The organism is Arthrobacter sp. AQ5-05 (assembly GCF_003287975.1).
In the GTDB taxonomy this organism is placed as follows: Bacteria; Actinomycetota; Actinomycetes; order Actinomycetales; family Micrococcaceae; genus Paeniglutamicibacter.
Genome location: NZ_QMKQ01000020.1, coordinates 1 through 55544 on the forward strand (window position 1 = coordinate 1; position 55544 = coordinate 55544).

Genomic DNA, 55544 nt, shown 5'->3' on the forward strand with positions numbered 1-55544 from the left:
GCCACGAAAGGTGCCTCCAACGGCCCAACCGAAGCGATCAACGGTGTCATCGAAACCACCCGGAGGATCGCCCGTGGATTCCGTAACTTCGAGAATTACCGCATCCGCTCACTGCTCTCCGCCGGCGGCCACCGGCACTACCGAACTTAGGGGAGACTCACCACGTTCAATTCCGTAGAGCCCCGTTAAGGGTGAGCAGCTGGAGGAAGGCGCTGATGTCGATGCCGGCGCTGACGGTGTTGACGATCAGGTCGAAGGAACCGGCCAGCACCTCGAACGTTTCGGGGTCTTCCGTGGCGAAGTAGTTCTCGGCACCGAGCTTCAGTCCGTCCTCCTGCTTCTTGAGCGTCCGCGACAGCACCGTGACCTCCGAGCCCATGGCATGGGCGATCTTGACCGCCATGTGCCCGAGCCCGCCGAGCCCGATCACCGCGACCTTCTTGCCCGGTCCGACGCCCCAGTGGCGCAGCGGGGAGTAGGTGGTGATCCCGGCGCACAGCAGTGGCGCGGCGACGTCGAGCTCGAGGGCCGCGGGGATGTTCACCACGAAGTCCTCGTTCACCACCACGGCCGCGGCGTAGCCGCCCTGGGTAATGGTTCCGTCGACGTCCGCGGCGCCATAGGTGCCGATGTTGCCCTTCAGGCAGTACTGCTCCTCGCCTGCCAGGCAGTGGACGCACTCGCGGCAGGAATTGACCATGCAGCCAACGCCCACGCGGTCGCCCACGGCGTGCCGGGTGACCGATGCGCCGATCTCGGTGACGATCCCGGCGATCTCGTGCCCCGGAACCAGCGGGTACTGCTGTGGGCCCCATTCCCCGCGCACGGTATGGATGTCGGAGTGGCAGATCCCGGAGTACTTGATACCGATCAGCACATCGTGTTCCCCGACCTCGCGGCGGTCGATGCGGGTGGGGACGAGGTCTTCCGTGGCGGACGGTGCGGCGTAGGCGTTGACTTGAAGCATGGTTCTCCGTAGTGCGATAGGAAGTTTTTCACTGCGGGACGGATCCGGCGCGGGACCGTGCGTACCTGCCGTGTGGCGGTGCCGGCGGCACGGTCCCACGTGGGCACCGCGTGGTGCGTCGAAGCGTCCCAGTCCATCAAACCACCATGGGGCCGGCCGAGGGATGCCCTGTTGATACATGTACCGGCAGGGCATCCCTGGGTGCTGCCGCGATGCCTGTCGTTGATGCCGTCTGCAACAACGACGCGGGGGAAACCACGCGACGCCGGCCCCGCGCGCGGGGAGGGGAATGTGGGTATCGAGACCCGAGGCAAGGTGATTGGACGCGCCCGGTCCGATGGTCTAGCGTCAAATTCATGTCGAAGGCCGAAGCACCAACGAAAAACCAGAACCCGCTGCTCGTGCTGGGCAAGATCAGCGCAATCCTTGATTCATTCTCGCTTCGCCAGCCGGTCCTTACGCTCTCGGACATTCGGGAAACCACCGGGATGCCCACCTCCACGGTGCAACGCCTGGTGGCGAACCTGGTCGGGCAGGGATTCCTGGATCGGGACGGTGATGCCTTCCGCATTGGCATGAAAATGGCCTACTGGGCCGCCCCGGCCACGCGTGGCAAGGAAATCCTTGACGTGATCAACCCGCTGCTGGCGGACCTCCGGGACGCCACGGGAGAAACCGCCTGCCTGTTCCGCGCCGAGCAACAGTACCGGGTCTGCGTGGGAATGGCCGAAACCAGGCATGCGCTGCGCCGCGAAATGCACCTCGGAAAGCTTGCGCCGCTTCATGCCGGATCCGCCGGGCGGGTACTTCTGGCATGGAACCCCGACCTGTTGGGCACGGTGCTGGATGCCCCGCTGGAGCACTTCACCGACGCGACCATCACCAGCACCGAGGATCTTCGCGACGCGATTTCCCGCACGCGCGCGGACGGTTTTGCGATCACCACCGGGGAACGGGAAAGCGGCGCCTCGGGCCTCTCCGCCCCGGTGTTCGATGCGGCCGCGGGGCTCGTCGCGGCGGTGACCATCAGCGGCCCGACGATGCGCATGCCCCGCTCCGTGTGCGAGGGGTGGATCGAGCCGCTGTTGGAGACCGCGGAGCGCATGACCCGGCTCATCGGCGGACGGTTCCCCGGGGAAACCGTGGCCTCGCGCAGCTAGAAGGGCGGCCGCGGCAGCGCGGCCTGGACCTGGATACCGGCCCTGGCCATGTCCTCCGGCGCGGAGGCCACCAGCACATCGGCAAAGAGATCACGGGCCGCACCCAGGTCCTCGCCGAGCGACCCCACCACGGCAAAGACCGGCACGTGGGGTGCAAGCGCAGCCACGCGCTGCAGGATCACCGAGATGATCTTCCCGCCCATGCTTTGCCCGTCGAGCCGGCCCTCGCCGACCACCACGGCGGTGGCCCGGGCCAGATGCGTGTCGAAATCCACCGCGTCGAGGACGAACTCCGCCCCGGAGACTAGGTCGGCACCGTAGTGCGCCCACATCCCGCCGGAAAATCCGCCCGCGGCTCCGGTTCCGGGTGTCCCGGACGGGTCGCGGGGGAAGGAGCTCGCCTGCTGCCTCAGTCTTTCGGCCAGCAGCTCCACGGTGGCCGGGTCCGCGCCCTTTTGCGGGCCAAAGATTCGCGCGGCATCCAGGAACCCGGTGGTGACATCCGAGAGCACGGTGATTTCCGCGCCGCGCAGGCCCCCGGACTCCTCGATGGCGCGCACGGCGCCGGTCCCGCCGTCGGTCGTGGCCGATCCGCCGGCCGCCACCAGGATGCGCCGGGCGCCGCGGGCCACGGCCTGAGCGACCAGCTGGCCGGTGCCGTAGGTGTCGGCGGTGAAAGGGTCGCGGTCCCCGGAGTGGGGGACATGCAGCCCGGAGGCCTGGGCCAGCTCGACCACGGCGGTGGAGCCGGCCAGGCCCAGGGTTGCGGTGATCGGTTCTCCCCAAGGGTTGCGGACCCGGACCTGGACCGGCATCGCGTCGAGTCCCGCGCACAGCGCGTCGAAGGTTCCCTCGCCGCCGTCGGCCACGGGGATTTCCAGCGCCGACCCTCCGGCACGCCTGACGCCGGTGGCGATGTGCCCGGCCACCTCCGCCGCGCTGAAGGTTCCCTTGAAGCTGTCCGGGACGACGAGCACGCTCATCCGTAGACCTCCGGGTTCACCGGGTGCGCGGGAACCTGGCCTGCGGCCATGGCGATGGCGTTCAGGGCGCTCAGCCGGGCCATTTCGGCGCGCACCGGAACCGTCGCGCTGCCCACATGCGGCAACAGTACGGTGTTGGGCAGCTGCGCCAGTCCGGCGGCCAGCAGGGGCTCGCTCTCGAACACGTCCAGCCCGGCCCCGGCGATCCGGCCCGTGGATAGGGCCGCCACCAGCGCCTCCTCATCGACGAGGGGGCCGCGGGCCGTGTTGATGAGGATGGCTGAGGGCTTCATCCGCCCCAGCACGTCCGCGTCCACCACGTGGTGCGTGTCGGCGTTCAGCGGAACATGCAGGGACAGGTAATCGCTGGAGGCCACCAGCTCGGACCAGGGAACCTGGCGCACCTTGCCCGCGAACTCGCCCAGCTCTTCCTGGCTGACAACCCGGTCCCCGGGTGGCCGCGGGGCAAAGAGGATTTCCATGCCGAAACCCAGCGCCCGCCGGGCCGTGGCCCGGGCAATGCGACCGAACCCGGCCAGTCCCAGGGTCTTTCCGGAGACGTCGGAGCCGAGCATCAGCTCCGGTTCCCAGCCGGTGAAGCGTCCCTCGCGGACCAGACGGTCCGCCTCGATCACGCGCCGCGCGGTGCCCAGAATGAGCAGCATGGCGATGTCTGCCGTGGCGTCGGTGAGCACCCCGGGGGTGTTGGCCACCGCAATCCCGTGCTTGGTGGCCGCGGAGATATCGATGTTGTTGTGGCCGACCGCGTAGTTGGAGATTCCCTTGACCCGGGCCCGGGCCAGCAGCGGCCCGTCGATCCTGTCGCGAAGCTGGGTGAGCACCACGTCAAAGTCCCCGCTCGAGCACAGCGCGTCGAGTTCCTCGTAGCTGGGCGGATCCGCAAGCACGGTGATTTCTCCGGCTGCGGCCAGCAGTTCCGGTGCGGGGTGCGGGAGGTCGGTGGTGAGCAGGATCCGTACCCCCACTACAGCGTTCCTTCGCACGAGGGGACCCGGTCCGAGGCGATGACCCAGTCAAAGGCGGCGGCCTTGGACCGCGCGCCCTGGGCCGACTTCGAGCGGTTGGGTTCGCCAAGTTCTTCCAGCAGGGCCTCGGAGAGTTCCACCAGCCCGGCGAAGGCGCGCGGGTCCAGCCATGCGGGGCGGGTGGCGAAGAGGATGTCCTCGCTGGAGGTGTTGCCGCTGGCCCCGGGGGCGAAAGGGCAGCCGCCCAGCCCGCCGAGGGCCCCGTCCACTACCCCGGCTCCCGCGCCGATTGCAGCGAGCGTGTTGGCCACGCCCAGGCCCCAGGTGTCGTGGCCGTGGTAGACGATGCGCCGGTCCGGGGTTTCCTCGCGCACGCGGGAGATCAGGCTTGCCACCTGCGCGGGGACGGCCTGGCCCAGGGTGTCGCAGATGACGATGTCGCTGGTGCCCTCGGCGCGCGGGTCGTTGGCGATGTCCAGGACCCGCTGCTCGGGCACCTGACCGTCGAACGGGCAGGTGAAGGACGTGGCGATGCACAGCTGGATGCGGCCGTCCACGGCCCGCGCGTACTCGATGGCCTGCGGCAGGGCGGCGAGGCTGGCCTCGGTGCTGCGGCCGATGTTCGCCTGGTTGTGGGCGTCGGAGGCCGAAAGGCAGTACTGGAAGTTGCGGATGCCTGCCGCCGCGGCCTTCGCGACGTGTCCGGGGGTCGCCACCCAGATCCAGCACCTCTCCAGTTCCTGGGGGGTCAGCTTTGCGGCGACCTCCAGCGTGTTGGCCATCGGCGGGACGAGGTCGGCCCGGGCCATGGAGCCCAACTCGATTTCCGGCACGCCCAGGCGGATCAGCTCGCGCACGGTTTCCACCTTGCGATCGGTGGAGAGCATCTTGCCGGTCAGTTGCAGCCCGTCGCGCAAGGTCACGTCGCGCAGCACGGCGCGGGATTCAAGGATGTGGTTCATGCCGGGGTCCTTTCGGGGTTTGAAGCGGCGGTGATCTGGTCTTCGTCCATGCCCAGCAGGCCTCCGAGCACCTCTTGGGTGTGTTCTCCGAGGTCGGGTCCAAGGGTGCGGATCGGGAGCGAGGTGCCGCCGATGACCGGAACAATGCCGGGGAACCCGACGCCCGTGAGGATCTCCTCTCCCGTGGAGACGTCGAAGGACTGGATCATGTTGCGGGCGGCGTATTGCGGTTCGTTGACGATGTCTTCGGCGGTGTAGATAGGCCCGGCGGGTACGCCGGCGGCGTCGAGAAGTTCCAGGGCCTGTTGCGAGGGCAGTGTTGCCGTCCACACGCCGATGGCCGCATCGAGTTCGATGCGCCGTTCCCACCGCTGTGCGTTGGATTGCAGGGTCGGGTCGGTGCCCAGGTCCGGGCGTCCGATGGTGTCCATGTAGCGTCGGAAGATCGCATCCCCGTTGCCGGCCACCACGATGCTGGCACCGTCCTTGCAGACGTAGGCGTTGGACGGGGCGATGCCCTCCATGCGTCCGCCCACCCGGGTGCGCTTGTCGCCGTAGGCGCCGAGGTCGGGGATGAGGGATTCCATCATGGAGAACATCGCTTCGTGCAGGGCCACGTCAATGACGCGTTCGTCCAAGGGCACCTTCGCGGCGGTGCCGCGCCGGGTTTCTCGTTGGAACAGCGACATGACCGAGCCGAAGGCAGCGTAGAGTCCGGCGATCGAGTCGCCGATTGACACCCCTACGCGCACAGGGGCGCGGTCGGGGTCCCCGACCAAATTGCGGAATCCGCTGAAGGCTTCGGCGACTGCAGCGAATCCCGGACGTTCAGAGAGCGGACCCGTCTGGCCGAAGGCGGAGATTCGGGTGATCACCAGGTCGGGGTTCGCCGCGTTGAGGACCTCGGGACCGAGGCCCCACTTCTCCAGGGTTCCGGGGCGGAAATTTTCCAGCAAGATGTCGCACTGCTTGACCATTTCCAGGACGGCCGCTCGTCCGGCGTCGCTGCGCAAATCCAGCACGACCGACTTCTTGTTGCGGTTGATCGTGCGGTACAGCATGGATACGCTGCCCTTCTTCAGCCGCCAGTTGCGCAGCTCGTCGCCGGTTCCGGGACGTTCGACCTTGATGACTTCGGCGCCGAAATCGGCCAGCAATCGGCCGGCGGTGGGTGCGGCAATGTAGTTTCCGAGTTCCAGGACCCGGACTCCGGCCAGAGGGGCAATAGCTTTTTCAGGCAATGGGGACTTCCTTGGGTGTGCGGAGACTAGATGAAAATGGACAGGACCAGGACAACGAGCATGGCCACGACCGAGGCAACGGAGACCCCGAAGGTGACCGTCTTCAATGCGCCCCTGACCGATTGGCCCAGTAGCGATTGCAGCAGCCAGAAGGTGTTCGAGGTGACGTGGACCATGAACAGCGATCCGGCGCCGGCGGCCAGGGCGATGAGCACCGGGTCGATTCCCAGGACCGGGGCGATTGGTGCAAGCAGGCCCGCGGCGGTGATGGCGGAAAGGGTCACGGATCCAACGGCGATGTGCAGGACGGCGGCGATGGCCCAGACCACCAGCAGCGGGGCCACCGCGCTCGCGGAAAAGAATCCACCCAGGATGTCGCCGAGCCCTGCGGCTGCGACGGTGGCAGCCAGGGAACCGCCCACACCGGTGAGCAGCAGGATCTGGCCGCTTTCCTTGAAGCCGGAGGCAATGGCGTTCTCCACGCTCTTTTGGCCGACGGTGTAGCGGCCAACCAGGGTGGTGCCGATCAAGCCGATCAGCAGCGCGACCACCGGGTTGCCCATCAATTGCAGCGGGGCGAATTCCGCACCGAGGATCTCCACCAGTGCGCCGCCGGCAATGAGGGCCAACGAGAGCAGCAGTGGGGTGAAGAGCAGGAGCAGGGGAGCTTCACGTTGCGTGCGCTCGGCCACTGCCACGGAGCCCGGGTTCTGCCGTGGCTCCGTGGCAGTGGGCCCGGGGCCGGCGGTCGTGGAGGAAATCCCGTAGGCGCCGGGACCGTGGGGCTCGCTTGACTGGGCCTGCGGGAAGTCCTCTTCTTCGAAGATGTGCTGTTCATCGCGGTCCGATTTCCAAAATCCGCGCTTGAACAGGAACGTCATGATGGCAATGGAAATAATGATTGTGGGCACGACGACAAGGAACCCGAAAATCAGCATTTTGCCCAGGGGGACCCCAAGCAGGCCGGCCAGGGCCAGTGAAGCTACGCCGGGAACCATGAAGACGATGCCGCACTCCAGCGCGATGGCCATGGCCGCGGCCATGCGGGCCGTGCCGTGCTTGCCGATTTTCGGCGCCATGCGTCGGGCCAGCGGCGCGGAGATGACCAGCAGCACGTCAAGGAAGATCGACTGCAGCGCAGTGCCGATGGCCAGGGCCATGGTGTAGGGAAGGGCCTTGGGGCCGAATGCGCGCAAGAGGTGCTCCACGAGGCGCCTGATGGCTCCCGTCTCATTCAGGATCGAGCCCATCAGGACACCGAATGCGATCAGTAGTCCGACCTCGACCATGATCTCGCCGAAGCCGCCGGTGATGGTTTCGATGGTCTTGGTGATGCCCAGTCCCGTCGACAGACCCAGGTACAGGGATCCGAGGACCAGGGCTATGACGGGATTGACCTTGAATCTAACGATCAGCAGCACGGTGGCCAGGACGGCCACCGCGGTGTTGATCAGAATCGCAGTTTCTGACATGAGTTGATCCGATCGTGAAGGAGGGAGGAATCTGCCTTGATGGTGAGCTGCACCACTTTGCTCAACTCATAGTATGGGTTGAAGCTCACTATGTAAACCAATGGGTTTGGATTGATCGCAGGACCGGACAAGGTGAAGACCGTTCTGGGGCCAAACGACCGCAGGATTCACGCCCTCAGCAATCAGTGGACCCGGGACCCGTATGTTGGTGTGAGTCGCGGGATGCGGGCGGCGATCCCCGCTTCCTGGCCACACCGGCACTCCAAATGCGTCACAGACAACCGTGGGGCTGCCCGTCTAGAATGGCTTAGGCGCCGGGACATACCCCTGCATGAATCCGGCGCGACGAGGCAGGCACTCAAGGACGATTGCCGGCCCCTGCGCTACCCCTCCAGGAGATCCCCCCATGCAGCGAACCATGTTCAAGTCCAAGATCCACCGTGCCACGGTCACCCATGCGGACCTGCACTACGTCGGATCCATCACCATCGACGCGGACCTGCTCGACGCTGCGGACATCCTGCCCGGCGAGCTGGTCTCGATCGTCGATGTCACCAACGGCGCCCGGCTGGAAACGTACACGATCGCCGGGGAACGCGGCTCGGGAGTCATTGGCATCAACGGTGCCGCGGCCCACCTGGTCAACGTGGGAGACCTGGTCATCATCATCACCTATGCCTCCATGACCAACGCCGAGGCCCGCGCCTACAAGCCGGCCGTGGTGCACGTGGATGAAAACAACGCCATCTGCGCGCTGGGAACCAACCCGGCCGAGGCGTTTGCCGACGGCCTGGAAACCCCGCCGTTCGCCATCTTCGCCGACGCCTGAAAAGCGCCCCGGTCGTTCCTGCACCCTGAATGGCGGCATGATGGAACCATGGAAAACACTGCCGCGCACTCCTGGACCAAGAACTACCAGCCGGGCGTCCCGGCCGAGATCGAGCTGCCCACCGAATCGCTGAGCGCGATGTTCGAGCGATCCGTCGCCGAAGCCGGGGATAGCCCCGCCACCGAATTCTTCGGCCGGCGCACCAGCTACCGCGAGCTCGGCGAGCAGGTGGAACGCGCCGCCGAGGGCCTGCGCAAGCTCGGGGTTCGCGCCGGAGACCGGGTCGCGCTGATCCTGCCGAACTGCCCGCAGCACGTCATTGCGTTCTACGCGGTGCTGCGTCTGGGCGCGGTGGTCGTGGAGCACAATCCGCTGTACACCTCCCGCGAACTGCGCCACCAATTCGAGGACCACCAGGCCCGAATTGTCATCGCCTGGGACAAGGCGGTCGAATCCGTGCGCGAGTTCCCGAAGGATGTGCGCATCGACACCGTCATCTCGGTCAACCTGCTAGAGGCCTTCCCGACAGTGAAGCGCCTGGCACTGAACCTGCCGCTGAAGAAACTCCGCGCATCCAAGGCGGCACTGACGGCTGCGGCACCGGGGACCATGCCCTGGAAGGATCTGCTCAAGGCCGAGCGACTCGATGCGGCCCACCCGCGCCCGGGCGTGGAGGACCTGGCGGTCATCCAATACACCTCCGGAACCACGGGCAACCCCAAGGGCGCGATGCTCACCCACTACAACCTGTACGCCAACGCGCTGCAGGGCGAGGCCTGGATGGCCGGGGCCCGGGAACGCAAGGAAATCCTCTACGCGATCCTGCCCATGTTCCACGCCTTCGGCATGACCCTTTACCTGACCTTCGGGGTGAAGAAGCAGGGCCTGCTGGTGCTTTTCCCGAAGTTCGACCCGGACCTCGTCCTGGAGGCCATGAAGAAATCCCCGGCCACCGTGTACTGCGCGGTCCCTCCGATCTACGAGCGCACCGCCATGGCAGCCAAGGAAAAAGGCGTCTCGCTGCGCTCGGCCAAGTACTGCATCTCCGGGGCCATGAACCTACCCGACCACGTCGTCGAGCTCTGGGAATCGGTGTCCGGCGGCCTGCTGGTCGAGGGGTATGGCATGACCGAATCCTCCCCGGTGGCCCTGGGCAACCCGTTCCACCCGACCCGGCGCACCGGCACCATCGGGGTGCCGTTCCCCTCCACCCTGATGAAGGTCGTTGATCTGGACGACCCTGACCTGGAAGTGGCCCAGGGGGAACCGGGCGAGTTGCTGCTCAAGGGCCCGCAGGTGTTCTCCGGGTACTGGAACAACCCGGAGGAAACCGCCAAGACGCTCACCACGGACGGCTGGTTGCGCACCGGGGACGTGGTGACCGTCGATGCCGACGGCTTCGCCACGATCGTGGACCGCGCCAAGGAACTGATCATCACCGGCGGCTTCAACGTCTCGCCGACCGAGGTCGAGTCCGTGCTGCGCGCCCACCCGGAGGTGAAGGACGCCGCGGTGTTCGGCAAGGCGCTGGAACGCGGCGGGGAAATGGTGGTTGCCGCGGTGGAGCTGGAGCCCGGGACGGAGCTGGACGAAGAGGCGCTGCGCGAGCACTGCCGCACGCAGCTGGCCGGGTACAAGGTGCCCAAGCGGATCGTGGCCATTGAGGACCTGCCCCGCTCGATGCTCGGCAAGATCCTGCGCAAGCAGGTCCGGGAACAGGTCAATCCGGGCTTGTAACCCGCACCTGCGGTCCGGCACCAAAGTGCTGGTGGCTTATCTGACCATGTCAGGGACTTGTCCCTGGCGTGCTGCCTGTGCGACCTTGAAAGTATTCCCCCACAAGACGGGGAATCCGGACGATGGGTGCCGTACCCGGTGCCCTCGAAGCCGTCTGGGCGACGGCGTTGGGCAAGTCAGAGGGCTTCTCCAAACTGGCCCCGTCCGCGGTGTTTGTGGCGGGGCTGGCCCTGGGCATGGCCGGGCTGGCGATTGCGATGAAGGAATTGCCGCTGGGTACCGCCTATGCGGTGTGGGTCGGAATCGGTGCGACGCTGACAGTCGTCTACGCGATGATCACCGGTGCTGAAACTGTTTCCGTCCTTGAAGTGCTCTTCCTGCTGATGATCGTTGGCGGTGTCGTGGGCATCAAGTCGCTCCACGCCTGACGGTGAAATCGTGGCGCCCCCACGAAGAATGAGCGGACCCCCGGGCGCCCCATGGCCGCCGGGGGTCCGATCTCAGTCCCACCCCTTGATTAAGCCCCGGGTTCATCGAATACTTGGGAAGGTCGTGACATGTTCTTGGGGGAGAAGCTTTGGATCACTATGAGTTCTTGGGGGTGGGGCGTTCCGCATCGCCCAATCAGATCAACGCGGCCGCAAGGTTGGCGATCTGGCGCAATCGAAGCGACGTCCAGCTGACCGAGCGGATCATGGGCGCCTGGTACATCGTGGGGGACCCGGACAGGCGCTTCGATTACGACTACTGGTTGCTGACCAACCCGTCGTCAGTGGAGCAGTACCCGCCGATCGACCATGGTGCTGCCACCCAGGACGTTCCCGAGCCCGAGGTGCCGCCTGCGATCCCTGAGGTACCTGCGGCAGCTGTGGCTGCACCGCCGCGCCGGGTGATGGGCCCGTTGCCGCCCGAACGGGTGTCCGGCAATCCGACCCGGCAGCTGCGCGAGGCCGAACCCGAGCCGCCTGCAACGCCTGGGCCAACCGGCGGGCCGACCCCGCCAAGCGAAGCACCGGTCGCGGCGGCGCCGCGATTCGACCCGGAGCAGTTGTCCTGGTGGGAAGAAACCCTGGGACGCGAGGAAAGGATCGGGTCGGGCCACGGCCTGCTGCGATTATTGGTGGTCCTGGGTCTCGTGGCCGGGGTGCTGGGATCGATGCTCGTGCTGGTTGCCGCCCCGGCTCCCGTCGCGTTGGTGCCCATCGGGCTGTGCGGCGTAGGGCTGGTGTTGGTCAACCGCCTCTGGCCGTATGCGGCGACTCGGCGGGCGGTGGCGCAGCGGGTGTTTGGCGTGGGCGGCGGGGCGTTGGCCAACGGGTGGAGCCGGTTCAGGAAGGAAAATATCGCCAAGGGCGTGATCGGGGAACGGCGCACCGCCCTGGCACTTGAATCGCTATTGCGGATCCCGGGAACCCGGATTTTCCACGGGCTGCGCTTTCCGGGCAGCACCGTCGCAGACATCGACCATGCGGTGGTCAACGGGGACCGGGTGCTCTTCATTGATTCGAAGTTCTGGAAACCGGGGGAATACCGGTGGCTGGATGCCGACAAACTCGGATATGTCCGTGGACGGCGCATCGACCGGCGGGACATCCACATGGACCACGTACAGCGCCACCCCCTGACGGCCAAGGCCGCGGCCGAGGTCGGCTGCCACGTGCTGATCCACCCCAATGATGAGGGCGCGATAACGTTCACCGCCGGGGCGCTCATTTCCCCGACGGGGATACCGGCAACAGGCGTCCAGGACGGGATCGAGATGATTGGGCGCTGGCTGTTGCAGGGGCAAAAATGCGGGTTGGTCGACCGCTACGTGATGGCCCGGATGATCGCACTGCTGAAATAGTCGTTAAAGTGGTCCGGGCTGGATGCCGCACTGCGTCATCCAGCCCGGACGAAGGTGGCTACTCGGCCACGGCGTGCGCCAGGATCTGGACCTGGTCGGCAAAACTGACGGACAGTGCCGACTCCCCGCCGGCGACGGTGGTGCCCAGACTGCCCTCGACGAACGACCACGGGCCATTGGGACAGGATCCCAGCTTCGGCCCGTCGGACTCGGTCACGGAACTCGAACCCTCGGCAAGACCGGTGAGCAGGAATCCGGTGACCTTGTTCTGCGGGTTGGTGCGGGCCTCATAGAGCAGCTCGCCGGTGGTGTCGGCCAGGACGACATGTTCGCGATCCTGGAACTTCCCGTTCTTCGAGTTGAAGCACGACCATGTCGTGGTTGACGTCGTTTTCACGGCCAGGGCGAATGACACGCCCTCGTGGTTGGCCTGCAAGTCGTGGTCATTCCAGCCGAATGCGTCCTGCACGTCGCCCTTGCCGACGAATCCGACGCCGGTGGACGGATCCACCGTCCAGTCGGCCGATGCCGGGGCAGCGACAAACAAGGCCGCTGCAGCGAATCCGGACATGGCAAATAGAGCCATGGATTTCTTCATGGTTTCCCCCAAGATTAAGTTGTTTCCCCAGTAACGCGGCCAAAAATGGCCGCTGAGTTGGACATTAGCAGAGAGGCTTCGAGCATGTAAAGGGACGGCTTCCTTGGGCGGGAAAGTGGCCGCACTGGTTCCCTGCGCGAGACAGACAGCTGCCACGAACGCGGCCGGGCTTGGCCGCAAACACCGACACTTCGACGCGCGATGCGCAGCAGGAGGACCAGGGACACGGGCTACACACAGCATCACCGTTTCGCTGGCATGGGAGGAAGCTGTGGCCAAAACGAAGGATGCCTTGGGTCGCCAGGGGGTCGGGGCGCTGACCGAGATTGACGGGCATGCGGTCTTGGCGGCGAACATCAGCCCGGAATCGGCCGACAGGATCGGTCGCTACCTGGGTTTGGGTGCATGGAATCCGCATCTTGCCACTCGGGGGCTCCTGACCGAACCCAAGTTCGGGGCACGGTTGCCCTTGAACGGGTTCATCCATCGGGCAGCGGACGCGACCGAAACCACCACCGAGACCATCGACGCGCAGCTGCTGGCCCAGTTGCGCGACGCCCGAAAGGGTGCGTTTGCGGCGGTGGGTGCGCACCACCATTGAATGCGTGTCCCGGGGGGCCTACCCTGTAGGTGTCTCGCGAGAGGGGAGCACAACATGAAGCGCTCGTTGGCCGTGGTTGCGGTCTTGGCATTGGTGCCGCTGGGGGCCGGTCCGGCGACTGCGGCGCCGAACATCTACCATGTGATTTCCTCCACGCATGGGGGTGCGTATGTTGCCGTGGAGGACGGCTGTGAACTGACGGAGGTGTTTCTCTCCTCGAGCACCGGCATGTTTGCCTCGCAGCCGGGACCTGTCAACAAGCAAGGCCTGACAGATGTCGCCGTGCGCATCTCCGACACCTGCGCAGAACCGTCAGCAGCAGCAGCCGGCGGCGGCGGGGGAATCATGTTCGAGGCCAGGAGCATGGCCGAACTGGTGGCAGACCCGAGGCTGCGCAACGCCTCGGTGTCAACCACCATGGAGGGCACGGACGCCGACGGCAATCCGGTCACCATGGAACTGGATGCTGCCTGGATCGGGACCGGCGAGCTGGAGCACACCGTCATCAGCAACCCGGACCACTTCCCGGAGGGCAATGTCGTGGCGGTCGACAACAACCTGCGCCGCGATGCGGTCGCCGACATCAGCGTCAAGGTCGCTGGACGCTCGGTGTCGGGGACAGATCCGGCCGCCAGCCTGGAACTGGTCAAGGCGAATTGCGTGGAGGTGGCCCGGCCGGGCGTCGAGGGCTTCTTCCCCTGCTTCGGTTTCCCCGGCTGACCTTGCTGCGTGGCTGCTACAGCTGCGGCACGCAGGCCCCGGTGCCCAGTAGGGCCAGCCCCGCACGGTCCCCGTCGGCCAGCGTCGTCAGGTTGTTTCCGTCGCCGTACATCAGCTGGCTCGGGTCCTCCACATGCGCCAGCCCCACCACATGGCTGAGCTCGTGCATGATGACGGCGCGGACCAATGTGGCGCCGCCGGGGTATGCGAGGAACCGGGACATGTCAGGTGCATCCAGCATCACCTGGCCGGCCACGTAGACCACCGGATGCCCCGGGATGTGGGCGTAGTCGCTGCCGCCCAGCCCGCCCACGTCCCCGGCAAGGTCGGGGGTTTCCTCCGGGGTCGACCAGGCGATCAGTACCGGTGCCCAGCGCTTGCCGTAGCGCTCGGGCTGGTACTTTTTGCGTTGCTCGGTGGGGGCCTCGGTGGTGGAACCGTCGTAGACGAACCGCAACCCCGTGGCGGCGGAAATCTCGGCAACGGCCTGGTGGATCAGATCCTCGCCGCCGGGCGGGGAATCCTGGGTGCGGATCACGTAGCGTATGGGGCGGCAGGGATCGTAGGCGACGAAGTCCTGGCCGGGGTCCGGGGACTCCTGCAGCCGGAATGACCCGGACCCTGTTCCGGCTGGCGGCGTGCCCAAAGGCGCGGCAGCCGCATCGACGCCGCGCGGGGGAACGTTGGAGCCGGGAACCAGCGGGGTGAGCGCCGGCATGATGTGGCGATCCAGGACCACGGGGCTGTAGTAGAGCCCGACCAGAAGTGCGATGACCACGCCAAGGTTCCAGCTGCGCCGTGGACGTCGCCGGCGAGGGCGCCTGTACGAGCTGCGCGCAGGTCTTTTCAGTGGAACAGGGCGGGTACCGGGTTCCTGGCCTGCCGCCCGACGTGCCGCCTCGTCAAGTGCCCATTGCGGAACCCTCCCGCTGGGCGAGCGCAGTGGTTGCCCGGCCCGGCTCCCGAATCCGGGTTCCTGGTTCCACGGTTTCTGATGCGGCATTTTCCCCCCAAGGTTGGTGCCCGTGCGGGGCTCCCCAGCCCTGCAACACCAAGCATAGGCGGAAGACGCAAACGGGGTGGGCGGGAATCGTCTTCCCGCCCACCCCGATCCCCGACGGCTATGCCGCGAGCGCTGCTTCCTGCCGTGCCGAGACCCGCAGGCCCGACCCGTCGGCGGTGACCGCAACGGTCCCGCCTTCGGCGAGCTCGTCGGTGACCAGCAGGTCCGCGACCCTGTCGTCGAGCTCGCGGGAGATCACCCGGCGCAGCGGCCTGGCACCGAACTCCGGCTCGTGGCCGGCCTCGGCGATCCAGGCGACCGCCGCCTCGTCGACCTCAAGTCCGATGCCGTGGGCGGCGAGCCGGGCCTCGGTGCGGCGCAGCTGCAGCCGCACGATCGCACGCAGCTGCTCGGCCTCGAGCTTGCGGAACAGCACCGTCTCGTCGATCCGGTTCAGGAATTCCGGACGCATGGTCTCGCGCAGCCGGCCCATCACCTTGGCGCGCAGCTCGCGCTCGGACCCTGCCCCGGAGTCGGACCCGAAGCCCAGCGGGGCACCGCGGCTGGCCAGGAACTCCGAACCCAGGTTGGAGGTCATGACGATGACCGTGTTCCGGAAGTCCACGGTGCGGCCCTGCCCGTCGGTGAGCCGGCCGTCGTCGAGCACCTGCAGCAGCAGGTTGAACACGTCCGGGTGCGCCTTCTCCACCTCGTCCAACAGCACCACCGAGTAGGGGCGCCGGCGCAAGCGCTCGGTCAGCTGCCCGGCCTCGTCGTAGCCGACGTAGCCCGGAGGGGCACCAACGAGCCGCGAGACCGTGTGGCGCTCGCCGAACTCGCTCATGTCGAACCTGACCATGGCCGACTCGTCGCCGAAGAGCGAGGCCGCCAGGGCCTTGGCCAGCTCGGTCTTGCCCACGCCCGTGGGTCCGAGGAACAGGAAGCTGCCCACCGGCTTGCCCTCGTCGCCCAGTCCGGTGCGGGAACGCCGCACCGCCCTGGCGACGGCAGCCACGGCGTCGTCCTGCCCGACGACCCGCTCGTGCAGCTCCTCTTCGAGACGGGCCAGGCGCCCCTTCTCGTCCTCGGTCAACCGCGCGGCGGGAATGCCGGTGGCACGGGCAATGACCTCGGCGATCTGGGTTTCGTCGACCACCGCCGACGAGGTGCCCGCGGCACCCTCCCGTGCCTCGGCCAGGCGCGCGGAAAGTTCCTCGGCCTCGTCGCGCAGCCTCGAGGCGTCCTCGTAGCGTTCCTCGGCGACCGCTTGGTCCTTGTCGGCGCCGAGCTCGGCGATCCGAGCTTCCAGCGCCTCGGTGTCCACGCCGGCGGGTCGCTTCAGGCTCAGCCGGGCACCGGCGGTGTCGATCAGGTCGATGGCCTTGTCCGGCAGGAACCTGTCGGTCACGTAGCGTGCCGATATTTCCACCGCGGCGCGGATTGCTTCGTCGGTGTAGGTCACCTGGTGGTGCCGGGCGTAGCGCTCCTTGAGCCCGTGCAGGATTGCCACGGCATCCTCGATCGAGGGCTCGCCGATGGTCACCGGCTGGAAGCGGCGCTCCAAGGCCGGATCCTTTTCGACCTTCCGGTACTCGGCCAGCGTGGTGGCACCGATCAGGTGCAGCTCGCCGCGGGCCAGTCGCGGCTTGAGGATGTTGCCGGCGTCCATGGACCCCTCGCCCCCGCCGCCTCCGGCGCCGACCACGGTGTGCAGCTCGTCGATGAAGACGATCACCTCGCCGTCCTGGGCGGCGATCTCGTCCAGGGTCTGGGTCAGGCGTTCCTCGAAGTCGCCGCGGTAGCGGGTGCCGGCGACCATGGCGGGCAGGTCGAGGGAGACCACGCGCTTGCCGGAAAGCTGGTCCGGGACCTCGCCTGAGACGATGGCGCGGGCGAGTCCCTCGACGACGGCGGTCTTGCCGACGCCGGCCTCACCGATCAGCACCGGGTTGTTCTTGGTTCGGCGGGCCAGGATCTCGATGGCCTGCTCGATCTCCTTTTCGCGGCCGATCACCGGATCCAGCCCGTCCTCGGCGGCCCGGGCAGTCAAGTCCATGCCGAACTTCTCCAACATCGGGGTCTGTCCCTTGGTGGCCGGCCCGCTCTTGGCGGCAGAGCCGGGTTCCGGTGCTGTGCCCCGGCCGGGCTGTTCAGCGCCCTCGGCGGCCTCCTGCAGTGATTGCGGGGTGACCCCGGCGGCGCCCAGCACCTGCCCGGCGGGGGATTCGGTGTTGAGCACGAATGCCAGGAACAGGTGCTCGGGATCGATGTAGGTCGAGCCGAAGGCGCGGGCCACCTGGTAGGCATCCAGCAGCGCACGCTGGGCCGATGGGGTCAGCGCGGGACTGGAACCGGAGCGCTGCGGCCCGGTCTCGGGCAGGCGCTGCTCGGCGTCGCGGGCAATTGCCGCGGCGTCCGCGCCCGAGCGGCGCAGCGCCTCGCCGACGGGTTCGGTTTCGAGCATCACGCGCAGCAGGTGCAGCGCGTCGATGTCGCTGTGGCCGTGTTCGACGGCGAATTGCGCGGCACGGGTCAACACCTCGTGCGTGTGGCGACTAAGCAGCCGGGTGATGTCGACGGGACGCCCGAAGCGGCTGGTGCGCTGGCCTTGCAGGTAGCGCGCCAGGAAGTCCTCGAAAGAGCCGTTGCCGGCGTCGGATGGGCCAAAGAATGCTGGCATGTTTCCTCCTATGGATACTTGAGTGCCATTGACTCAAGTTAACGCGGATGCCAACAGGATATTCCCGAACACCTTCCCGCTCGGGTCGTGTTCGCCGACGGCGAGATGTCAGGAAGGCAAACAACTGCCCCTAAGCTCCTTCAGTCTTTTCGGTGCGTCTGGGCGTTTTCGGTCTACTCCAGTGGGCAGGTTCAAGCTATCGCCGACAAGCGTCGCATCAAAGAATCGTTTGCCGAGACCCTGCGATTTGTTCCGGCAGGATAAAAAGTAGGAGTGAGCGATGACGATGCGGTCTCAACAAAGTGTCTCTTGGCATCAGATGCAGGGAAGGATGGACTGAACGTTTGTTGAGACATCTGTCGATATAGGGATCTCTGAGGGTCGCCCACGGTGTAATTGGGCACTCGCTGACATCGACCCATAATGTTGGGGCCGCCCGTTACTGATGCTTCAGCTTCGACCAGTGAAGACGTTGGCGTTTCCTCAGCGAAGGTAGTACCCGTTGGCCCGGGGCTCGTCACAGGGCCCCAAGGACGGTGTTAATTCATCGGCTTGTAGGAGCGGTCGTCAAGCATCTCGAAAAGTTTGGGCGCGTTTTCCTCGGCTGCGATGGCTTCCATGAAGAGGCGATCCAGGTTTCCGGACAGATTCACCATGTACGGGCGGTTGCGGCCAAGACGCTCGAAGATCTTATGCATCATGTCACTTGCGATGCCATGCTTCCGGTACTCGTTATCGACGAAGAAGCCACTGAGATACGTGAGCTCTGGTTTCTGCTCCCAGCGCTTGTAGGTCGCCTGGCCGACAATGCTCCCGTCCTTGGTAAAGGCCGCAAGCTGGCCCCATGAATCGGTCGGTGTTTCCCCTATCCAGCGAATAGTAATGTCCTCCATGCCCGCATTATGGCAGGACGGAATGGGACAAGACAAGATCAATTGTTGGTCCATATCATCCTGGGGTGTACCCCAACCTGACGTACAGAGCCTATGCCGAATAATGTCAGAATAGGATTAGATTTCTTATTTGTGGACATACTACCGCGGAACTCTCAGACTCTAACCTGACAGATAACAGTGATCTTCGAAAACATGGGGTGGTTTCGTGGCGGGACAGCGAATTGGGTACGCGCGGGTCAGCACGCCGGACCAAAACGAGCAACGCCAGCTCGAAGGCCAAACCCTGGACCAGGTGTTCACCGATCGTGCCTCGGGGAAAAGCACCCAACGGCCGAAGCTGGAAGAGCTGATCCGTTTCGCCCGCGCCGGGGATACCGTCGTGGTGCATTCCATGGACCGGTTGGCCCGCAACCTTGATGATCTGCGTGCGGTGGTGCAAACCCTGACCGGCAAGGGTGCCCGGGTCGAGTTCGTGAAGGAGAGCCTGGTGTTCACGGGGGAGGATTCCCCGATGGCGAACCTGATGCTCTCGGTCATGGGGGCTTTTGCCGAATTTGAGCGGTCCCTGATCAAGGAACGCCAGCGCGAGGGCATCGCCCTGGCGAAAACCCGTGGAGTCTACAAAGGGCGTAAACGTGCGCTGGGGCCGGAGAAGATTGCTGAGCTGGTTGCCAGGGCTGCTGCGGGGGTTCCCAAGACCCAGTTGGCCAAGGACTGCGGGTTGAGTCGGGAGACGGTGTACCAGTACCTCCGACGCTCGGATCAGTCCACCGCATAGAGGGAGCCCTGCCCCATCCTTCCCGGGCTCGTAGTCGCCGATGTCCGCACGCACGTATGCCGGCGGGGATGCCTGGGTATCGCCCCCTAAACTGCCACCATCAAGGACAGCGCATCGAAGACCAGTCGTCAGGATGTCTTCACACTCCTGCTGCGACGGGCGTCGGTCGGTGAGGTGAATCGGTTGGTGCACACCAGCTCCAATCAAAGGTGGTTCCGTTGCTAGTACTGACCGCAAGGAACTGCCTCGGGCGTCGTGACGACGACAAGATCCAGCTTGATTCATGGTGAATCACTGGCGTAGGCTCTCAGTACAGGATCTGCACGAGAATAGGAGCTGATCGAAATGCTCGTCATGGACTCAAACCTTCAAGCCCTCCACCACCAAGCGCTTCAACGGCAGGCGCGCAAACTCGTGGATGACCTAGATGAACTGAGGGCTGCTCAAAACGCGGCAAGCCGCGGCCTTTCCCAGAGAGAAATCGCAGGACTGCTGGAAACCAGTCAAGCCAAGGTGCACCGCTTGCTCAAGGCGCTTGAGCGCCGCGGCGGCAACTTAGAAGCCGGTCCCGAGGAGATCGCCCTCAGGGCTTTCGCCTACGACACCAGCCGACCAAAACTCATCCGAACCCTCAAGGCTTTTCCCTACACCGAGGGCCAGGACGCCCCCTACCCTCATGAGGGACGCATCCCCGGCACGTGGGATCAAGTGGTGACCTCGTTCGCCAAGGGACTACTGAGCGCCGAAGAGTTCGAAGAGATCAAGGAAGCAGTTGGTAGATAAGCAAGAGCTGGTTCATCAAGAACTCACCCAGCTCACCAGCCCCGGGAACCCGCTGCACCAAGCGCCGCCTCATCTGCTCGCGTACTTCAATGATCGAATGGTTGTTGATTTGGCCAACAGGTACTTGGCCTTGCAGACAGAGGTCAAGGTCGAAGGCCGGGCCGTGGTTTACAGTGCCGGGCCTCCGGGTGCCGGGAAGTCCTCAGCCCTTCAATCACTCAATCTTGAGGGCTACCGCAAGATCGATCCCGACGAAGCCAAGGATCTGATCCTCGACGAAGCCAAGGATCTGATCCTCGACGAAGCACACCGGCATGGGCTTCTGACGTATCGTGAGAGTTTCATGCTCGCTGACGGCAATGCCGTGAGCATCCGGGAGCTGGTCGCCCATGTTCATAGCATTTCCAATCGGGTCACCGATCTTGTGAGGAAGTTGTCCTTGGGCGCAGGGGAGAACCTCATTATTGATGGAACTCTCTCTTGGGCGCCGTTGGGAAGCCTGTACGTGGATGAGCTTTACACGGCTGGTTATGAGGGGCTTACGGTCGTTGACGTGGAACTTCCCCTTGAGGAGACCTTGCGGCGCGCCAAGAAGCGCTGGTGGGATGGGCGGCAGAGCGACTCGATATGGGGCGGTCGGTTCATGCCAGAATCAGCGATCCGAACCTGTTATCAAGCAGGGAATGACGAGGAATCTGTGTGTGCACTGAACGCGGCAAATCTCGCCATCCAAGCTGCAGATGAACTGGGTAACGGCACTTTGATGCGGTTCGAAGTAGATCAAAGCACCGGAAGTCCGATCAAGAAATCAGAAACCCACTACGGTCACTAGGCATGGCGCCGACAACGCGGCACCCTACGTTGGCGCTGGGGAGCCACCGGAGTGGCCGAGGTCTTCGACGAAAACCGCGCCGAGCATGCCAACGACCGAGCCGAGTTGCGCGAACTACTCACCGAGGCCGAATACCGGGCGGCGAACCGCACGGTCATCACTGCCCTCTACACCGACCCGGCACTGGCCACCGAAATCTGGCAGACCCTGCAAACCCTGGGCTTTGAGGCCGGACAGGTCTTGGAGCCGGGCTCCGGGGCAGCCGCCTTCATTGGCCTGGCCCCCGGGGGAACCATCATGACCGGGGTGGAGCTTGACCCCATCACCGCTGGTATCTCCCAAGCCCTGTACCCCCAGGCCACGATCCGCACCGAGTCCTTCGCGGACTCGCAGTTCGGCTCGGCACGTTTTGATGCCGCGGTGGGCAACGTGCCCTTTGGCCGGAACATCTTGCACGATACGACCCACAACCAGGGCCGACACTCGATGCACAACCACTTCATCATCAAGTCCCTGGACCTCACCCGCCCCGGCGGTGTGGTCGGGGTGGTTTCCTCGGCCTTCACCCTGGATGCACAAAACCCGGCCGCACGACGGGAAATCTACGAAAACGCGGACCTCCTGGGCGCGGTGCGCCTGCCCAACGGGGCACACCGCAGGGCAGCCGGCACGGACGCACTGACCGATGTCCTGGTCTTCCGTCGCCGCCTGCCGGGAGAGGAACCAGGGAATGGCGCCTGGTTGGAAACACGTCCCGTCGCCACCGCATCCGGGGCCGAAGCACGCATCAATGACTACTTCACCCGGAACCCCGACAATATCCTGGGAACGATTGAAGTGGGCAACGGCATGTATGGCAACGCGACGGTGAACGTGCGCACCGATGACCTGCGGGCAGTCCCCGCACAACTGCATGAGCAGTTGCAGGAGATTGCCACCACCGCCGTGGCCGCAGGCCGGGGGATGGGCGAAGACCAACGCACCGCCGAGGTGCAAGCCGCAGCCCGGATGCCGCAAACCCCAGCCAGCGAACAGGTCGGACACATCGCCGCGCTCGAGGATGGAACCTTCACCCAGGTCGGCACCAACAGGGTCGCCGAGCCGTTGAAAGTCCCCGCCAGTCAACAAGCCGAACTGCGTTCCCTCCTGGGTTGCGGACGAACCGGGCGGAGAACATTTCGCGCAGCGATGGGCATGTGCCGCTTGCCATAGTGGTGTCGGGAATCGGGAGACCTGCTCCGCGGCCGAAACTAGCTGATTTAACAGTCATTGCCGAAAAACAGGAGAGTTCCTTCATGGCAACCACAGTCCTCACCCTCGTCGGTTCATTGCGCAACGGCTCGACCAACCGCCAGCTGGCCGAAGCCACGGCCCTGAACGCCCCCGCCGGCGTCGAGATCAACGTCTTCTCGGGCCTGGAAAACATTCCGTTCTACAACGAGGACCAGGACATCGAGGGCCAGGTACCGGCCGCCGCACTTGAGCTGCGCGCCGCGGCCGCCGAGGCCGACGCCCTGCTGCTGGTCTCCCCGGAATACAACGGCACCATGCCCGCGGTCCTGAAGAACGCCATCGACTGGCACTCGCGCCCGTTCGGCAACAGCGTTGCCAAGGACATGCCCGCAGCTGTCATCGGCACCGCCTTTGGCCAGTACGGTGGGGTCTGGGCCCAGGACGAGGCCCGCAAGGCACTGAACATCGCCGGCGCCAACGTCCTTGAAGACGTCAAGCTGTCGATCCCGAACTCGGTGGTCCGCTTCGCCGACCTCCACCCGAAGGACGACGCCGAGGTCGCCGGCCAGGTCGCAGCCGTGCTCGAAGGCATCCGCGCGGTGGCCGAGAGCAACTGATTTCCGATTTTCCGCATTGACCCGCCAGGGGTCGATGCGCTGCGCGTGGCGGGCACCATTTCCCAAGGTGCCCGCCACGGCTGCCTTCGGCGCGGCTCTTGCCCAAGACCAAGGCAAGTAACCGTGGGGGCCGGCGCCCGGGCCGCTGGCTAGGATGAACCCCATGAACGATGTGATGACGCTGCGCTTCTTGGCTGCCCCGACGGACGTTTCCGAGGACGGCGCCACTGTCCAGGCCGGGCGCGTGCTCGAATGGATCGACAAGGCCGCATACGCCTGCGCCGTCGGATACTCCGGCGGGTACTGCGTCACCGCCTACGTCGGGAACGTGCACTTCACCAGGCCCATCGAGAACGGCGACCTGATCGAGGTCACCGCCCGGATCGTGCACACCGGGCGCAGCAGCATGCAGGTGGTCGTCACGGTCGACGCCGCGGACGTACGCGAACGGATCTTCCGCCCCGCCATGGACTGCATCCTGGTCTTCGTGGCCATGGACGAACAACGGCGGCCCAAGGCCGTCCCGCAGTGGACGCCCGCCGACGCCGAATCGGAACAGCTGGCCGCCGGGGCCGCGGCACGCATCGAGGCGCGCGCCCAGATCCGCGACGCCATGAACGCCCAGGACTACACGGATGCCGGCACCACGCTGCGGGAGACCTTCAGGTTCCTGGCCGCGCCGAACGACGTGAACTGGGGCGGCAACGCCCACGGTGGGATCGTGATGCGCTGGATCGACGAGGTCGCCCGGGCCTGCGCCATGTCGTGGTGCAAGCAGGACGCCGTGGCCGTGTACTCCGGCGGCATCCACTTCCTGAACCCGATCCACATCGGGGACATTGTCGAACTCGAGGCCCGGCTGATCCACACCGGACCGCACTCCATGCACATCGCGGTGCACGTCAGGGCCAAGGACCCGCGCGAAAGCAGCTGGCGCGACACAACCCGGTGCATGACCATCTTCGTGACCCGCGACGAGTCGGGGCACGCTTCCGAGGTGCCGCAGCTGGTGCTCACCAGCGACGAGGACAGGCGGCTCGATGCCCACGCCGTGGACCTGGTGCGGCGGCGTGCCGCGCTGCCCCCGATGCGCTTCGCCGAGGCCCGGGTGTACTGAGGCACCTGCCTGTCGCCATGCGCCGCGGAACCGCGCCCCGCACTGCCGACCGGCAAGTAGGCCGGGGGAGTGGTCATCTCGGTCCCGGCGGGTTCTCCCGATGCATTTCGTCCCGGCGGGTCCCGAGGGATGCGACGGCGACGGTGTCCAGCCCGGGGTTCGCCGGGTCCCCGTCCCGAGCCACCCCGGTGAGCCAGCTCAGTGCCAGTCCGTCGCCGGTGTCCTCCAGGATGGCCAGGTTGTTGTCGAACCAGGGACCCTTGATTAGGCTCCAGCCAAACGGCGGGTTTGGCACGTGCGCCTTGCGCGCCATCCAGGCGCCAAACGGGACCGCCGGCCCAAAGGCCAGGGCCGCGGCAAAGTAGCGCAGGAACCGGGGAAGCGGGTTGCGGATCGGCGAACAGACCGCCTGCAGGATCCTGCTGCCGCCCTCGCGTTCGACCTCGGAGACGTAGGAGAAGTGCACGTCGCCGGAGAGGAACGTGACGGTCTGCGGGGCGGGTCCGCGCTTGCCGTCGGCGACCTCGGTGGCGATGCGGGCCACTTCCTGGAAGCTGCGCTGGAACGCGGCCCAATGCTCAAGGTCAAGACGCCGGCGCAGCCGCTCGCCCAGCCACTCACCGAGTCGCCTGCGGCTCCCGCTGGAGATGGCCTCGTCCCAGGATTCCACGTGGTGCAGGCCCATGGGCAGCAGGAAGGGCAGCGAGGTGCCGATGATCAGGTGGCGGAATCCGCCGCGCATGCGCTCGTCGAGCCAGGCAAGTTCCGCCGCGTCGAGCAGGGCGCGCCGTTCGGGTTCGAGCTTGCGGGCCGCCCGGGAGTCCACCACGATCAGGCGCACCGCATCCCAGTCGCGGCAGTAGCTCCAACTGTAGCTTTCCGGCACGGCATCGACGCGCTCGGCAAACTCGTCCAGATCCGCGGTCAGGTCCAGCTCTCCGGGACCGGTGTGGGTCACGATGCGTTGCCACAGCGGATCGGCCGCACGCTGGTCGGGCGAGAGGTTTCCGAGATGCTGGTAGATCCAGTACGAGCCGAGCCCGGAAACAATGCGCTCGTGCCACCAGCTGGTCTTCTGCATCTTTTGTTTCCAGCTCAGCGAGGAGTTCCAGTCGTCGCGAATGTCGTGGTCGTCGAAGATCATGGCGCTGGGCAGGGTCGAGAGCAGCCAGCGGTTGGCCGGGTCCGACCAGGCCAACCGGTACAGGTGGGCGTATTCCTCGAAGTCCTTCAGTTCGGCCCCGGGTGCCTCCTTGATGTTGCGGCGGCTGCGGATGAACTCCTGCATCTCGTCGCTGGTGGAGTCCGCATAGACCTGGTCGCCGAGGAAGAGTGCCACATCGGGCCAGCGGTCGTGCCCGGGTGCTGCCATGGCCAGGGCGTAGGCGCGCATGGCGTCGATCCCGTGGGTGCGATTGCCGGCTTCGTCATGCGAAACACTGGTGCGGCAGGAGCCAAAGGCCAGCCGTGGTTCCTTGGCCGGGTCCAGGGTGGCGATCACCGGGTCGGGAAACCCGTCCGAAACGGGCCAGGCAAGGATCCCGTCCAGGTGCACCGTGTAGGGGCGTACACTGCCCGATTCCAGTCCCGAGACCTCGACCAGGGCGTAGTGGTGGCCATGCGCGGCAAAGGTCCCGGCCTGCCAGGCGTCCGCGCCGGAACGCACCTCGACGCTGCAGGCCGCGGCGGTCTCCACCCAAATGCTGGCGGAGGCTTCGTCAACGTGGCGGAGCATCGGGCCGAGCACCAGGCCCCGATCGGGCCGGGGGCCGGAGCCGGCCGGCGTGCTTCCAATGCTCATCATTCTCTCCTGATGGTGCCAGTCACCCCAGAATGGCATACCTGAATCGTTGGGGATAGACCGCATGGCGCACCGATGCCCTGCGTCGTGGCCCGCACGCAAATGCCCTCCCGGCGCCGCTCCCGGGGGTGGACTGCATAAGATGGGCTGATGAACCCCTCCGCATACCTGCAGTCCCGCCGACGATACATCGCCGCAGCTCCGCACGAGGTCTTCGAGCTACTGGCGAATCCGGCGATGCACCCGGTCATCGACGGATCCGGAACGGTGCGGGCAACAAGCGGGCAGGCACAAAGGCTCGCCCTCGGGAGTGAGTTCGGCATGCAGATGCGCCGGGGTGTGCCCTATCGGATCAGCAACACCGTGGTCGAATTCGAGCAGGACAGGTTGATTGCGTGGCGGCACTTCAGCGGGCACCGCTGGCGCTACGAACTGGAACCCGACGGATCCGGGACAACGGTGCGCGAAACCTGGGATGCCAGCCGGTTGCGGCACAAATGGCTGATTCGGGCGCTGGGCTTCACCCGGACCACGGGCCCGAACATGGAACGGACGCTCGAGCGGCTTGCCGCGCAGTTCCCCGAAGGCGAACGATAGGGCAGAGGCGGGTTCGTCGTCCCTGTCGCCATCGCGCCGCGGGTCCGGGGCCAGGGCTTTGGCCGCTTGACCTACTAGGCTGATTTCATGAGCCAGCCACCGAACCAAGGTCCGCCGAAACCGCGGCTCGCCCCGATACGCATCACCGTGCCGAGCCGCAGCGACGCGTTCCTGCGCAAGTTCACCGAGGTCATCGGCGGCCCGCTGGGCAGGCACAGCAGCCCGGGGCGGACCAGCCCCGGATTCTTCACCGTCGAACGCGTGCTGGTCATCCTCACCGTCATCGCCGCGCTGCTCGCGGTGGTCTCCAAGAACGCTTGCCGGCTCAACGGCTGGGGCGGGACCAATTCGTATGCCTGGGCCTGCTATTCGGACTGGACCGCGCTCTTCTACGCCCGAGGCTTCGCCGACAACGCCTTCGCGCCCTTCGCCTCCGGCGCCCAGTTCGAGTACCCGGTGCTGATGTCGGTCGTCGCCTCCTTGACCGCCGTGCTCATCCCGAAAGGTGAATTCGACCGGGCCCTGGCCTTCTTCGACCTGAACTTCTTCCTGGTGGCCGGGCTGTGGCTGCTGGTGGTCATAGCCACCGCACGCACCGCCGGGCGCCGGCCCTGGGATGCGGCAATGGTGGCCGTGGCCCCGGGTCTGATCCTGGCCTCCACCATCAACTGGGACATGTGGGCCGTGGCCTTCCTGGCCCTGGCCATGCTGGCCTGGTCGCGGCAGGCAGTCTTCCTGGCCGGGGTGCTCATCGGACTGGGCACCGCGATGAAGGTCTTCCCGCTGCTCTTCTTCGGGGCCGTGATCGTGCTGGCCATCCGCACCGGGCGCTACAAGCCGCTGTGGGTTTCCCTGGCCGGGGCAGCGATGTCGTGGCTGGCGGTGAACCTGCCGCTGGCGGTGATGAACTTCGACGCGTGGAGGCACTTCTTTTCCTTCACCGAGGACCGCGGAGCCGGGCTGTCCTCCTTCTGGCACATCTGGAACGTCACCGCCGGCGTGGTGCCGGGGATGCTGGCCCTGGGAGCCGGAGCCATCAACGCCCTGGCCTTGGGGCTCTTTGTGGCCAGTTGCGCGGGGATCGCCTACCTGGGGTTGCGCGCGCCGGTGGCCCCGCGGCTGAGCCAGCTGGTGTTCCTCATCGTCGCCTCCTTCATCCTGTTCAACAAGGTCTACTCCCCGCAGTTCGTGGTGTGGCTGATCCCGCTGGCGGCACTGGCCTGGCCCAAGTGGAAGGATTTCCTCATCTGGCAGCTCTTCGAGGTGCTGCACTTCTGGGCCATCTGGATGTACCTCTACGCCACCACCGCCGACATCAAGGCCTCCAACACGTTCCCCACCTCCTTCTACGTGTTTGCCGTGCTGGGGCACATGATCGCCACCGGATACCTGATGTACCGGGTGGGCCAGTCGATGTTCGACCCCGATCTGGACCCGGTGCGCCGGGTGGGACAGGAAGACCCGCAGGCCGGTGCGTTCGCCGGGGCGGAAGACAGGTTCGTGTTGGGAGCAAGACATGGCGCATGACGCCGCAGTGATCGGGGCCGGACCCAACGGGTTGGCCGCCGCGGTGACGCTGGCCCGGGCAGGGCTCTCGGTGCGGCTCATCGAGCGCAACGCGACCGTCGGCGGGGCCGCGCGCACCCAGGAACTTGGCTACCCCGGCGCCTTCCACGACCTGGGCTCGGCGGTGCACCCGATGGCGCTGGTGTCTCCGTTCTTCAGGGAAATCGGGTTGCACGAGCACGTTGGCTTCGTGGTTCCCGAGATCTCTTTCGCGCACCCCCTTGCCGACGGACGGGCCGGTATTGCCTGGCGGGACCTGGAGCGGACCGTTGCGGCGTTGGGCAGCGAGGGTCCGGGGTACCGGCGGATCCTGGGACCCGTCGTCGAACGCATGGAAGGGACCGCGGAGCTGTTGCTGAACCCGCTGCTGCGCATCCCGCGGCAGCTTGGTCCGCTGACCGTCTTCGGGCTGCGCGCCGCCCAGCTCATGGTGCCGGGCCTGGGCACCGGGCGGATCGCCGCGGCGATGATCGCCGGTTGCGGGGCCCACACCGCTGGCGGCGGGCGCGGACCGGCGGCCACCGGGGCCGGGCTCTTTCTGGCGGCCGCGGCGCACGCGGGCGGCTGGCCGATTCCGATCGGTGGCTCGCAGGCGATCTCCGACGCGCTGGCGGGCATGCTCGTCTCGGCAGGCGGCAGCATCGAACTGGACGCCGAGGTCACCGACCTGGCCCAACTCCCCGAAAAGACCATCCTGTTCGATACCTCGCCCGAGGCCATGGCCGCCATCGCCGGCAGCATCCTGCCGCAGAAGTACACCAAGATCCTCACCGCCACGCGCCGGCCCCCTGGTTCCTGCCTCATCCACTACGTGCTCAATGCGCCGGTGCCGTGGCGCAACCCGGAGCTTGCCGATGCCGGAACCATCCACCTGGGCGGCACCGCAGCACAGATCGGGCGGGAGGAACGCCGGGTGCGAACCGAAGTCTCGGCCGCGCCCTACGCGATCGTGTCCCAACCCAGCCGCTTCGATGCCAGCCGGGCCCCGGAGGGCAAGCATGTGCTCTGGGCCTATTGCCACGTGCCCAACGGAAACCCTGCGGACCTCACCGAAGCGATGAACCACCAGCTGGAGGCAGTGGCCCCGGGATTCACAGACACCATCGAATATTCCCAGGCGGTCACCGCCCCGGGACTGGCCGCACAGAACCCCAACCTGGTCGGCGGGGACCTCTCGGGCGGGGCAACAGACATGCGGGGCATGCTGATCCGCCCCACGCTGTCCACCGATCCGTGGCGGACCCCGGCCAAGGGAATCTACCTGGCCTCCAGCTCGACCCCGCCGGGGCCCTCCGTGCACGGAATGAGCGGCCACCTGGCGGCGCTGAGCGCCCTGCGCCACGAGTTCGGAATCCAGCGTTAAGCCGCGGGAGTCCGCGGAGAAAATGCCCAAGGAAAAACCTGGATTCCCTTACGCATCCATGGGCTTTGCCGGATTCGGCCTTGAACCGGTGAGGCCCCGGCCGTTCCCGGGAGAACGCTGACGCCTGGACTCAACCATTCGGTGGAGCCGGCCCGCCAGTGGGCGGCGCTACGCTGGGTGATGTGATCATTCCCGCCGCGCAACCGAGACCAGGTGCCGAACCGCGTTCCCTTGAAACCCAAGCGGGCTCGGCCGGCGAGATGGTGCTGCGCGTCTTGCGCGTGGGGCTGCACGTCGGGTTCGCCGCGCTGCTGGGCGTCGGACTCATCCGAGTGTTGCTCTCCGAACCGAGCATGGCCCGGCGGATCACGGCAATCGCCTTGACCGCCCTGCTTGCCGGCCTCTACCTGGCGGGGACCGTCCAGGAGAAGCGGCATTCCGCCGGCCGCGCACCGAGCACCGTGCGCTGGGCCAAGTGGTGGCTGGCCGGAGTCGTGGTGCTGTGGCTGGTGCTGCTCTACCTGCACGCCGACTATTCCTGGTTGGCGTTCCCGCTCTTCTTCCTGCACCTGCACATCCTCGGACCCCGGCACTCGCTCTTTGCCGTCGGCATGCTGACGGCCGCGGTCGTTGCCGCCGGCTGGTACCACTCCGGATCGCTCGCGCTGCCCCAGGTCCTGGGCCCGGTGGTCGGGGCGATCTTCGCGGTCATCATGGGCATGGCCTACCGGGCGCTGTACACCGAGGGCGTGAACCAGGCCCTGGCCCTGGACGAGCTGCGCGCCACCCGGGCGGCGCTCGCCGAGGAACAGCACCGCGCCGGGACCCTGGCCGAGCGCACCCGCCTGGCCCGCGAAATCCACGACACCCTGGCCCAGGGACTCTCCAGCATCGTATTGGTCTCCCGCTCCGCATCGGCGGCCCTGGCCGCGGGGGACACCCAGGCCGCGGCGGAACGGCTCGAAACCATCGGGGCCACGGCCTCCGAGAACCTGGCCGAGGCGCGCGACTTCGTCGCCGACTTGTCCTCGGCCGGCGACGGAGCACGCTCCCTGGCCGGGCGGTTGCGCCGGCTCTGCGCTTCCACCGAACGCACCGCAGTGGCCGCCGGCCGCGGATTCGAGGTGGTCTTCCGGCAGGACGGTACCGCAGCCTCGCTGCCCACGGAGGTCTCGGCCGCACTCTGGCGTGCGGCCCAGTCCGGCTTGGCCAACGTCTCCGCCCACGCCCACGCCTCCCGTGCCGTCGTCAGCCTGGGCTACCTGCCCGACGCCGTCACCCTGGACATCTTCGACGACGGGGACGGCATGGACACCGGCGACATCCCGGCCAAGCCGCGCGCCGACGGCACCGGGTACGGCCTGGCCGGCCTGCGCGAGCGCCTTGGCCTGCTCGGCGGATCCCTGGAGATCGAATCCGTACCCGGGGAGGGGACGGTATTGGCCGTCCGCATCCCGCTCACCACCGCAGAAAGCAGCTTGTGATGCCCAACCTGAAGATCATGCTCGTCGATGACCACCCCGTGGTGCGCGCGGGCCTGCGCGCGGTCCTCACCGAGCAGGGCGGGTTGTCGGTGCTGGCCGAGGCCGGTGACGGGGCTGCCGCCCTGGCACAGCTCGAACGGCTCAAGACCCTGGGCCAGCACGTGGATGTGGTGCTCATGGACCTGCAGATGGACGGCATGGACGGGGTCACCGCCACCGCGAAGATCCGCGCCCAAGGGGGGCCGCCGGTGTTGATCCTGACCACCTACGACTCGGACGCGGACATCCGGGCGGCGCTGGATGCCGGGGCGGCCGGCTACCTGCTCAAGGATGCCCCGCTGCCCGATGTGCTGGCGGCGGTCGAAGCAGCGGCGGCCGGGGAACAGGTCCTCTCGGCGGACATTGCCGCACGCATCACCCCCGAGGCGCGTGCCAACTCCACCGACCTGAGCCCGCGTGAACTCGAGCTGCTGCAGTTGCTGGCCCGTGGGCAGAGCAACAAGGAGATCGCCGGCGAACTGTTCATCTCCCAGTCAACGGTCAAGACGCACCTGATCCACATCTACGACAAGCTCGGGGTCGATAACCGCACCGCGGCCATCGACAGGGCCCGGGGCAGCCGGCTGATCCGCTAGGACGGTACGCGGGCGTCGGCCCCGGATGAGGGCTGTGGCATGCAAGGATGTGGGAATGTGTGCAACCGTCCTGTGGGCCGTCAACCAGGCCGGCTGCACCCCGCGGTTCCGGGAATGGACCAAGTCGCGTCTCGGGGTCGACCCGGAGCCCAGCCGACGGCATCTCGAGGTACCCGAGCTGGTGGGAAAGACCGCGCGCCTCTTCACGTTGCCGCTTCAGGTGTGCGACTGCAGCTCGGCCGTGGGTCACGGCAGGGGCAAACCCGACCCGGGGGGCCCGGGCGTCGGGGACCATGTCGACTGGCTGCACGGTTTGCCGGGGCATTCCCGTTTCACCAGCAGGGTCGCCGTCGTGCGCACCTGGAATCCCGAGGAAACGATTTTCCCGGCAGGAACCACGCGTGTGGACTCCGCCGAACCAACCGACGAAAAAATCCTGCTGCTTCCCGAGGAAAATCCTTTGGCCATCGATTTCCCTGCGCCCGTCGACTGGTGGTCCTGACGCCTATCGGCCGGTGCCAGCGGCCTTCGTGCGCAGCGCCTCCAGCATGAGCGGTTCCATCTTGTCCCGCAGATGGTGGTTTCCCGCCACCGAGGGATGCAACCCGTCCGGTCCCACGAACCGGTCGAGGTCCTCGACGAGCCAGCTCTCGGCGATGGGATCAACGAAACGGGCCCCGGCTGCGTGCGCCGCCTTCTCGAGAACGTCCCGCAGGGCCAGTCGCCGGGCCTCGGGACGGGTGCTGTAGGCCGGCGGCCCGACCACCAGGAAGGTCGCGTTCGGGGCCTGCTGCCGGGCGGAGGCGTAGATTGCGGCGATGACCGGGGCCAGGTCCGCAGGGTCGTGTCGCAGGTCGTTGACCGAACCGAAGAACAGCACGAGGTCGGCCTTCGGCGTCACCGCCTGCTCCACCTGCCACGCGAAGGTGGTGCCGGTGAGGCCGACGTTCAGGTAGCCGCTTCCGTTCTGTGCGGTGTTGAGGATCTCCAGCGGAGGAGTGTCGTCCCGGTGCGAGGTGGCGATGAGTTGTGGCCAGGCGTTCGCGGGGCTGGTGCCGAATCCGGTGCTCAGCGAATCGCCAATGACGACCACGTTGCGCACGGGTGACGGCAATGCCGAGGTGCGTGTAGACGACGGTGTGGCGGGACCGACCGCTTGGCAGCCGGTGAGGACCAACGCCGCAAACAGGGCCAGCAGCCCAAGGACCGCTGGCCCTTGCCTGTTCTTTCGGCGGGCCGCGACCTTGTCCTTTTCCAGGCCGACGGGTTCCCGGGAACTTCCGCCCACGATGAACCGCCTCAGCCCCTTGGACAATATTCTTCCCGAGCCAATGCCGCCGGGGAACCGGCCGGCTCTTCGGGAGCCAAGGTGCAGTCGAGGATGCCGGACTCGGTGTTGTTCCAGGTGTGGAGCGTTCCGCGGGCTTCTTCGGTCCCGCAGGCCAAGGTGAAGGGCAGACTCGCCTCCTCGACGGCACGGTAGGTCACGATCCTGCCCTCTCCTTCGACGTCCTGGAAGGTCGTTTCCAGCGATTCAACCCCGGACAGGAGGCCGTCCACGGGAAAACCTATGTCCTCGCTGATCGTCCCGGTGAAACGAGCCATGTCTTGGGGGCCTTCGTCTTCGAAAGTGATGAGCGGGCTGTAGGCTCCGTCCAGGAGTGTGGTGCCGGAGATCCCTCCCGGACCCGTATCCACAGCCATGACTGCGAAGACCTTCCAGCCTTCGACGAGTGCCTCTCCTGCCGTGGCGACGGGATCCCGGCAGTCCTCCCAACCGGGGGGAATCGCGGAGGCCGACTGGATTGGTGCGGGGACCGAGGGGCTCGGGATCGCCACGGGTTCGGGTGCATCCAGCGGGACGCAGCCGGCAAGCAGCAGGGCTGCTGCCCCGAGCCAGGGGATGACCAGGGCAGGCCTTGCCGCGCCGCGATCAGTTGCCTTCATCGATATCCCCCTGATATGGCTCGTTGGCCCCAACCTATACCGCGGATGCCGGCGAACCCCGCAAGGTGCCCTCAGTGTTGGTGCGGAGCGTCCCACGGCCCGGGCTGCACCCAGGGTCCGGGTGCGGCGGGCACCGGTGCCGGTGCCGGCGGAACGGACCGGCGCTGGATGTTGCGCTTGTTCGCCAGCTTCACGATGACCAGGACGAACACCGAGGTGGTGATGATCGAGGCGATCAGGCTTGGCAGGTCGCTTTCGGTGGCGCTGACATCGACCAGCCCGATGGCACCCAGGGCGAAGATGACGGAGTTGTTCACCACGTGCAGCGCGATGGCTGCCTCCAGCCCCCCGGTGCGCCAGGCCAGCCAGCCGGCTGCCAAGGCGAAGAAGCCCACGTCCAGCTGCCCGTAGATGTCATACATGTGCCCGGCCATGAACAACGGGATGGGCAGGAGGATCGCGAAGGCGGGGTGGCGCAGCCAGCCGCCGATCAGCTGCATCAGGTATCCGCGGAACACGTACTCCTCGGCCGTGGCCTGGAACGGAACCAGGAGCAAGGTCAGGACCAGCATGAGCCACATGTCGGGTGCGTTGAAGTCCGGGGCGATGCCGTTCCCCGCCACTGCATCAACGGCGAAGGAGAGCCCGAAGCCCAGTGCCAGGACCGCCAGGGCCACGGCCATGCACCGGCCCAGCCAACCCCAGCGCATGCGCCCGGCGACCGAGGTCATCGAGCCGACCTTCTGCACGTTCATCATCCGGGTGGCCAACAGGATCACCGGCAGCATCACGATCAGGGTGGCCATGGAGAATATGAAGATGGCCGGGTCGGACATGTCGATGTTGGTCGTGTCCATGACGACCGCATCCATGGCGGCCTCCAATTCCGGGTTGTCGAGCACGACGACAACGAAAACGATCCCCGCCAGCAGCATGATGCCCACGTACAGGCCCAGGGCGATGAGCCCCACCATCAGCGGCTTCCACCAGCGATAGGCGCCATAGGTGCGGGCCATCCGGTGGTACTCCAGCGGCTCGGCCGGGACGGGTGCAGGGGCCGGGACCACCGGACCCCGGTAGGCGGGGTGGGCTCCGGGCAGCGGGCCGTGGGCCGGCGGCGGATACGGCGGTGGAATGGTGTTCATGCCACCATTCTGTATCAGCCGGTGCCCTGTTGGCCTCGACAATTCGGACGATCTTTGCGCTTTGGCCGGGGCAGCGGAATGTGGTCCTTTCGGCCGATACCCGCGCGTTCGCGCCGCCGGTAACGTTAAGCCAATGACCACAGTGAATGCAGCAACCACCAAGGCATCGATGCTGCGCGCAATCCTCGCGCATTCGTGGCGCCTGGGCCTGGGGCTGCTGCTGGGGTTCCTGGGTTTCGGGATGGTCTACGAGGAGTATTCCCCCGACAACCCCGCGGACGTGGATGCGGTGGGGCTCGTGATCGGGTTGGACATCCTCTGCGGGCTGGCGGCATTCGTGCTGTACCCGTTCCGCCACCGATTCCCCGTGCCCGTGGTGGCGGCCCTCGTACTGCTTTCCATCCCCTCCGCATTCGCCGCCGGCATCACCATGATGGGGGTGGTGTCCCTGGCCACCCGGCGCAAGCCGTGGGAAATCGCAGGGTTCTGCGCATTGTTTCTCGGTTCGATGCTGGTCGGCGAACGCCTGGCCGCAACGGTGCTGATTCCGGTGGGCGAGGCCTTGGCTTGGTGGGAAACCGTCCTCACGGCACTGGTGCTGATCGCCGTCATGGTGCTCAGCGGCATGTACATCGGGGGACGGCGGCAACTGGCTGCCGCGCAGCGCGAGCAGCTGCACAGCGCCCAGCGGGAGCGGGAGGCGCAGATCCACGCGGCCAAGGCGGACGAGCGCACCCGCATTGCCCGGGAGATGCATGACGTCCTGGCGCACCGGCTCTCGCTGGTTGCCCTGCATTCCGGTGCCCTGGAATACCGCAGCGACCTATCGCCGGAGGAAACCCGGCAAACGGCCGGCGTCATCCGGGAGAACTCGCACCTGGCCCTGGGCGAGCTGCGCGAGGTGCTGGGCATGTTGCGCGACCCCAACACGCTGTGCGAGGACGAAGCGGCCAGGCCGCAACCCACGCTGGACCAGCTGGAACAGGTCCTGGCCGACAGCCGGGCCGCCGGCACCGCAGTCAACCTCGAGCTGGAGCCCGAAACCCGGGAACGGCTGGGCACCCTGCCGCAGAGCACCGGGCGCCACCTGTACCGGATCATCCAGGAGGTGCTGACCAACGCCCGCCGCCACGCGCCCCGGGACGCGGTCAGGCTTCAGATCAGCGGCGGGGAGAGGTTGTTCCTGCGGGCATCCAACAGGCTGGCCGTCGGGCAGCGGGACGCTTCCGGGGCGGGGAACCTGCCCGGATCGGGCCTGGGGTTGACCGGCCTCGCCGAGCGGGTCCGGCTGGCCGGCGGGGAATTGCTGATCGAGCCGAAGAACCAGGGTGAATTCGTGTTGAAGGTGTGGTTGCCGTGGGGAACGTAGGCGAAGTGATCCGGATCGTGCTGGTCGATGACGAGAACCTGGTGCGTGCCGGGCTGCGCATGATCCTGGAATCCGATCCGCGCATTGAGGTCGTCGGCGAATGCGCCGACGGCAGGGCGGCGGTGTCCCTGGTGGCGTCGCTGGCGCCGGATCTGGTGCTGATGGACATCCGGATGCCTGTCATGGACGGGCTATCGGCCAGCGAGGCGATCCTGCGGGCCAATCCCGGCCAAAAGATCCTGGTCCTGACCACCTTCAACACCGACGAGATGGTGCTTTCCGCGCTGAAGATGGGCGCCTGCGGCTTCCTGCTCAAGGACACCCCGCCGGCAGACCTGATGAACGCCATCAACCAGGTGGCCGCCGGGCGCACGATGCTCTCCGAATCGGTCACCAAGCAGCTGATCTCGGTGGCCGGCTCGCGGCCCGAAAGCTCGCGGCGCAACCTGGCCCTGGAGAAATTGGGCGTGCTCACCGGGCGGGAACGGGAGATCGCGGTGGCGATGGCCCGCGGCTACTCCAACCAGGAGATCGCGCAGCAGCTGTTCATCTCGCTGGCGACCGTGAAAACCCACATTGGCCGGGTGCTGGAGAAGCTGGGCATGGACAACCGCGTCCAGGTGGCGCTGTGCGTCTTCGAATCCGAGGCCGGCTGATTCCGGGCCCGCGGTATGCGCCGCCGGTGCCGGAACTCCGGCACCCCCCCAGGGGGAAACCCGTACGCCGAAAGATTGACTGGATTGATGGCAAAGATCATCCACTTGGGCGGCGACGCACCGAGGGAAACTCCGTACCGTTGGAGACATGATCACAGCAGAGGCACTGACCAAGAACTACGGCACCAAGCGTGCGGTGGACGGGGTTACCTTTACCGTCCAGCCGGGCAAGGTCACCGGCTTCCTCGGCCCGAACGGCGCGGGAAAATCCACGACCATGCGCATGATCGTCGGCCTTGACAGGCCATCGTTCGGCAACGTGACGGTCAACGGCCGCAGGTACGCCGAACACGCCGCACCGTTGCGCGAGGTCGGCGCCCTGCTGGAAGCCAAATCCGTGCACCGCTCGCGCAGCGCACGCACCCACCTGCGGGCCCTGGCGGCAACGCACTCGATCCCCAACACCCGGGTCGACGAGGTCATCGAACTCACCGGCCTGGGGGCCGTCGCCACCAAGAAGGTCGGCGGCTTCTCCCTGGGCATGGGCCAGCGCCTGGGCATCGCGGTCGCCCTGCTGGGGGACCCGCAAACCCTGATCCTCGACGAACCGGTCAACGGACTGGACCCCGAGGGAGTGCTGTGGGTCCGCAACCTCGCCCGCCACCAGGCATCCCAGGGCAAGACGGTGTTCATCTCCTCGCACCTGATGAGCGAGATGGCCCTGACCGCCGACCACCTGATCGTCATCGGGCGCGGGCGCATCATTGCCGACGCCCCCATCGATGCGGTCATCGGCGGGGGCAACGTGCCCACCTGCATGGTCAAGACCGACTCGGCCGAAGACCTGATGAACGCGCTGGCCGCCGAAAACGTGCAATTGACGCGGATGGATGCGCAAACCATCCAGGTCGCCGGGCTCGATGGCCGGGCGATCGCGACCCGTGCCCTGGACCGGCAGATCCTGCTCTACGAGTTGACGCCCGTGAAGCAGTCCCTCGAAGAGGCCTACATGGCACTGACCCAGGACGAGGTCGAATACCGCTCCCACGCCGGCACCGACATGGATGCCGCGATTTCCGGAAAGCAGGCCCAGCGATGAGCACCGAAACCATGAAACGGCCACGTTCTGCAGCACCCGGGGCCGCCGGGGCCGGAAAGCTCAGCTTCCACGGAGTGCTGCGCAGCGAATTCATCAAGTTCTTCTCGCTGCCCTCCACCATGATCCTGATCCTGGCCACCCTCGTGGTGATGGTGGGATTCTCCGCCCTCGGTGCCTGGGGCATCGGCCGGTCCATGGCCATGTTCGCCTCCAACCCGGAGATGGCGGCGCAGATGGGGGACGTCAACGAGCTGTCAGCCTCGCTGCCGGCCAGCGGCCTGGTCTTCGCCCAGCTGATCATCGGCGCCCTGGCTGTCATGGTGATGAGCTCGGAATTCGCCACCGGATCGGCACGCTCGACCTTCGTCGCGGCCCCCACCCGGCAGCCGGTGTTCTGGGCCAAGATGCTCCTGGTCACCGTCGTCTCGGCCGTGGTCGCCCTCGCCTCGATCCTGCTGGCCTATCTGATGGCCAAGCCCATCGCCGAGAACTACAAGCTGCCGCTGGACTTTGCCTCCGAGGCCTTCCAGCGCAACCTCTGGTTCGGGGTGCTGTACGTGGTCATGGTGTCGTTGATCGGCCTGGCGCTGGGGACGTTACTGAAGAACTCGGCCGGCGGCATCGTGGTGCTCGCCGCACTGTTCTTCGTGCTTCCCATCGCCATCGGCGGGCTTTCGGGCATCATCTCGTGGCTCGCCGACGCCGCGCGCTTCCTGCCCGACAGCGCCGGAAGCGCGCTGATGAAGATGCCCGGTGCCGCCAACGCCCTGGAACCCTTGGCCGCCGGGCTCGTGGTCGGGGCCTGGATCGTGGTTCCGTTGGCCGCCGCGGCCGTGCTGCTGCAGCGCCGCGACATCTAGAACACCCCAATGCTCGCTAGGCTCATGGCATGAGTGAAAACACGGCGCCGCCGGCTTCCGGGACCCCGGAGGCCAGCTTCGCCGAGATCTCGGCGCAACGCATCGGGCCCCTGCGTGCCTACATGCGCCGGAACCCGGTGCTGGTCAACGCCTCCGTGGTGCTGCTCTACTTCCTGCTGACCATTGTGAGCCTGGTCGAATCGGTGCTCTCGGAGCACTGGGCCACCACCGCCCTGTTGACGATCACCGGTGCCTGGCTGTACTTCCGGCGCCGCTGGCCGATGTTCGTGCTGATCATGGTGGTGCTCTTCGACTCGGCCGCAACGCTGCTGGATTCCTCGTATTTCGGCGGCAGCGCCGGGTTGTGGATCGCGCTGTATGCCGCCTCCACAAAATATGCCGCCAGGCGCATGTTTGCGCTGACTGCCCTGATCACCGCGCTGCAGGGGCTGATTTTCGTGATCATCGGCCTGCCGGCGATGTTCACGGATTCCGCAGAGGACCAGGCCGCGCTGGCGGAAATCGGCGGGCGCAACCTGACCATCACGCTGTCCCTGGTCTTCCTGCTCGGGTCCAATGCCGCGGCCGTGGCGATCGGTGCGGCGGTGCGCAACCACCGGCTGCACGAGGCCGAGCTGAACAACTGGGCCAAGCGCGTCCAGACCCTGGCACAGGTGCGCGAACGAACCCGCATCGCCCGGGAGATGCACGACGTGGTCGCGCACTCGCTCTCGGTGATGATCGCCCTGTCCGACGGGGCGGCGGTGGTGCTCAAGCGCGATCCCGTCCGGGCCGGGGAGGTGCTGGCGGAGCTCTCCGGCACCGGACGGCGCGCGTTGGGGGACATGCGACGGGTCATCGGGGTGCTGCGCACCGGGGACGACGGGGCATCCCTGGAACCGCAACCCGCCGGAGGGTCGCTGGAGGAAATGCTCGCCGGGTTCAAGGTGGCCGGGCTGCCGCTGCGCTATTCCACCTCAGGCCCGGCGCTGCCGGACGACGCCACCTTCCAGCTGACCGTCCACCGCATCATCCAGGAATCGCTGACCAACGTGCTGCGCTACGGACGCAACGTCACCGCGGTCGAGGTGTCCGTGGCCCGGGTGCAGCAGGACGTCACGGTGCGCATCCACGACGACGGCACGCACCAGGAAGCACGCCGCGAACTGGTCGGGTCCACCCAGGGCATCCGCGGCATGAAGGAACGCGCCGCGCTCTTCGACGGCACGCTGTACGCCGGGCCCGCCCCCGCCGGCGGTTGGAGCGTGCTGGCCAAACTCAGGCTGCCGCACCCGACCCGCTGCCCCGAAAAAACGCCTGGGGGCACCGACACGCAAACCGAACCCAAGACCCAACACCAAGGATCGTGAGCAAAACCATGCCCGAAACCACCGACCAAACCACCGCGCGCATCGGGGTGCTGCTGGTCGACGACCAGCCGCTGCTGCGCATGGGATTCCGGCTCATCCTCGAGGGCGAGGACGACCTGGCGGTTCTCGGCGAAGCTTCCGACGGGGCCGAGGGCGTGGCCCTGGCCGCCGCGCTGAAGCCCGACGTGGTGCTCATGGACGTGCGGATGCCGGTCATGGACGGCATCGAGGCCACCGGACGCATCGTGCGCGAACACCCGGAGGCGAAGGTCATCATCCTGACCACCTTCGACCTGGACGAGTACGCCTTCGCCGGGCTGCAGGCCGGGGCCAGCGCCTTCCTGCTCAAGGACGTCGCGCCCGAGGAACTGGTCAATGCGGTGCGCCTGGTGGCCTCCGGCGATGCGGTGGTCGCCCCCCGCGTCACCGCCAGGTTGCTGGAAACCTACGTGCGCGCCGGCGGGGCCAACCGTCCGGCCCCGGCCCCGGAACGCGACCCGCTGCTGGGGGACCTGACCCCGCGCGAGCTCGAGGTGCTCGGGGCCATGGCCGAGGGGCTGTCCAACGCGGAGATCGCGCACCGCTTTTTCCTCTCCGAGGCCACCGTGAAGACCCACGTGCGCCGGATCCTGACCAAGCTGCACCTGCGCGACCGCGTGCAGGCAGTGGTCTACGCGTACGAAACCGGGCTGGTCATCCCCAGCCAAGGGCTGGACTACTAAGGACACATGCCCATGAACCCCGAATTCCTGCGCAGCCCCTGGCTGCTGTTGGCAGTGGTGCTGGGGGTGCTCGGCGCCTTCCTGATCATGATCTTCGGGCTGCCCATCCCCGGTTGGGCTAGCATCGTGCTGGGGGTCGGCGCCCTCGTGGTGGCACTTCTCCGCACCCGCTACTAGGGCCGGGTCCCCGGTCCCACGCACCTTTTTCGGCACCGCAACGCCGGAGCCCCCGCCCGCCTCCTACGTCAAGGGAATCGAATGTCCAGCGCAGCCATCGAACACATCAATGACCTCTCCGCCTTCGTCGCGGCCTCGCCCTCGTCCTTCCACGCCGCCGCGGAGGCGGCCCGCCGGCTGGACGCGGCCGGGTTCACGGCCCTTTCCGAGGCCGACGCCTGGGAGCCGGCCCCCGGCGGGCACTATGTCATCCGCGACGGGGCGATCATCGCCTGGGTGCAGCCCGAATCCGCCGGCGCGACCACCGGCTTCCACATCCTGGGCTCGCACACCGATTCGCCCTCCTTCAAGCTCAAGCCCAAGCCCACCACCGGCGCGCACGGCTGGCTGCAGGCAGGCGTCGAGATCTACGGCGGCCCGCTGCTGAATTCCTGGCTGGACCGCGAGCTGGTGCTCGCCGGGCGCCTGGTGCTGCATGACGGCACCGAAGTGCTGGCGCGCACCGCCCCGATGCTGCGCTTCCCGCAGCTGGCCATCCACCTGGACCGCGCCGTGAACGACGGCCTGGCCCTGGACAAGCAGCAGCACATGAACCCGGTGTGGGGGATCGGGGACCCTGCCGAATCCGACGTTCTCGCCGTGCTGGCCGCGTCCGCCGGGGTGGACGCGGCCGACATCGGCGGCTACGACGTGGTGGTGGCCGACGCACAGGAAGGGCAGGTCTTCGGCGGGGCCAACGAGTTCTTCGCCTGCGGCCGGCTGGACAACCTCTCCTCGATGCACGCCTCGCTGGCCGCGCTCATCTCCCGCGCGGCCACCGGCAGCGGCGAGCACATCGCCGTGCTGGCCGCCTTCGACCACGAGGAGATCGGCTCGGCTTCCCGCTCCGGGGCCTGCGGCCCCCTGCTGCAGGACGTGCTCGAACGCATCGGGCACACCCTGGGCGCCACGGGCGAGGACCGCAACCGCGCCTACGCGGATTCGTTCTGCCTCTCCGCGGACGCCGGGCACTCGGTGCACCCCAACTACCCCGGCCGCCACGACCCGGCCAACCGGCCGCTGGTGGGAGCCGGCCCGCTGCTGAAGATCAATGCCAACCAGCGCTATGCCACCGACGCGGTGGGAGCGGCGCTCTTTGCCCGGCTCTGCGCGCAGGCGGATGTCCCGTATCAGGAATTCGTCTCCAACAACCAGATGCCGTGCGGTTCGACCATCGGCCCGCTGACCGCCACCCGGCTGGGCATCCGCACCGTGGACGTTGGCATCCCGCTGCTTTCCATGCACTCGGCCCGCGAGCTGTGCGGCGTGGCGGACCCACTGCGCCTGGCCAAGATCTCCGCCGCGTTCTTCGCCGCCTGATCGGCTTCGGGAAGCTGCTGACGATGGGCGGGGAGACGGAGAACACCGAGGCCGGGGCGGGACTTGGAACCAAGCCCGTGCTGGTGGGGGAGCGGGTCGTCCTGCGCCCCTTCACCGAGGCGGACATCCTGGCCATGGGCCCGATCCTCGCGGATCCCGAGGTCTTGCGGCTGACCGGGTCGGTGCATTCGACCCGGGACGCCGAGTCGGCCGACCCGCGCCTCGACGCCGCCACCAGGGCTTGGTATGAGGGGCTCGCCACGCGCAGCGACAGGCTGGACCTGGCGGTGGTGGATGCGGCCGGAGGCCGCTGCGTGGGCGAGGTGGTGCTCAACGACCTGGATGCGGAAAACCGCTCGTGCAACTTCCGGATCCTGCTCGGCCCCGCCGGCCGGAACCGGGGACTGGGTTCGGAAGCGACGGCGCTGCTGCTGGAGCATGCCTTCACCAATACGGCCCTGCACCGCATTTCCCTGGAGGTCTACGACTTCAACCCGCGGGCCCGGCGCGTCTACGAGCGCGCCGGGTTCGGTCTCGAGGGCACGGCGCGGGCCGCGCTGCTCTTTGACGGGCAGTTCATCGATGCACACATGCTCGCCATCTTGGCCGCGGACCCCCGCCCGGGCCCCGCTGCCCGCTCCTGAGCCCCCCATGGCCTGCCGGCCACCCGCGCGTCACCCGGTGTTCACCCGCCCGTGCTTTGCTCGCGGACATGATCGCCGAGCAAAGCACGCCACGCCGTTTCCTGCCCGAGGTCCAATCCCTGCGCGCCGTGGCGGTGCTGCTGGTCCTCGCCTACCACCTCGAGCCGCGGCTGGTGCCCGGCGGGTTCATCGGCGTCGACGTGTTCTTCGCGATCTCCGGCTTCCTGATCACCGGGCACCTGCTGCGCGAGGTGCGCCGCACCGGAAGCATCGACCTGCCCGGGTTCTGGGCGGCGCGGGTGCGACGGATCCTGCCCGCCGCGTTCGCGGTGATCCTGGCGGTGCTGGTCGCCACGCTGGTGCTGCTGCCGGCCACGGCGTGGAAGGACGTGGGCGCCGCGGCGCTGGCCTCGGCGTTCTCGGTCGAGAACTGGCGGCTGGCAGCAAGCTCCGTGGACTACCTGGCCGCCGAGGAGGCACCCACCGCGCTGCAGCACTTCTGGTCCCTGGGGGTCGAGGAGCAGTTCTACCTCTTCTGGCCGCTGCTGGTGCTGCTGGCCGTGTGGCTCGGAAACCGGTGGGCGAAGGGCGGGTTGCACCGCCCGGTGGGCCGGAGGGAAGCAGCCGCCGGGTTGCCGCGCACCGCGCTGCTGCTGGCCTTCGGGACCGTCGTCCTGGCTTCCCTGGCCTACTCGATGGTGCTGGTTGCCGCGGGGAACCCCGCGGCCTACTTCGTGACCGGCACCCGGGTCTGGGAACTTGCCGCGGGAGGATTGCTGGCGCTGTTTCTTGCCCCGCCCGAGCCCGGCACACAGCCACCCGGCACCCGCTGGTTCGAGGCCAGCCGGCCCCGCACCGCGCTGGCCTGGGCCGGATTCGCCGCGATCGGATTTGCGGCCTTCGGCTACGGGGCTGCAACTGCGTTCCCGGGAGTTTCCGCGGCCCTGCCGGTGGCAGGAACGCTGGCGGTGATCCTGGCCGGTGAAACCCGCGGCGCCCTGGCCCCGCAAAAACTTCTCGAGGCCCGGCCCGTGCAATGGGTCGGTGACATTTCCTACTCGCTGTACCTGTGGCACTGGCCGGCGCTCACCTTCTTCCTCTACCTGGCCGGCCGGGAACCGGGACCCGCCCAGAGCCTCGGGCTGCTGGCGCTCTCGCTGCTGCTCGCCGCTGCCTGCCACCGCTGGATCGAAACCCCGGCACGCACCCTGGCCCCGCTTGCCGTCTCGAAATGGCGGGCGCTGGGTGCCGGTGCGGCCGCGGTCGCGCTGGTCGCCGCGCTGGCCCTGGCACCCGGAACCCTGGCCGACCGCCAGGTCGCTGCACAGGAACGCGCTGCCGCCACGCTGCTTGCAGCCCCGCCGCCCGGCTTCGGCGCCGCGTCGATTGCCTCCGGCGCGCCCGCCTACCTGCAGGGCATGAACCAGATCGTCCCGGTGCCCGCCGAAGCCGAGAGCGACCTGCCCGACCTGGGCGATTGCGTCCAGAAACCGCAGTCGCCGAGCACCCGCGAATGCACCAGGGGAGCGAAGGACGGATCCCTGACCATCGCCCTGGTCGGCGACTCGCACGCCACGCACTGGTACCGGGCGCTGGAGGCCACCGCCAAGCGGCACGGGTGGACACTGCTGACCTACCTGAAGAACTCCTGCCCGTTTTCCGCCACCAAGCGTGTCGCCGAGACCGACGGCAGCATCTCCTGCCACCGGGCCAACGAGGACACGCTCGAGCGCATCCTGGAACGCGGGGACGTGGACGCGGTGGTGACCAGCCATTGGGCCGGTTCCACCTTCGAAAAGGGGGCAGCCGAGGGCTTTGCCAACTATTGGGGCCGGCTCGAGGACGCTGGCATCCGGGTCTACCCGATCATCGACACCCCGCGCCCCGGGACCAGGAACTATGCACGGGATTGCGTGGCGGAGCACCCGGCGGACCTGGTGTCCTGCGGGGCACCCGCGGCCAGGGCCTTCGAGGCCGGCGACACCACCCGAGCCGCTGCAGCACTCGAGCAACGTGTCGACGTGCTGGATTTCTCCGACCAGTTCTGTGCCGATGGATTCTGCCCGGCGGTGATCGGCAACGTGCTGCTGTACCGGGACAAGCACCACGTCTCGGACACCTACATGCGCACCCTCGCCCCGGTCTTCGACGCCCGACTGGGCGCGTTGATGCGTGCGGATGGATTTGGCTGAGGGCCCCGCAAGGGGCGTGATGCACCGCACCGGGCACGGTCGGGAGAATCCCTGGTTTTCCGCTAGAATGGTTGAGGCTGTTTCTGCCGCGCCCGGCAATCGGGTTGTGGCGACAGCAAATGCAAAGAACCTCCTGTTGCGGAAATGCCGTGACCGTTTAGCCCAAAGGAGGTGGGTTCACATGCGTGCTTATGAATTGATGGTGCTGATCGACCCCGAGGTCGACGAGCGAACCGTTGAACCAACCCTCGGTAAGTTCCTGGACGTTGTCCGTAACGATGGTGGAACCATCGAGAACGTTGACATCTGGGGCCGTCGCCGCCTGGCCTACGACATTCAGAAGAAGAATGAGGCCATTTACGCGGTAGTTAACTTCACCGCCACCCCCGCTACTTCCGCAGAGCTTGACCGCCAGCTGGGCCTCAATGAGACCATCATGCGCACCAAGATCACCCGCCCGGAAGAGGCAAAGGTCGTTGCAGAGTAATTCTGCTCTTCGATCTTCGTAGAACAACACTTTAGGAGGCTCCAATGGCAGGCGAGACAGTCATTACGGTTATTGGTAATTTGACCGCTGACCCGGAACTGCGTTTCACCCCGTCAGGATCGGCCGTGGCGAACTTCACCATTGCTTCGACCCCGCGAACCTTCGACCGCCAGACCAATGAATGGAAGGACGGCGACACGCTGTTCCTCCGTGCGTCGGTGTGGCGTGAGGCAGCCGAAAACGTCGCTGAGACGTTGACCAAGGGCATGCGCGTCATCGCCCAGGGCCGCCTCAAGTCGCGTTCCTACGAAACCAAGGAAGGCGAAAAGCGTAACGTCACCGAGCTTGAGGTCGATGAAATCGGCCCGTCGCTGCGTTACGCCTCCGCAAAGGTCACCCGTACCCAGCGCTCCGGCGGTGGCGGTGGCGGCTTTGGTGGTCAACAGCAGAACGCCGGCGCCAACGCCGGTGGATTCGGTGGCGGCAACCAAGGCGGCGGCGGTGGATTCGGTGGCGGCAACGCCGGCGGAAACACCGGTGGCGGCTGGAATGCACCCGCGGCCGATCCATGGGGAGCTCCTGCCGGAGGAAACAACGGCGGATGGGGCAACCCGGGTTCCGACGAACCACCTTTCTAAACAAATTTATTCACCATCCCGCAGAAAATTCTGCGGGCTCCACCTGATAAAGGAGCTCCACGATGGCTAAGGCTGAACTCCGTAAGCCCAAACCAAAGTCCAACCCCTTGAAGGCCGCTGACATCACTGTCATCGACTACAAGGACGTAGCATTGCTGCGCAAGTTCATTTCCGATCGCGGAAAGATCCGTGCCCGTCGCGTTACCGGTGTTTCCGTACAGGAACAGCGCAAGATCGCACAGGCCATCAAGAACGCGCGTGAAGTGGCATTGCTGCCTTACTCCGGCGCTGGCCGCGGCTAAGGAAGGTATACCAACATGGCAAAGCTCATTCTGACCCACGAAGTTACCGGCCTCGGTGCCGCAGGCGACATCGTCGAGGTGAAGACCGGTTACGCACGTAACTACCTTCTCCCGCGCGCCTTCGCCATCACCTGGAGCAAGGGCGGTGAGAAGCAGGTTGAGTCGATCAAGGCCGCCCGTGCTGCTCGCGCTGTTGCTTCCCTGGAAGAGGCACAGGCACTTGCCGCTTCGATCTCGGCCAAGCCGGTCAAGCTGACCGTCAAGGCCGGCGCTACCGGTCGCCTCTTCGGCACCGTGAAGACCGAGGACATTGCCAAGGCTGTTGCAGCCGCTGGCCTGGGCTCGATCGACAAGCGCAACATCGAGATCAACGACCACATCAAGTCGACGGGTAACTACTCGGCGACCGTGCGTCTGCACACCGATGTCTCCGCGACCGTTGCACTGCAGGTTGTTGCCGCCAAGAAGTAATTTCTTGCGAATCTGCCGTCTTGGCTGACGGCAAAGCACTGTGGACCCCGCCAATGGCGGGGTCCACAGTGCTTTAACGCCCACATTGGACCCCTATCCCGCGGATCGGCCGGCCGGGGGCCTGGCGCATGGTGCCGGTGTCCAGTAGCTTTGCGGCAGGAAGCCGCATCCCTCCGGTTTCTCAGTGGGACCCGGGCCATGGACGCTGCAGGGCGCTGCAACAGGAAGGCGCGAGCATGAAGCTGACACTGACCGAATTCGTGAGCTTGGACGGGGTCTGCCAGGGCCCCGGATCTGCCGACGAAGATACCACCGATGGGTTCACGCAGGGCGGCTGGTTCGTTCCGCACATGGATGCGGGGTTCATCGACCTGGCTGCGCAATGGCTGGCGCAGGCCGACGGGCTGCTGCTGGGCCGGCGCACCTACGAGGCCTTCGCGCGGGACTGGCCGCAGATCACCGACCCGGACGACCCCTTTACCGTCCTGATGAACTCGCTGCCGAAGTACGTTGCCTCGCAGACGCTGGCCGAGGGCACGTGGAACCCGACCACGGTCCTCTCCGGCGACGTCGCCGCCCGGGTTGCGCAGCTCAAGGCCCGGCCCGGCAGGGAACTGCAGATCCACGGCAGCGCCAGGCTTGCCGGGTCGATGCTCGCCGCGGGGCTGATCGACGAAATCCGGCTCGTGGTGGCTCCCGTCGTCCTTGGACACGGGCGGCGGCTCTTCCCCGACGGCGGCTCCCCGGCGGGACTGCGGTTGACCGGCAGCAAGTCCACCCGTGGGGGACTTGCCATCCTGCTCTATGAAAACACCGGAGTCCCGAGCTATGCGACCTACACGGGCGCCTCGGACGTGGGCTAGGCGGCGACCCGCCCCCATGATCGTTCCATGACGCCCATATCGTGCCATGCGGCCGCAGGATCTTCGATTCTTACGCTGCATTACCCAGTGTGTCGAAACAAACTTTGACGGAGTCGCAATATTTCTCCTAACGTTAGTGGTGAATCAAGAGTGTCAACTTACAAGCCCTGGCTTGTTGACCGGCAACCCTCTCACGGTGGTGGGGTGCTCCAGGTGATGATTCGGCCTTCCGGAACCCCGGAGGCAAGTACCGCACACCTCGCTGTTCTGCGCGTGCATTTCACGCAGCTGCGAAGGTGGGCCGAAGCCGAAGGATTGAGCACCATGACACTCACCTCTGACCTCACACCCGATACCCTGCGCAACGTCTTTGCCCAGCATCCATCCGGCATTGCAGCACTCTGCTCCATCGTCGACGGACAGCCGCAGGGAATTGTGGCCTCGTCCTTCACGGTCGGGGTGTCCATGGATCCGCCGCTGGTGATGTTTGCGGTCCAGAACACCTCCAAGACCTGGCCGCTGGTGCGTACCAGCGGGCGCATCGGTGTTTCGGTGCTCAGTGAAAAGAACGAGGGTGTGTGCCGACAGATCGCCTCCAAATCCGGGGACCGCTTTGCCGGGCTTCGCCTGGATTCGACCGACGAGGGCGCGCTGTTCCTGCATGACGCCACGCTCTGGCTCGACTGCTCGATCGAGCAGGAGATCCCGGCCGGCGACCACCATGTGGTGCTCCTGCGCGTGCACGGCCACCAGACGCACGACGAGACCAACCCTCCGCTGGTATTCCACGGCTCGGCCTTCCGCCGCCTGGAGGCCGAGCAGCTGGTCTCCTGAAGGCCACTGAAGCGCAAGGGCTCCCCGCCCCCACCCCGAACACATGATTCGGCGTGGCAGGCGGGGAGCCTTCTTAGTTGTTGAAGCGTTCAGCCCTGCGGCTGGACGTGGACGACGTCCATCATGTGCCTGTACCCGTATCGGGCAAGCTGGGCCAGGATCTCGACATCGACGTCGGCGAGCTTGTTCACGTACAGGCAACCGGCACCACGCTTGTGCTTGCCCAGTTTCGCCAGGAGTGCGGGGGCCATTGGGGCGACGGTCAGCCCGTAGAGGGCCAGGTTCGCGGAGCGCGGTGAAAAGCCGATGGCGAGAGCATCTCCCTCGCGGCCGGACTCGTACTTGTAGTGGTAGGTGCCGAAGCCGACGATCGTGGGCCCCCACATGGTGGCGGGCTGGACGCTGGCCTCTTCCATCATCTCCAGCAGGAGCCCGGCGTCCGCGCGCCGCCTCGGGTGCGGCACCGCCGCGATGAACTCGTGTGGATCAACGGGGGTCGGTGCGGTCTTGTTGGCGGCCATGCGGCCCAGTATGTCAGGGCATGGTGATGTGCATCAATGCCCGCAATCCCCAGATCCATGGGAAGCCTCGGCGTGTCTGTGGATAGCTTGTGGGTAACTGTGGAAACGGACGTGGATTAACCGCGGAATCTCGGGGTTTTTGTATGTATAACCCGCTTTTACGCCTGTGGAGGATGTGGATAACTAGTTTGTATCCACAGACAGTGAATTGCATAATGCCTAGTCAAGAGCGTGTAATTGTCAAACATGACCTTTAATCCACAACGTTCTCCCCAGACTGTGCACACAACACGCCGTGAGGTTCACAGGTTATCCACATGCCCTGTGGATAACCGTGTTGGGTTTGGCGGAAATCAGGTCTATGGTGACAGTGTTCCCCACCTATTTCCACAGGTTCGTGGTGCCTTACGGCACGTGTGAGCTTGGACCTAACGAATCGTCCGTGCTCCTTGAGACACTGGAAAGGTAATGAAGCGGAAAACTTGGGAACCCGCGCAGCTTGAAGGGAAAAGCCCGTGTCGCTAGCCAGCACCGCAACCAGCTCCGATTCACAGGGATCGGACTATGGACGCACTCCACCGCAGGACCTTGTAGCAGAGCAGAGCGTCTTGGGCGGCATGATGCTTTCCAAGGACGCCATCGCCGACTGCGTCGAGGTGCTGCGAGGCCTCGATTTCTATCGCCCGGCACACGAGGCAATCTATGAAGCCATCATCGACCTCTACGGCCGCGGCGAGCCCGCCGACGCCGTCACCGTCTCGGACCTGCTGACCAAGCGCGGCGAGATCACCCGCATTGGCGGCCCGGCCTACCTCCACACGCTCATCCAGTCGGTGCCCACCGCCGCCAACGCCGGCTTCTACGCCGAGATCGTTCGCGAACGCGCGGTGCTGCGCCGTCTGGTCGATGCCGGAACCAAGATCGTGCAGCTCGGCTACTCGCAGGACGGCGAGGTCGACGCCATCGTCAACGAGGCCCAGGCCGAGGTCTACAAGGTCGCCGAACGACGCACCGCCGAAGACTACGTGCCGCTGCGCGACATCATCGAGGGCACCGTCGATGAGATCGAGTCGGCCGGCAGCCGAGGCGAGGGCGTGATCGGTGTTCCCACCGGGATCTTTGAACTCGACGAGCTGACCCAGGGCCTGCACGGCGGCCAGATGATCGTTATCGCCGCCAGACCGGCCGTTGGCAAAAGTACGTTTGCATTGGATTTTGCCAGGTCAGCGTCCATTAAGAACAATCTGACATCCGTTTTCTTCTCCCTGGAAATGGGACGCAACGAAATCGCCATGCGCCTGCTGTCGGCCGAAGCGAGCATCGCGCTGCAAAACCTGCGTAAGGGCACGATCCAGGACGAAGAATGGTCGAAGATCGCCACCACAATGGGCAGGCTCAACGACGCCCCGCTGTTCATCGACGATTCGCCGAACATGTCGCTGATGGAAATCCGCGCCAAGTGCCGACGGCTCAAGCAGAAGCACGACCTCAAGCTCGTGGTCCTCGACTACCTGCAGCTGATGAGCTCCGGCAAGAAGGTCGAATCCCGCCAGCAGGAAGTCTCCGAGTTCTCTCGTGCGCTGAAGCTGCTGGCCAAGGAACTCGACGTTCCGGTCATCGCCCTGTCGCAGCTGAACCGTGGTTCGGAGCAGCGCACCGACAAGAAGCCGATGATCTCCGACCTTCGCGAATCCGGATCCATTGAGCAGGATGCTGACATGGTCATCCTCCTGCACCGTGAAGACATCTACGACAAGGAATCGGCACGTGCCGGCGAGGCCGACGTGATCGTGGCCAAGCACCGTAACGGACCCACCAAGACCATCGTTGTCGCGTTCCAGGGCCACTACTCGCGCTTCAACAACATGGCCCAGGACGGCATGGGCTAGTCCCCTTCGGGTCGTCGTATTCGGGCGGTTGTGCCCCTCTCGCAGGGGAACGCAACCGCCCGAACCATTTTCCGGCCCTGCCCGGGCCGAGGTCTGACGACCTGGGTGCGGGCTTCGGCGAAATCCTTGAAGGCCGTCATCATCTTGAAGCTCTGCTTCTTGAACATGGGGCCGAACAGCAACGCGAGGATCCGCATGAAGCCTGTGAACCCAAAGACATTGTGGGCCACCCAGCGCGTGGTGCTCCCGTCGGGGTCACGGAATGCGTTCCGGCAAGCATTGTGCACGCACTTGGCGTCGTAGCTGCCGTCGAAAGCCTCGGGAAGGTCGCGCCGGGTCACGGTCTTGATCATCTCCATGGTGCCGCGCCCCTGCCGGTACGTCAGACGCGAGGTCGCGCCGGGCTCCCCGGGCGTGCCGGTGACGCCCTCGAAGGAGACCAGACCCGTCTGCCACTCCTTGAGGTTTTCCGGATCATCGAAGAGCCCGATAAAGCGCTGGCGAGGCAGGTTGACGGTGGGTTCCTGGGTGAATTCCATGCCCGCAACGTATCGGTGCACACCACCGGTTCGGCCCCTGTGGTGGAGCCGTGCGCCAGACCTTACGCTCGAGGTATGTCGCGCCAGCCAAACGCATCCACCAGCGGGTCCCCGGCGGGCCTTTCCGCGCCGCTATACCGTTGGGTCACCGCCGGGATGTTCGCGCTGGTCGTCCTGGTCGCGTTCGAGTCCCTGGCCGTCACCACCGTGATGCCGCTGGTCAGTGAGGAACTGGATGGCGCGTCGCTGTATGCCCTGGCTCTTGCCGCGCCCATGGCCAGCGGGGTGATCGGCATGGTGGCCGTGGGGAGCTACTCCGACCGCCATGGGCCCTCCGTCCCGCTGTACGCGTCCGCTGCGCTCTTCGTGCTGGGGCTGCTGGTGTGCGGCCTGGCCCCGGGCCTGGAGGTGCTGGTGGCGGGGCGACTGGTGCAGGGGCTTGGGGGCGGGGGCATCACCGTGGCCCTGTATGTGGTGGTGGCCCGGGTTCTTGTCCCGCGCCTGCACCCGCAGATCTTTGCGGCCTTCGCCGTCGCCTGGGTGGTTCCCTCGCTTGTCGGCCCGTTCGCCGCAGGGCTCGTGGCGCAAACCATCGGTTGGCGCTGGGTGTTCCTCGGGGTGGTGGGCCTGGTGGTCCTGGCGATGGCCGCGGTCATGCCTTCGGTGCACGCGATGGGAGGTGCTCAGAATCCCGCGGCGGACTTCAGCTGGAGGGCGCTGGGCTGGGCCGGGTTGGCGGCCGCAGCCGTGCTGGGCATGAACCTGCTGGCCCGGGTTCCGGCGCTGGGCCTGGTGCTCATGGGCATCGCGGTGCTGGTGGTGCTGGTTGCGGTGCGGCCGCTGGTGCCGGACCGGACGCTGCTGGCCGGGCGCGGGCTGCTGGCCACGATCCTGGTGCGCGGCCTGGCCGCCGCAGCGTTCTTCGGCACCGAGGTTTATCTTCCATATCTCTTGATGGACCGCTTCGACCTGTCCCCGGCGGTTGCCGGCCTCTCGCTGACCGGCGGTGCCGTCTGCTGGTCCGTGGGTTCGGCCATCCAGGGGCGCATGGGGGAGTCGTTGGACAATGCCCGGGCCATGTTCATCGGCTCGGCGCTCGGAGTGGGCGCGATCTTGCTGGTGCTGGGCACCGCGGCGTTCCACCTGCCGGCGATTGTCGCGATCCTCGCGTGGGCCATGGGCGGGGGAGGCATGGGGCTGGTGTATCCGCGGCAGAACGTGCACATGATCGCGCTGTCCACCACCGTGAACCAGGGCTTCAATTCCTCGGCGCTGGCCGTGTCCGACTCGCTGGGCTCCGCCATGGACCTGGCCGCGGGCGGGCTGGTCTTCGGGGCCTTCAGCGGCAACGACTCCTTCGTGGCGGTCTTCGTGTTCACCGCCGCCATCGGCGTGGCACTGCTGGTGCTCACCCCAAGGGTGCGCAGCAGCACCGAGGCTTCCACCCGCTGCCGAAGATCTCCGCACCCGCCTCCCGCGCCCTGGCCGCGGCCGGGATCACGACCCTGGAACAGGCAGCCGCATACGGCCAGGCCGCGCTGCTTCAGCTCCATGGCTTCGGGCCCAGGGGCATCGGGATCCTGCGCGAGGCCCTGGCCGGGCTGGGGATGGAGCTGGCGGACTGATCCGTCCTGCGGGCTATTCCTGCGGCAGGATCCGCAGGTGCTCGCTGGTGGGCTTCACCAGGTCGGCGTCGAACTCGTGGTGCTTGAGCAGCCAGGCCTTGATGTAGGGGCAGACGGCCACGATCTTGTGCCCCTGGCCCACGGTGTCCTTCAGTGCCTCGGCGGCCAGCTTGGAGGCCAGGCCCTGTCCGGCGTAGGACTCGTCGACGAGCGTGTGGAAGAAGACCCGATCGATGCCGCCGGTGGTTTCCAGCTCGCGGTAGTGGGCCGCCCCGATGGTCTTTTCGCCGTCCAGCAGCGCATAGCGCTGGCGTTCCGGGCGGTGTTCGATGCGGATCTCGCTCATGCTTTGCTTCCTTGCGGTGTGGTGGTTTTCAGGGGGTGCCGAAGAGCCTGCCGAAGAAGCCCTTGGGCTCGCTGCCATCGGGGTCGATGAACACGGCCCCGAACCCGTCGTAGGTGCCGCCGTGTTTTTCGGTGATGGCGTGCACGCCGCGCAACGCTTGTTCCGCGCTCTCGACGTCCAGCGGTTGTTCCCGGTAGACCCGCAACAGGTACCGGGAGTTGGCGTCCTGGCCGCCGGACCGGTCGACGTCCCAGCCGGAACGCTCGTAGTGGTCCGCGGCCTCGGTGACCTCGCGCAGCGAGCGGAAGGAAACGAAATGCTCCATCTCGCGCTTGGCGTCGAGCTGGTCGCCCAGCGCGGCGCGTTCGGCCAGGGCTCGGCGCAGCTTGGCCAGTTCCTCGATCAATGACATGTGGGTTTCCCTCCTCTCCTTCTGCTCTTTGTGCTGCCTGCGTGCGCCCGCGGCCCGCCGCATGGCCGGCTTTTAACTCAGTCGCGGGGTCGCAACCTCACCATGGGCAGAACCGGTGCCGGCAACGGATCGGGTTCGCCCGCCGGGAAGTCCCCGAAGCGCCTGGAGGTGGTGTCCCCGGGCTCCGCGCCGATCTCCGCCTGCCACTGCCTGCGGTACTCGACAACTTCCTCGTGGGTGCGACCCACGAAGTTCCACCACATCAGGATCTGTTCGTTGAGCGGTTCCCCGCCAATGAGCAGGGCCCGCACGGGCTGGGCGCCGGCGCTCAAGGTGATTTCCTGGGAGCCCGGCGGCAGGTAGGCCAGGTGGTCCACGGGGAGCTCGTCGACCCCGACGCTCAGGGTCCCGGAGTCCAGCAGCACCCCGTGCTCATGGTGTGCCTTCACAGCCAGCCGGATGGAGGTGCCGGGCTGCAGCAGGATCTCGGCACCCACCAGCTCGGTGTGGGTGTCCACCGGGGAATGCGAGTGCAGGTCGGCGCCGCGCGGGTTCAGCGCGGTCAGTCCGCCGAGGAACACGCTGACGCTGAAGCCGTCACCGACAAGCGGCTCGGGCCGGTAGTGCGCGAAGGTCGGTGGCATGTGCCGCGCCGAATCGGGCAGCGCGACCCACAACTGGGCGCCGTGTAGCACCGTGGTGTCGGGAGTTGAGAACTCGGAGTGGCTGATCCCGCGGCCGGCCGTCATCAGGTTCACCTCGCCGGGGCGCACCATGGCATGGAAACCGGCCGAATCGCGGTGCTCGATCTCCCCGGTGAACAGCCAGGACACGGTCTGCAGGCCGGTGTGCGGGTGGCGGGGGACCTTCATCCCGCCGGATTCGCCCACCGGGTCGGGACCGTAGTGGTCAAGGAAGCACCAGGCGCCGATGAGGCTGCGCTGTTTTTGCGGCAGGGTGCGGCGCACATCCATGGCGCGCGGCCCGCCGAGCGGGACGTTGCGCGGAACCAACAGCTCGATCCCGGCATGGGTCTTGTCTGCCCCGCAAACCATCTCGTCGGGGGCGGCCTCGAGGTTACTCATGTCCCCAGCGTAGTGCCGGGGCAGGCTTTAGGCATCCCCTGCGCCGCGGTGCCGGGCAGGTGCGGCGCAGGTACTCGGTGACGGGCATCGGGTGCCCCGGCGTAGCTACGCCGCCGGGACCGTTTGCTTCCCGGCGCGCAGCCAGCGCACCAGGCCGGCGAGCATCAACACCGTGGTGCCGGCCCAGGCCGCTGACGCGACCCACACCCCGACCTCGCCGACGCCCACCATCACCGCGACGGATTCGCCGCGGCCAAAGGCGACGGACGCGGCAGACATCATGCCCAGCGGGAAGACGATGGCCCACAGCCCGGTCTCGTAGCGCACCGGGTAGCGGCGCATCCCGTGCCGCCAGATCCCGAAGACCACCAGCAGCGGGATCCACCACAGGCCCAGCGCCCACAGCATGTAGCTGGCGCCGGCGACGAACACCGCGGTGCGCACCATCACCGGCAGGTCGGCGGGCATGGCCAGCACCTTCGCCCCGGCCAGCACCGTGATCGCT

At 66.6% G+C, this 55544-nt stretch carries 56 protein-coding genes, 2 pseudogenes and 1 riboswitch (1 of these 59 running past the window's edge); of the genes and pseudogenes, 38 read left to right on the plus strand and 20 right to left on the minus strand.

The window, feature by feature from the left end:
- Window positions 1-150 (plus strand): transposase (locus DQ353_RS15400; RefSeq protein ID WP_146755271.1); only part of this gene is annotated, 150 nt, incomplete at its 5' end.
- Between the two features lie 19 nt (window positions 151-169).
- Here the strand turns inward: DQ353_RS15400 and DQ353_RS15405 are convergent.
- Window positions 170-967 (minus strand): annotated as a pseudogene (locus tag DQ353_RS15405) (NAD(P)-dependent alcohol dehydrogenase); the annotation flags it as partial.
- A 356-nt stretch (window positions 968-1323) separates the two neighbouring features.
- On the opposite strand from DQ353_RS15405, the gene DQ353_RS15410 reads away from it, so the two are divergent.
- Window positions 1324-2127: an IclR family transcriptional regulator gene (locus DQ353_RS15410; protein WP_113763779.1), complete on the plus strand. Its 804-nt coding sequence runs from the start codon at window positions 1324-1326 to the stop codon at window positions 2125-2127.
- Here DQ353_RS15410 and DQ353_RS15415 read toward each other — a convergent pair.
- The 5 genes from DQ353_RS15415 to DQ353_RS15435 are packed head-to-tail and all read right to left on the minus strand — an operon-like array spanning window position 2124 to window position 7771.
- On the minus strand, window positions 2124-3110 hold the full coding sequence (locus DQ353_RS15415) for a glycerate kinase family protein (RefSeq protein ID WP_113763781.1): 987 nt from the start codon (window positions 3108-3110) through the stop codon (window positions 2124-2126). The genes DQ353_RS15410 and DQ353_RS15415 overlap by 4 nt on opposite strands.
- Window positions 3107-4096 (minus strand): 2-hydroxyacid dehydrogenase, encoded by a 990-nt coding sequence (locus DQ353_RS15420; RefSeq protein ID WP_113763783.1) that lies wholly within the window; start codon window positions 4094-4096, stop codon window positions 3107-3109. The genes DQ353_RS15415 and DQ353_RS15420 overlap by 4 nt, the downstream gene beginning before the upstream one ends.
- Entirely contained in the window at window positions 4096-5058 is a 963-nt protein-coding gene (locus tag DQ353_RS15425) for a hydroxymethylglutaryl-CoA lyase-like TIM-barrel protein (protein WP_113763785.1), read from the minus strand. The genes DQ353_RS15420 and DQ353_RS15425 overlap by 1 nt, the downstream gene beginning before the upstream one ends.
- The gene (locus tag DQ353_RS15430) at window positions 5055-6299 is read right to left on the minus strand and encodes a CaiB/BaiF CoA transferase family protein (RefSeq protein WP_113763787.1); all 1245 of its coding nucleotides are present in this window, start codon (window positions 6297-6299) and stop codon (window positions 5055-5057) included. The genes DQ353_RS15425 and DQ353_RS15430 overlap by 4 nt, the downstream gene beginning before the upstream one ends.
- A 26-nt stretch (window positions 6300-6325) precedes the next feature.
- Entirely contained in the window at window positions 6326-7771 is a 1446-nt protein-coding gene (locus DQ353_RS15435) for a GntP family permease (RefSeq protein WP_113763789.1), read from the minus strand.
- 406 nt (window positions 7772-8177) lie between these two features.
- Here DQ353_RS15435 and panD point away from each other — a divergent pair, with 406 nt between their 5' ends.
- From panD to DQ353_RS15455, 4 genes are all read left to right on the plus strand, one after another.
- Window positions 8178-8600, plus strand: a complete 423-nt coding sequence (gene panD / locus DQ353_RS15440; RefSeq protein ID WP_113763791.1) for an aspartate 1-decarboxylase — start codon at window positions 8178-8180, stop codon at window positions 8598-8600.
- A gap of 48 nt (window positions 8601-8648) precedes the next feature.
- A complete protein-coding gene (locus tag DQ353_RS15445) occupies window positions 8649-10337 on the plus strand; it encodes a long-chain-fatty-acid--CoA ligase (RefSeq protein ID WP_113763793.1) in 1689 nt (562 codons plus the stop codon).
- Window positions 10338-10459: 122 nt separating this feature from the next.
- Window positions 10460-10765 (plus strand): DMT family transporter, encoded by a 306-nt coding sequence (locus DQ353_RS15450; protein ID WP_113763795.1) that lies wholly within the window; start codon window positions 10460-10462, stop codon window positions 10763-10765.
- A 173-nt stretch (window positions 10766-10938) separates the two neighbouring features.
- Window positions 10939-12183, plus strand: coding sequence for a nuclease-related domain-containing protein (locus DQ353_RS15455; protein ID WP_146755272.1), 1245 nt, complete (start codon window positions 10939-10941; stop codon window positions 12181-12183).
- A 58-nt stretch (window positions 12184-12241) separates the two neighbouring features.
- Here DQ353_RS15455 and DQ353_RS15460 read toward each other — a convergent pair whose 3' ends face one another.
- Window positions 12242-12769 (minus strand): hypothetical protein, encoded by a 528-nt coding sequence (locus DQ353_RS15460; RefSeq protein ID WP_146755273.1) that lies wholly within the window; start codon window positions 12767-12769, stop codon window positions 12242-12244.
- A 127-nt stretch (window positions 12770-12896) separates the two neighbouring features.
- Here DQ353_RS15460 and DQ353_RS15465 point away from each other — a divergent pair, with 127 nt between their 5' ends.
- Both DQ353_RS15465 and DQ353_RS15470 read left to right on the plus strand, forming a co-directional pair.
- Window positions 12897-13382, plus strand: coding sequence for a DUF302 domain-containing protein (locus DQ353_RS15465; protein ID WP_502696407.1), 486 nt, complete (start codon window positions 12897-12899; stop codon window positions 13380-13382).
- A gap of 54 nt (window positions 13383-13436) precedes the next feature.
- A complete protein-coding gene (locus tag DQ353_RS15470) occupies window positions 13437-14102 on the plus strand; it encodes a hypothetical protein (RefSeq protein WP_113763803.1) in 666 nt (221 codons plus the stop codon).
- A 16-nt stretch (window positions 14103-14118) separates the two neighbouring features.
- Here the strand turns inward: DQ353_RS15470 and DQ353_RS15475 are convergent, their stop codons facing one another.
- The 3 genes from DQ353_RS15475 to DQ353_RS15485 all read right to left on the minus strand — a co-directional run bounded on the left by DQ353_RS15475 (window position 14119) and on the right by DQ353_RS15485 (window position 18732).
- Entirely contained in the window at window positions 14119-14880 is a 762-nt protein-coding gene (locus DQ353_RS15475) for a M10 family metallopeptidase domain-containing protein (protein WP_286166846.1), read from the minus strand.
- Window positions 14881-15223: 343 nt separating this feature from the next.
- Window positions 15224-17785, minus strand: a complete 2562-nt coding sequence (locus tag DQ353_RS15480; RefSeq protein ID WP_113763805.1) for an ATP-dependent Clp protease ATP-binding subunit — start codon at window positions 17783-17785, stop codon at window positions 15224-15226.
- Window positions 17786-18324: 539 nt separating this feature from the next.
- Window positions 18325-18732, minus strand: coding sequence for a GNAT family N-acetyltransferase (locus tag DQ353_RS15485; protein WP_113763807.1), 408 nt, complete (start codon window positions 18730-18732; stop codon window positions 18325-18327).
- Window positions 18733-18886: 154 nt separating this feature from the next.
- Here DQ353_RS15485 and DQ353_RS15490 point away from each other — a divergent pair, with 154 nt between their 5' ends.
- From DQ353_RS15490 to DQ353_RS15515, 6 genes are all read left to right on the plus strand, one after another.
- Window positions 18887-19459, plus strand: a complete 573-nt coding sequence (locus tag DQ353_RS15490) for a recombinase family protein (RefSeq protein WP_113763809.1) — start codon at window positions 18887-18889, stop codon at window positions 19457-19459.
- Between the two features lie 345 nt (window positions 19460-19804).
- Complete coding sequence (locus DQ353_RS15495; RefSeq protein ID WP_113763811.1) at window positions 19805-20242, plus strand: helix-turn-helix domain-containing protein; 438 nt, start codon at window positions 19805-19807, stop codon at window positions 20240-20242.
- Window positions 20232-21074 (plus strand): zeta toxin family protein, encoded by an 843-nt coding sequence (locus DQ353_RS15500; protein ID WP_146755274.1) that lies wholly within the window; start codon window positions 20232-20234, stop codon window positions 21072-21074. The genes DQ353_RS15495 and DQ353_RS15500 overlap by 11 nt, the downstream gene beginning before the upstream one ends.
- 51 nt (window positions 21075-21125) lie before the next feature.
- Window positions 21126-22286, plus strand: coding sequence for a class I SAM-dependent methyltransferase (locus DQ353_RS15505; RefSeq protein WP_113763815.1), 1161 nt, complete (start codon window positions 21126-21128; stop codon window positions 22284-22286).
- Between the two features lie 83 nt (window positions 22287-22369).
- Complete coding sequence (locus tag DQ353_RS15510; RefSeq protein WP_113763816.1) at window positions 22370-22924, plus strand: NAD(P)H-dependent oxidoreductase; 555 nt, start codon at window positions 22370-22372, stop codon at window positions 22922-22924.
- A gap of 163 nt (window positions 22925-23087) precedes the next feature.
- Window positions 23088-24041, plus strand: a complete 954-nt coding sequence (locus tag DQ353_RS15515) for an acyl-CoA thioesterase (RefSeq protein ID WP_113763818.1) — start codon at window positions 23088-23090, stop codon at window positions 24039-24041.
- 73 nt (window positions 24042-24114) lie between these two features.
- On the opposite strand, the gene DQ353_RS15520 is transcribed toward DQ353_RS15515, so the two are convergent.
- On the minus strand, window positions 24115-25842 hold the full coding sequence (locus DQ353_RS15520; RefSeq protein ID WP_113763820.1) for an alkaline phosphatase D family protein: 1728 nt from the start codon (window positions 25840-25842) through the stop codon (window positions 24115-24117).
- A 150-nt stretch (window positions 25843-25992) separates the two neighbouring features.
- Between DQ353_RS15520 and DQ353_RS15525 the strand changes: the two genes are divergently transcribed.
- From DQ353_RS15525 to DQ353_RS15550, 6 genes are all read left to right on the plus strand, one after another.
- Window positions 25993-26439, plus strand: a complete 447-nt coding sequence (locus DQ353_RS15525) for an SRPBCC family protein (protein WP_113763822.1) — start codon at window positions 25993-25995, stop codon at window positions 26437-26439.
- An 87-nt stretch (window positions 26440-26526) separates the two neighbouring features.
- Window positions 26527-27966, plus strand: coding sequence for a glycosyltransferase family 87 protein (locus DQ353_RS15530; protein WP_113763824.1), 1440 nt, complete (start codon window positions 26527-26529; stop codon window positions 27964-27966).
- Entirely contained in the window at window positions 27956-29368 is a 1413-nt protein-coding gene (locus DQ353_RS15535) for a phytoene desaturase family protein (RefSeq protein WP_113763827.1), read from the plus strand. Before DQ353_RS15530 ends, DQ353_RS15535 begins: the two co-directional genes overlap by 11 nt.
- Before the next feature lie 260 nt (window positions 29369-29628).
- Entirely contained in the window at window positions 29629-30852 is a 1224-nt protein-coding gene (locus tag DQ353_RS15540) for a sensor histidine kinase (protein ID WP_113763910.1), read from the plus strand.
- Window positions 30852-31487, plus strand: a complete 636-nt coding sequence (locus DQ353_RS15545; protein WP_071213666.1) for a response regulator — start codon at window positions 30852-30854, stop codon at window positions 31485-31487. The genes DQ353_RS15540 and DQ353_RS15545 overlap by 1 nt, the downstream gene beginning before the upstream one ends.
- Window positions 31488-31542: 55 nt before the next feature.
- On the plus strand, window positions 31543-31989 hold the full coding sequence (locus tag DQ353_RS15550) for a hypothetical protein (RefSeq protein WP_113763829.1): 447 nt from the start codon (window positions 31543-31545) through the stop codon (window positions 31987-31989).
- A gap of 3 nt (window positions 31990-31992) precedes the next feature.
- On the opposite strand, the gene DQ353_RS15555 is transcribed toward DQ353_RS15550, so the two are convergent.
- From DQ353_RS15555 to DQ353_RS15560, 3 genes are all read right to left on the minus strand, one after another.
- Window positions 31993-32775: an SGNH/GDSL hydrolase family protein gene (locus DQ353_RS15555; RefSeq protein WP_181578431.1), complete on the minus strand. Its 783-nt coding sequence runs from the start codon at window positions 32773-32775 to the stop codon at window positions 31993-31995.
- Window positions 32776-32786: 11 nt separating this feature from the next.
- Window positions 32787-33434 (minus strand): hypothetical protein, encoded by a 648-nt coding sequence (locus DQ353_RS21760; RefSeq protein WP_181578432.1) that lies wholly within the window; start codon window positions 33432-33434, stop codon window positions 32787-32789.
- Between the two features lie 71 nt (window positions 33435-33505).
- Complete coding sequence (locus tag DQ353_RS15560; protein WP_113763833.1) at window positions 33506-34579, minus strand: CPBP family intramembrane glutamic endopeptidase; 1074 nt, start codon at window positions 34577-34579, stop codon at window positions 33506-33508.
- 133 nt (window positions 34580-34712) lie between these two features.
- Here DQ353_RS15560 and DQ353_RS15565 point away from each other — a divergent pair, with 133 nt between their 5' ends.
- The 16 genes from DQ353_RS15565 to DQ353_RS15635 all read left to right on the plus strand — a co-directional run bounded on the left by DQ353_RS15565 (window position 34713) and on the right by DQ353_RS15635 (window position 48622).
- Entirely contained in the window at window positions 34713-35948 is a 1236-nt protein-coding gene (locus tag DQ353_RS15565; protein ID WP_113763835.1) for a sensor histidine kinase, read from the plus strand.
- Window positions 35936-36604, plus strand: a complete 669-nt coding sequence (locus DQ353_RS15570; protein WP_113763912.1) for a response regulator — start codon at window positions 35936-35938, stop codon at window positions 36602-36604. Before DQ353_RS15565 ends, DQ353_RS15570 begins: the two co-directional genes overlap by 13 nt.
- 148 nt (window positions 36605-36752) lie before the next feature.
- Window positions 36753-37703 carry an ATP-binding cassette domain-containing protein gene (locus DQ353_RS15575; protein WP_113763837.1) on the plus strand — a complete coding sequence of 317 codons (951 nt, stop codon included), beginning with the start codon at window positions 36753-36755 and terminating at the stop codon, window positions 37701-37703.
- The gene (locus DQ353_RS15580) at window positions 37700-38563 is read left to right on the plus strand and encodes an ABC transporter permease (protein ID WP_286166847.1); all 864 of its coding nucleotides are present in this window, start codon (window positions 37700-37702) and stop codon (window positions 38561-38563) included. The genes DQ353_RS15575 and DQ353_RS15580 overlap by 4 nt, the downstream gene beginning before the upstream one ends.
- Window positions 38564-38592: 29 nt before the next feature.
- Window positions 38593-39933: a sensor histidine kinase gene (locus DQ353_RS15585; RefSeq protein ID WP_113763839.1), complete on the plus strand. Its 1341-nt coding sequence runs from the start codon at window positions 38593-38595 to the stop codon at window positions 39931-39933.
- Between the two features lie 8 nt (window positions 39934-39941).
- Window positions 39942-40655, plus strand: coding sequence for a response regulator (locus tag DQ353_RS15590; RefSeq protein WP_113763916.1), 714 nt, complete (start codon window positions 39942-39944; stop codon window positions 40653-40655).
- A 12-nt stretch (window positions 40656-40667) separates the two neighbouring features.
- Complete coding sequence (locus tag DQ353_RS21765; protein ID WP_181578433.1) at window positions 40668-40832, plus strand: hypothetical protein; 165 nt, start codon at window positions 40668-40670, stop codon at window positions 40830-40832.
- Between the two features lie 81 nt (window positions 40833-40913).
- Window positions 40914-42191: a M18 family aminopeptidase gene (locus DQ353_RS15595; RefSeq protein ID WP_113763841.1), complete on the plus strand. Its 1278-nt coding sequence runs from the start codon at window positions 40914-40916 to the stop codon at window positions 42189-42191.
- Between the two features lie 23 nt (window positions 42192-42214).
- The gene (locus DQ353_RS15600; RefSeq protein ID WP_113763843.1) at window positions 42215-42835 is read left to right on the plus strand and encodes a GNAT family N-acetyltransferase; all 621 of its coding nucleotides are present in this window, start codon (window positions 42215-42217) and stop codon (window positions 42833-42835) included.
- 68 nt (window positions 42836-42903) lie between these two features.
- Window positions 42904-45027 (plus strand): acyltransferase family protein, encoded by a 2124-nt coding sequence (locus DQ353_RS15605; protein ID WP_113763845.1) that lies wholly within the window; start codon window positions 42904-42906, stop codon window positions 45025-45027.
- A 181-nt stretch (window positions 45028-45208) separates the two neighbouring features.
- A complete protein-coding gene (rpsF, locus tag DQ353_RS15610; protein WP_071213679.1) occupies window positions 45209-45514 on the plus strand; it encodes a 30S ribosomal protein S6 in 306 nt (101 codons plus the stop codon).
- Window positions 45515-45558: 44 nt separating this feature from the next.
- Window positions 45559-46152: a single-stranded DNA-binding protein gene (locus tag DQ353_RS15615; protein WP_071213680.1), complete on the plus strand. Its 594-nt coding sequence runs from the start codon at window positions 45559-45561 to the stop codon at window positions 46150-46152.
- Between the two features lie 62 nt (window positions 46153-46214).
- Window positions 46215-46454, plus strand: coding sequence for a 30S ribosomal protein S18 (rpsR, locus tag DQ353_RS15620; RefSeq protein ID WP_007269381.1), 240 nt, complete (start codon window positions 46215-46217; stop codon window positions 46452-46454).
- Between the two features lie 15 nt (window positions 46455-46469).
- Window positions 46470-46925 (plus strand): 50S ribosomal protein L9, encoded by a 456-nt coding sequence (rplI, locus tag DQ353_RS15625; RefSeq protein WP_113763847.1) that lies wholly within the window; start codon window positions 46470-46472, stop codon window positions 46923-46925.
- 236 nt (window positions 46926-47161) lie between these two features.
- Window positions 47162-47788 (plus strand): dihydrofolate reductase family protein, encoded by a 627-nt coding sequence (locus DQ353_RS15630; protein ID WP_113763849.1) that lies wholly within the window; start codon window positions 47162-47164, stop codon window positions 47786-47788.
- Between the two features lie 142 nt (window positions 47789-47930).
- A riboswitch (SAM riboswitch) is annotated at window positions 47931-48044 on the plus strand.
- A 68-nt stretch (window positions 48045-48112) separates the two neighbouring features.
- Window positions 48113-48622 carry a flavin reductase family protein gene (locus DQ353_RS15635; RefSeq protein ID WP_113763918.1) on the plus strand — a complete coding sequence of 170 codons (510 nt, stop codon included), beginning with the start codon at window positions 48113-48115 and terminating at the stop codon, window positions 48620-48622.
- 89 nt (window positions 48623-48711) lie between these two features.
- Here the strand turns inward: DQ353_RS15635 and DQ353_RS15640 are convergent, their stop codons facing one another.
- Entirely contained in the window at window positions 48712-49143 is a 432-nt protein-coding gene (locus DQ353_RS15640; RefSeq protein ID WP_113763851.1) for a DUF1801 domain-containing protein, read from the minus strand.
- A 515-nt stretch (window positions 49144-49658) separates the two neighbouring features.
- Here DQ353_RS15640 and dnaB point away from each other — a divergent pair.
- Entirely contained in the window at window positions 49659-51032 is a 1374-nt protein-coding gene (dnaB, locus tag DQ353_RS15645) for a replicative DNA helicase (RefSeq protein WP_113763853.1), read from the plus strand.
- Here dnaB and DQ353_RS15650 read toward each other — a convergent pair.
- The gene (locus DQ353_RS15650) at window positions 51029-51571 is read right to left on the minus strand and encodes an SRPBCC family protein (protein WP_113763855.1); all 543 of its coding nucleotides are present in this window, start codon (window positions 51569-51571) and stop codon (window positions 51029-51031) included. The two genes, dnaB and DQ353_RS15650, sit on opposite strands and share 4 nt — an antisense overlap.
- A 210-nt stretch (window positions 51572-51781) precedes the next feature.
- On the opposite strand from DQ353_RS15650, the pseudogene DQ353_RS15655 reads away from it, so the two are divergent.
- Window positions 51782-52720: pseudogene (locus DQ353_RS15655) on the plus strand (MFS transporter); the annotation flags it as partial.
- 489 nt (window positions 52721-53209) lie between these two features.
- On the opposite strand, the gene DQ353_RS15660 reads toward DQ353_RS15655, so the two are convergent.
- The 4 genes from DQ353_RS15660 to DQ353_RS15675 form a co-directional block, all read right to left on the minus strand.
- Window positions 53210-53620: a GNAT family N-acetyltransferase gene (locus DQ353_RS15660; RefSeq protein ID WP_113763920.1), complete on the minus strand. Its 411-nt coding sequence runs from the start codon at window positions 53618-53620 to the stop codon at window positions 53210-53212.
- The gene (locus tag DQ353_RS15665) at window positions 53571-53954 is read right to left on the minus strand and encodes a ribonuclease E inhibitor RraB (RefSeq protein WP_181578434.1); all 384 of its coding nucleotides are present in this window, start codon (window positions 53952-53954) and stop codon (window positions 53571-53573) included. Before DQ353_RS15665 ends, DQ353_RS15660 begins: the two co-directional genes overlap by 50 nt.
- Before the next feature lie 77 nt (window positions 53955-54031).
- On the minus strand, window positions 54032-55039 hold the full coding sequence (locus tag DQ353_RS15670; RefSeq protein ID WP_113763860.1) for a pirin family protein: 1008 nt from the start codon (window positions 55037-55039) through the stop codon (window positions 54032-54034).
- Between the two features lie 105 nt (window positions 55040-55144).
- On the minus strand, window positions 55145-55544 hold the 3' portion of the coding sequence (locus tag DQ353_RS15675; protein WP_113763862.1) for a tellurite resistance/C4-dicarboxylate transporter family protein. It continues 698 nt past the right edge of the window; 400 of the gene's 1098 nt are visible here — the last part of the coding sequence; its start codon lies off the right edge, out of view; its stop codon occupies window positions 55145-55147.

Bases quoted from the DNA above. Each gene is read 5' to 3' on its own strand.
- DQ353_RS15445 (WP_113763793.1), top strand. From the start codon at position 8,649: ATGGAAAACACTGCCGCGCACTCCTGGACCAAGAACTACCAGCCGGGC.
- DQ353_RS15595 (WP_113763841.1), top strand. From the start codon at position 40,914: ATGTCCAGCGCAGCCATCGAACACATCAATGACCTCTCCGCCTTCGTC.
- DQ353_RS15525 (WP_113763822.1), top strand. From the start codon at position 25,993: ATGAACCCCTCCGCATACCTGCAGTCCCGCCGACGATACATCGCCGCA.
- DQ353_RS15665 (WP_181578434.1), bottom strand. From the start codon at position 53,954: ATGTCATTGATCGAGGAACTGGCCAAGCTGCGCCGAGCCCTGGCCGAA.
- DQ353_RS15485 (WP_113763807.1), bottom strand. From the start codon at position 18,732: ATGGACCAACAATTGATCTTGTCTTGTCCCATTCCGTCCTGCCATAAT.
- DQ353_RS15535 (WP_113763827.1), top strand. From the start codon at position 27,956: ATGGCGCATGACGCCGCAGTGATCGGGGCCGGACCCAACGGGTTGGCC.
- DQ353_RS15630 (WP_113763849.1), top strand. From the start codon at position 47,162: ATGAAGCTGACACTGACCGAATTCGTGAGCTTGGACGGGGTCTGCCAG.
- DQ353_RS15670 (WP_113763860.1), bottom strand. From the start codon at position 55,039: ATGAGTAACCTCGAGGCCGCCCCCGACGAGATGGTTTGCGGGGCAGAC.
- DQ353_RS15575 (WP_113763837.1), top strand. From the start codon at position 36,753: ATGATCACAGCAGAGGCACTGACCAAGAACTACGGCACCAAGCGTGCG.
- DQ353_RS15585 (WP_113763839.1), top strand. From the start codon at position 38,593: ATGAGTGAAAACACGGCGCCGCCGGCTTCCGGGACCCCGGAGGCCAGC.
- DQ353_RS15560 (WP_113763833.1), bottom strand. From the start codon at position 34,579: ATGAACACCATTCCACCGCCGTATCCGCCGCCGGCCCACGGCCCGCTG.
- panD (WP_113763791.1), top strand. From the start codon at position 8,178: ATGCAGCGAACCATGTTCAAGTCCAAGATCCACCGTGCCACGGTCACC.
- DQ353_RS15435 (WP_113763789.1), bottom strand. From the start codon at position 7,771: ATGTCAGAAACTGCGATTCTGATCAACACCGCGGTGGCCGTCCTGGCC.
- DQ353_RS15640 (WP_113763851.1), bottom strand. From the start codon at position 49,143: ATGGCCGCCAACAAGACCGCACCGACCCCCGTTGATCCACACGAGTTC.
- rpsR (WP_007269381.1), top strand. From the start codon at position 46,215: ATGGCTAAGGCTGAACTCCGTAAGCCCAAACCAAAGTCCAACCCCTTG.
- DQ353_RS15615 (WP_071213680.1), top strand. From the start codon at position 45,559: ATGGCAGGCGAGACAGTCATTACGGTTATTGGTAATTTGACCGCTGAC.
- DQ353_RS15460 (WP_146755273.1), bottom strand. From the start codon at position 12,769: ATGGCTCTATTTGCCATGTCCGGATTCGCTGCAGCGGCCTTGTTTGTC.
- DQ353_RS15410 (WP_113763779.1), top strand. From the start codon at position 1,324: ATGTCGAAGGCCGAAGCACCAACGAAAAACCAGAACCCGCTGCTCGTG.
- DQ353_RS15450 (WP_113763795.1), top strand. From the start codon at position 10,460: ATGGGTGCCGTACCCGGTGCCCTCGAAGCCGTCTGGGCGACGGCGTTG.
- DQ353_RS15545 (WP_071213666.1), top strand. From the start codon at position 30,852: ATGCCCAACCTGAAGATCATGCTCGTCGATGACCACCCCGTGGTGCGC.
- DQ353_RS15565 (WP_113763835.1), top strand. From the start codon at position 34,713: ATGACCACAGTGAATGCAGCAACCACCAAGGCATCGATGCTGCGCGCA.
- DQ353_RS15480 (WP_113763805.1), bottom strand. From the start codon at position 17,785: ATGCCAGCATTCTTTGGCCCATCCGACGCCGGCAACGGCTCTTTCGAG.
- DQ353_RS15415 (WP_113763781.1), bottom strand. From the start codon at position 3,110: ATGAGCGTGCTCGTCGTCCCGGACAGCTTCAAGGGAACCTTCAGCGCG.
- DQ353_RS21765 (WP_181578433.1), top strand. From the start codon at position 40,668: ATGAACCCCGAATTCCTGCGCAGCCCCTGGCTGCTGTTGGCAGTGGTG.
- DQ353_RS15650 (WP_113763855.1), bottom strand. From the start codon at position 51,571: ATGGAATTCACCCAGGAACCCACCGTCAACCTGCCTCGCCAGCGCTTT.
- DQ353_RS15520 (WP_113763820.1), bottom strand. From the start codon at position 25,842: ATGAGCATTGGAAGCACGCCGGCCGGCTCCGGCCCCCGGCCCGATCGG.
- rplI (WP_113763847.1), top strand. From the start codon at position 46,470: ATGGCAAAGCTCATTCTGACCCACGAAGTTACCGGCCTCGGTGCCGCA.
- DQ353_RS15600 (WP_113763843.1), top strand. From the start codon at position 42,215: ATGGGCGGGGAGACGGAGAACACCGAGGCCGGGGCGGGACTTGGAACC.
- DQ353_RS15470 (WP_113763803.1), top strand. From the start codon at position 13,437: ATGAAGCGCTCGTTGGCCGTGGTTGCGGTCTTGGCATTGGTGCCGCTG.
- DQ353_RS15510 (WP_113763816.1), top strand. From the start codon at position 22,370: ATGGCAACCACAGTCCTCACCCTCGTCGGTTCATTGCGCAACGGCTCG.
- DQ353_RS15605 (WP_113763845.1), top strand. From the start codon at position 42,904: ATGATCGCCGAGCAAAGCACGCCACGCCGTTTCCTGCCCGAGGTCCAA.
- DQ353_RS15540 (WP_113763910.1), top strand. From the start codon at position 29,629: ATGGTGCTGCGCGTCTTGCGCGTGGGGCTGCACGTCGGGTTCGCCGCG.
- DQ353_RS15425 (WP_113763785.1), bottom strand. From the start codon at position 5,058: ATGAACCACATCCTTGAATCCCGCGCCGTGCTGCGCGACGTGACCTTG.
- DQ353_RS15590 (WP_113763916.1), top strand. From the start codon at position 39,942: ATGCCCGAAACCACCGACCAAACCACCGCGCGCATCGGGGTGCTGCTG.
- DQ353_RS15530 (WP_113763824.1), top strand. From the start codon at position 26,527: ATGAGCCAGCCACCGAACCAAGGTCCGCCGAAACCGCGGCTCGCCCCG.
- DQ353_RS15660 (WP_113763920.1), bottom strand. From the start codon at position 53,620: ATGGCAGCGAGCCCAAGGGCTTCTTCGGCAGGCTCTTCGGCACCCCCT.
- DQ353_RS21760 (WP_181578432.1), bottom strand. From the start codon at position 33,434: ATGAAGGCAACTGATCGCGGCGCGGCAAGGCCTGCCCTGGTCATCCCC.
- DQ353_RS15515 (WP_113763818.1), top strand. From the start codon at position 23,088: ATGAACGATGTGATGACGCTGCGCTTCTTGGCTGCCCCGACGGACGTT.
- DQ353_RS15580 (WP_286166847.1), top strand. From the start codon at position 37,700: ATGAGCACCGAAACCATGAAACGGCCACGTTCTGCAGCACCCGGGGCC.
- rpsF (WP_071213679.1), top strand. From the start codon at position 45,209: ATGCGTGCTTATGAATTGATGGTGCTGATCGACCCCGAGGTCGACGAG.
- DQ353_RS15635 (WP_113763918.1), top strand. From the start codon at position 48,113: ATGACACTCACCTCTGACCTCACACCCGATACCCTGCGCAACGTCTTT.
- DQ353_RS15550 (WP_113763829.1), top strand. From the start codon at position 31,543: ATGTGTGCAACCGTCCTGTGGGCCGTCAACCAGGCCGGCTGCACCCCG.
- DQ353_RS15495 (WP_113763811.1), top strand. From the start codon at position 19,805: ATGCTCGTCATGGACTCAAACCTTCAAGCCCTCCACCACCAAGCGCTT.